Origin of the sequence: Halomonas citrativorans, from assembly GCF_900163645.1 — a bacterium.
Taxonomy (GTDB): Bacteria; Pseudomonadota; Gammaproteobacteria; order Pseudomonadales; family Halomonadaceae; genus Vreelandella; species Vreelandella citrativorans.
Genome location: NZ_FUKM01000063.1, coordinates 57,672 through 114,459 on the forward strand (window position 1 = coordinate 57,672; position 56,788 = coordinate 114,459).

Here is a 56,788-nt window from a genome sequence, read left to right on the forward strand (position 1 = left end):
AATCCCGCGCCAAACGGGCAAGCTCATCCCGACCACGCTCAGGTAGGCGAGTATGGTAGTTGCCTTCGGTAAGCCGCCGCGTGGCGATAGCCAGTGCCCGCGTACGTCGACTTAACCACCACGAGAGCCCAGCGGCCAGCAGCAGCGATGCTAGTCCAATCGAGATAACAATAATTACCAGGTTGCGCTGTTGAAGTTCTAGAAAGCGATTTTCCATGCGCTCCATCATCTGCTGAGGAGGGCGAAACCCTAACGAGCCAATGGCCTCGTTGTCGCTGTGGAGCGTGAGCCAGCGCCAATCGCCGGGGCCCATGCGGCCATTCATGGGCGGAATGACAAAGGCGCCGTTTGGCGCACGCAGCGCAAAATCCTGCGCTTCGCCCAGGGGGGAGGGGCGTTCACGATGCTCCTGACCCAGTTCAAAGCGTACGATATGCGGCCAGCGTTCCGGGTTGTGTTCAAGCCAGCGCCAGTCCTGCTGGGTTTCCCAGCGGGTAATCAAACCATCGGCCAGCAGCATGGCACGGCGTTCCTGGGCCTGGTTTAAATAGTCGATAAAACCACGGTCGATACTGTAGGAAACGGCTAGAAACATGGTGGCGGAAATGGCCACGTTAACGCTGAGTATGGCCGAGAACAGCTTTAGTCCTAGCCGGGATGGACGCCAAGTGGGCAAGGTAACGGCCATCAGGAAGTGCCCTCCTGAAGGGGTTGGCGAGGCATGCTAAGACGCTCACGCCAGTTCTCCAGGCCCAGGTAAAGGCAGGGCACCAGTATCAGCAAAATGGCCGTCGCGAAGATCATGCCAAAGCCCAGCGAGATCGCCATGGGGATCATAAAACGCGCCTGTCGCGAGGTTTCCAGAATCATAGGCGCCAGGCCCAGAAAGGTGGTAAGCGTGGTCATCATGATAGGCCGCAGGCGCCGGGTAGCCGCCGCCACAATGGCTGCGCGAGGCGCCATCCCTTCGCGCCGCTTGCGGTTGGCGTAATCAATCAGTACCAGCGCATCGTTAATCACCACACCGGAAAGCGCCAGCATGCCCAGTAGACTGATAATCGAAAGCCCAAACCCCATAATCATGTGGCCCACCACAGCACCAACAACGCCAAACGGAATGGCCGCAAGCACCAGCAAGGGCTGCAAATAGCTTCTGAAGGGAATCGCCAGCAGTGCGTAAAGTGCGGCCAGCATCAGCCACATGGCGGTGCGAAGGGCTGCCAGGTTGTCGGCGGTATCCTGCTGGCGGCCGCCCAGGCTGACCTCAAGCCCCGGCCAAGAGTTTGTAAGCGTTGGGAACACGTCTTCTTGAAGGGTGGCCAGTACCTGGTTAATGGTTTGATCGCCCTCTGAGTCCGCCGTCACGGTGATAATGCGCCTGCCATCAATGCGTTGCAGGCTGCTTGAGGCTTGACTTAAGGTAATGTCTGCCACACGAGCAAGCGGCACGCTAAGCCCGTCGGGTGTGCGTACTGGCATGCGGTAAAGTTCGTTTAAGCTCGCGCGGTCGGCTTCGGGCAGGCGTACCTCTACGCTAATTTCGCTGCGGCCCACAAACTGCTCAACCGCCGTGGCACCTTGTAAAGGTCCGCGCAGTGCCTGGGCCAGGTCGCTGCCGGTCAGGCCTAGCGCCCGGCCTTCTGCGGAAAGGCGCATTTCAAGCTGGGGTTTGCCATCGCCAATCCCGCTGTCAATATCGGTCAGCCCATACTCACCAAGCACTTCGGCCAACCGGGTGGCGGCGGCTTCCAGCACTTGGGTATCGGGGTGAGATAAGCGCAGGCTAAGCGCAGCGCCGCTGCCGGGGCCGCCAAAATCTGACTCAAAACGTACCGACTGGGCGCCCACTAAATCCCCCGCCAGCTCGCGCCATTCACCTGCAATACGTGAAGGTGGCCAGGCTTCCAGGCTGTCATTGGCGATATCGAGCCGTACCTGCAACTCTTCTCCGTCCAGGCGGCTGCGCGTGCTGCTAAAGGCCAGTGTCTCTTCGCGCTCGCTCAACTGCTGGGCGGCGTCCAGTAGCTGTTGGCTAAGTTCTCGGCTAACGCTGATATTGGTGCCAATTGGCAGCGTTACCGTTGCCTGAACTTGATCTGACTCTGCACGGGGCATGAGTGAAAAGCCCAGCCGTCCACTCATTGACCACGCTAGCACTACCACCAGCACCGCAACGCCGATGGAAACACTCAGTAAGCGTTGATTAAGTGCGCGTTGAAGAAACGGTTCAAACTGATGGTATGTAAAGTGATGCAGCCCGCCCTGCAGGCGCTGGCGCAACGCTTCCAGCGGCCGCTGCCAGGCCGGTGTTTCACGCGGTTTACGGCTATGCGCCAAGTGGGAGGGGAGGATAAACAGCGCTTCGGCCCAGGAGATTAAAAACACCGTGACGACCACAACGGGCAGGGTGGCAAACAGCATGCCCAAAAAGCCGGGTAAAAACAGCAAGGGCAGAAACGCCACGATATTCGACAAAATGGCAAAGGTGAGCGGAACGGCAATTTCACCGGCCCCTTTTACCGCCGCATCGCGCAGAGAGTAGCCTTCCTCGCGATAGCTATAGATGTTTTCGCCCACCATGATTGCATCATCCACCACGATCCCCAGCGCGATAATGAAGGCGAACATCGACATCATGTTCAGCGAGACGCCGATCCAGGGCAGGAACAGCATGGCGCCCAAAAAGGCAGTGGGAATACCCAGCGTGACCCAAAACGCCAGCCGCGCTTCAAGAAACAGTGCCATGAGCACCATCACCAGCGCCAGGCCCATCCAGGCATTCTTCAACAGCAGGCTTAAGCGGTCCTCGTATATTTCTGAGCTGTCGCGTGCAACGTCCAGGCTAACGCCCGGTGGTAGCCCCGCTCGCAAGCGCTCCAGCTCGCCGTATACCGCCTCGGAAATGCTGGTCGGTGTCTGGTGGCCCACCTGATAGATATTGACCGATAGGCCCGGCTCGCCATTGTAAAACTCTTCACGATCCGTTTCGGCAAAGCCGTTGCTCACGCGGGCGATATCATCCAGAAAAATGGGCGTGCCCTGGGCAGTGGTAAGGATTGGCAGGTCGGCAAACTCGGCGGCGCTGTTGCGTCGGCCTTGGTAGCGCACCAGCCACTCGCCTTCAGCCGTGGTGAGTTGGCCGCTTGCCAGGTCCAGCGCTTCAGCCCCAATGCGACTGGCAAGCTGCTGATGATCAAGCCCGTAGCGCTCAATAGCTTCTTCATCCAGATGAATCTGGATCTCGCGCTCGCGATTGCCCGAAAGCTCGGCGCGCGAAATACCCTCAGCGGCCTGCAGTTCAGCGCGCACATCCTCGGCGGCGTCGTGAAGGGCGGCAAGCCCAACCGAGCCGTAAACTTGAAGGCTGACCACACTGCGCGATCTGCCCGCTAGCGTGAAGCGGGGCGGGTCGGCGGCACTGGGTAGGGTAGTGATGGCGTTGACCGCCTGCTGAATATCCTGATAAACGCGCATCACATCGACGCCGTCAATCAGCGTCGCGCTGACCATACCGCTGCCTTCACCAGCGCTGGAGGTCAGCTCATCAATACCTTCTACATTCGATACCGCCGCTTCAACGGGGAGCAGTAGGCTCTGCTCGACATCTTCTGGCGTGGCGCCGGGGTAGCTGATGCTGACCTGAACAATTTCAATTTCAAACTCAGGAAAGACCTCTTTTTTTATCGCGAGCGATGCCATAAGCCCCCCCACGATAAACAGCAGCATCAGCAGATTAGGGGCAACGCCATGGTCAATCATCCAGGCAAGCGGACCGCGACGCATTAGCTGCTCTCCTCATCACGGGTGGGCGCATCGTTACGCGAGCGAACGCGAACCTGTTGTCCTTCCTGGGGCTGTGCAAGTCCTGAAATGACAACGCGCTGGCCAGGCTCCAAGCCACTGCGCACCAGCGCTTCATTTTCACCCCGATAGGCAAGCGACACCGTTGTGCTGTGTAGGCGGTCTTCATCATCCACCCACCAAACGCGCTCACCTGGGCGTAGCGCCGCTGAGGGCAGGGCAATCAGGTCTTCCTGCGCCTGAGTTTGAAAGGCTATTCGCATCACATCGCCCAAGCGCAGCGCGGGGCCATCGGTATCCAGCGCCAATGGGTCATTCACCGCAATCAACAGTTGTGCCTGAAGTCCGCTTTCTTCCAGATTAGGTAAAATCGATATCAGTGCGCCTTCCCGCGAAGCGCCTTCTGGCCAGCCCCGGCTGGTAATCGTGACCTGACTACCCGGCGCCAGCCATTCAAGTGCATCGCCGGGCAACGAGGCGCGCACCCAGAATTGCTCAACACCGACCAGGTTAATCACCTCGGTTCCTTGACTTAGCAGGCTGCCAGCGCCCACCAAGCGCTCTTGCACCATCGCCTTCCACGGGGCGGTCAGTGTTGCGCGCTCAAGGTTGAGCGCTGCCTGGTCGCGTATCACACGTGCCTGAGTAAGTTGAGCCTGGGCCTGGCGAAGTTGAGGCTCGCGCAGGACCAGCGAGCGTCGCTCGGCGGAAAGCTGGCGCCCAAACGACTCGTACTCACTACGGGCGCGCTGCTGTTCGGCATTTTCAAGCGCCACCTGCGCTTGGGCATTGCTTAGCTGGGCCTCGGCGTCTTCCAGGGCAAGGCGCAAATCGGCCTGGTCGATGTACGCTACTGGCGCGCCTTGCTCGACCACCCGGCCAGGCAGAACACCGTCCCCAAAGCGTTCCAACTGACCTGCCACGCGGCTGGCCAACAGGGCTGTCTGCTCGGCTTCTACTCGCCCAAAGCCGCTCAGTAGAGGTGAATGGGCGCTCTGTTCGACCGTCATGACATTGACGACAGGCGGCGTGGGTGGTGGAGGAGCACGCCGCTCAATACGCGGCGGCTGGTTGATAATCCACCAGGCGCAGGCTAAGCCGATGGCAAACACCAACAGGGCCAGTACGGCGCCTAAACGGACACGGCCTTGTTGCATCGAGGAGAAAGAGTCATGAGGTTTTATTAACACGGAGTACCCGTTGCAAGAGCGAAAACGTAGTAAAAGCGAAAATTCCGGTATAAGAAGCGTATCATGCTAGCATCACGCACTGGCTCGCAGAGATTAGGTAAGCATTATGAAAATAGCGTGCAACTCTTCGCTAACCTAAATGCCTGCGACTTATCACGACACCTATTTCTCATAAATACCGTCCGGCCGATGAGTCTTGTGCAAGCGTATGAAAAACACCGCCACCCGCGATAAGTTAATTGATACTGGTGCTGAGCTGATTACCCAACAAGGGTATAACGCAACGGGCATCAATGCCGTACTTAACGCCTGCGGCGTGCCCAAGGGGTCGTTTTACCATTACTTTTCCAGTAAGGAAGATTTTGGCCTGGCGGTGATTGAGCGGTTTGCCAACGACTATGATGCTAGTCTGGTAGCTCTGCTTGAAGATCCGATGACACCCCCTCTTGACCGCCTGAAGCGCTACTTTGCCACTAGCCGCGCTTATATGAGCGAGCGCGACCATGCGGCCGGCTGCTTGATCGGCAATTTAGGACAGGAGATGGCGGGGCAGAGTGTTCGCTTTCGCGAGGCGCTGAATCACGCGTTCCTGCGTTGGGAAGCACGTTTTGCTCACTGCCTGCAGGCAGCCCAGGCCCAGGGAGCTCTCACTCAAGCCCAGGACCCCCATCAGTTGGCAAGCTTTATTCTTTCCGGCTGGGAAGGGGCAATTTTGCGTACCAAGACGCTGAAGTCAGACGCGCCCATGGAAGTGTTTGAAAAGCTGCTGTTCGAGCAGGTGCTGACGTCGCCAGTTGAATGAGCAACCCTTTAAGCCACCGGTTTATTCATATCGATTACTGAGCCAGGAGCCTGCCATGTTCCAAGGGTTTGAAAAGCATTTGCGTTACATAAAGGGTGTTGGTATTGCTTTTCGTATAGGAGGCCACGGCCCCGCGTTACTGCTGCTCCATGGCCACCCGCAAACCCATGTGATCTGGCATAAGGTGGCTGAAACGCTTGCCCAGCACTTCACCGTAATAGCCGCCGACCTGCGCGGCTACGGCGATAGCGGCAAACCCGACGATGACGCCGAGCATCTCAATTATTCAAAGCGCACCATGGCAGCTGATATGGCCGAGCTGATGAGTGATCTGGGGTTCGAGCGCTTCAAAGTGCTGGCGCATGATCGCGGTGCGCGGGTCGCCCACCGCTTGGGTGTTGACTACGCCTCACGCGTTGAGCGTATGGTGCTTCTCGATATTGCGCCGACCCTTGCCATGTACCGCGGCACCAACGAGGCCTTTGCGCGCAGCTATTGGCACTGGTTCTTCCTGATTCGCCCCCAGCCGCTGCCTGAAATGCTGATCAATAGCGACTCGGCCCAGTACCTGAAAAGTGTGATGGGTGCGCGCAGTGCCGGGATGGCGCCGTTTACTCCTGAAGCGCTGAAGGAATACGAACGCTGCCTGGCACTGCCCGGCACCGCGACCGGCATTTGTGGCGACTACCGCGCCAGCGCCACGATCGACTTAGTCCATGATCAGGCCGATATCGACGCTGGTGTAAAACTTACCTGCCCGCTAAAAGTGATGTGGGGTGCTGAAGGCGCGATTGAAGCCTGCTTTGATGCACTAAGCGAATGGTGCAAGGTGGCGACTCAGGTAGAAGGCAAAGCGCTGCCCTGCGGCCACTATATTGCTGAAGAGATCCCCGAGACGCTGCTAGACGAAGCTCTTCCGTTTCTGTTCAGTGCTGAATAAGCGCTTAACGAGACTTACCAAGACGAAGCGGGTCAAAAACTGGATAATGGGCGGCAATTCGCCGAGGGCTCTGTTTTCAACCGCCCAGGCACACTCATTGCTCTGGATGCCCGCTCATGGAAATCAAAGTCAACTATCTCGATAACCTCCGCCTGGAGGCCAAGTTCGACGACTTCACCGTTATTTCAGACCAGCCGATTCGCTACAAGGGCGACGGCTCGGCGCCTGGCCCGTTTGACTACTTTCTGGCGTCATCTGCCATGTGCGCCGCCTACTTTGTGAAGGTGTACTGCAACGCGCGGGATATTCCCACTGAAAACATCCGCCTCTCGCAGAACAATATCGTCGACCCGGAAGACCGCTATAAGCAGATATTCAAGATACAGGTCGAACTTCCCGAAGATATTTCCGAGAAAGATCGCCAGGGCATTCTGCGCTCGATTGATCGCTGCACGGTCAAGAAGGTCGTTCAAACCGGCCCTGAGTTTCAGATCGAAACCGTCGAGAATATCGATGAGGATTCCCAGGCGCTGTTGATGGGCGCCCCGGAAGGCAGCGAGCGTACCTATATCGAGGGAAAGGATTTACCCCTTGAAGATACCATCGCCAATATGAGCGCGCTGCTGGCTGATCTTGGCATGAAGATTGAGATCGCCTCCTGGCGTAATATCGTGCCTCATGTCTGGTCGCTGCATATTCGCGATGCGGCCTCGCCCATGTGCTTTACCAACGGAAAAGGCGCGACCAAAGAGAGCGCACTTTGCTCGGCGCTGGGCGAGTTTATTGAGCGCTTATCCTGCAACTTCTTCTACAACGATCAGTTCTTTGGTGAAGAGATCGCCAATAGCGAATTCGTGCATTACCCCAATGAGAAGTGGTTCAAGCCAGGGCCTAACGATGAACTGCCCGCTGAAATTCTCGATGAGCACTGCTTGGCGATCTACAACCCGGAAGGAGAGCTTTGCGGCTCGAATCTGATTGATACCAACTCCGGCAATGAGGCGCGCGGCATTGTCTCGCTGCCCTTTGTGCGTCAGTCAGATGGCGAGACGATCTACTTTCCTTCCAACCTGATTGAAAACCTGTTCTTAAGCAATGGCATGAGTGCGGGCAACACGCTGGTGGAAGCTCAGGTGCAGTGCTTGTCGGAAATTTTCGAGCGGGCGGTCAAACGGGAAATTCTGGAGCAGGAGATGACCCTGCCGGATGTACCGCAAGATGTGCTGGCGAAGTACCCAAATATTGTCGAAGGCATTAAGGCGCTTGAGGCCCAGGGCTTCCCAGTGCTGATAAAGGACGCCTCCATGGGTGGTCAGTTCCCGGTGATGTGTGTGACCTTGATGAACCCGCGCACCGGCGGCGTGTTCGCCTCCTTCGGCGCCCACCCAAGCTTTGAAGTGGCGATTGAGCGCAGCCTGACCGAACTTTTACAGGGTCGCAGTTTTGAAGGCCTGAACGATCTGCCGCTGCCAACGTTCAACTCGCAGACCGTGTCCGAGCCCAACAACTTTGTTGAACACTTTATCGACTCCTTTGGTGTGGTTTCCTGGCGCTTCTTCAGTGCTAAGGCGGATTTCGAGTTCAGCGAGTGGGATTTCTCCGGCACCAACGAAGAAGAGGCCGAAACGCTATTTGGCATCTTCGAGGAGTTGGGGGCGGAGGTGTACATGGCGATCCATGAGGATCTCGGTGCGCCGGTGTGCCGTATTCTGGTGCCGGGCTACTCTGAGGTGTATCCGATTGAAGACTTGATCTGGGATAACACCAACAAGGCACTTGATTACCGTGAGGATATCCTCAATCTGCATCAATTAGAGGATGACCAGCTCACCGACTTGGTCGAGCGCCTTGAAGAGAGCCAGATGGATGATCACGCCGATATCACCACCCTGATCGGCATTGAGTTTGATGAAAACACGGTATGGGGCCAACTCACCATTCTGGAGCTTAAGCTTCTGATCTACTTGGCGCTTGGCCGTCATGAAGAAGCACTTGATTGCGTGCAGATGCTGCTGCAGTACAACGACAACACCGTTGAACGTGGTCTCTTCTACCAGGCGGTGAACGCGGTGCTGGAAATTGCCCTGGACGACGAGCTTGAAATCGACGACTACCTTCCTAACTTCCAGCGCATGTTTGGCGAAGAGACCATGGCGGCGGTTGTCGGCTCGGTGGAAGGCAGCGTGCGCTTTTACGGTCTGACGCCCACCAACATGCAGCTTGATGGTTTGGAGCGTCATCAACGTTTGATTGAAAGTTACAAGAAGCTTCACGCCGCGCGGGCGGCAAAAGCAGGCGCTTAATCGCCTCCCGTTTTCACTTATTCAATGGAAATGCATGACACCGATGGCATTCAGCACTCCCTTGATGACCGCAGCGCTAACGTTCGTATGCACCTAAACAGCAAGCTGGAGAGCTACAGCACGTATTAAACGGGAGTAGTTTTAAAACGCTGTGGGGGTAGCTCACAGCGTTTTTGTAGCGTGCAATGAAGCGTCAAAGCGAGAGAAAAAACAGAATCAAAGGGGGCGAGAGCAACGAAAGAATAAACCCGCTAACCACTGCGATGGGCACGCAGGCGACGCCGCCGTGCTGTTGAATCACAGGCAGGGTAAAGTCCATTGATGTGGCGCCGCCATAGCCAATGGCAAGGGCGGTGTGGCGGTGAATCACTAGCGGAATCAAAATAAACGCCAGGAGTTCCCGGGAAAGGTCGTTAAAAAACGCCACGCCGCCCATTAGCGGCCCTAGCTGGTCGCCAATTAAAATGGCCGACAGTGAATACCAGCCAAAGCCAGACGCCATGGCGAGCCCTTCATTCCAGCTAAGCGAGAGCAAGGGGGCGGCGGCCAATCCCGCCAGTAGCGAGCTAACGGCCAGCGTTATCGCAATAGCAAGCCCCAGCCGGTTGAGCAGAATTTGCTTAAGCGGCATGCCGGAGTTGCGTAGCTGACAGCCAATCAGTACTAACAACGCGTAAAGCACCCATTCAGCTAACAGCTCTGCGGCCGTAAAAAGCGTCTCGCCTAGCCTTGGGCCCAGCAGCAGGCCTGTTATAACGCCGACCGCCACCACGGCCAGCAAGAGTAACGAGCCTTGCATGGCGGCTAGCTTACTGGTCGGTGCGTTTTTAACCACAGGTGAATCCCCCGCTTGTAGTGCTACCCGGCGAGACAGCCACCACAAAGCGGCCAGGTTAAACGTCGTGGTAATGCTAAACAGCAGCAATGCATTGCCCCCCAGCCGCGAAAGCTGGCTGGTTAGATTTTCAAGTCCTGCCAGGCCTACCCCCATGAAGAGCAAAATAAGATAAACCGAGCCGCTAACGGCACGGTTGATCAGTTGTTGGAGGTAAGGAGAGCGAATGCGTAGTAAATAGCCCACTATCAGAGGCAGAAGAACAATCAATAATCCAGACAGCATGTAGGGTGTGGCGCCTTAAGGGTTAAATTGAGTAAGCCTGATGCGGGTTTGGCGGCGACCCTCTTTTTGATACTCCGCCGAGACAATCAGGCCGGGCCAGTCCGGGTGAAAGTTGATTTCCAGATGGCGGTCAGGCTTTTCGATATCCGTCAAAATGACCTGCTGTACCTCAAACTCACCAGCGGGCACGTTGACCGTGTGCGTGCCTGGCGTAGCGTAGTACTGGAAGTGCTCATCTCGGCCGCGGTGGTCAACAAAATCGAGATCACACGGTGCGCTGCGCGTACACGTTTCATGGCCTGCCCGTCGAGAGAGATCAACCAGCGCGGCTTGACGATCAAGCGTCGCAATATCGTTATCGGTTAATCGATAGCTGTCGCCTACGCCAAGAAGCGAGTAGCTGCTGCTAAAAAGCAGTGAACGGACGGCGTCATCATCCGCTGAAAAGCGGCTGTACTCTTGACCGCTGACAATGGCCAATGAAAAGCGCATATCGCTTAGCCAATGCTGGCCTTCCTGGCTGAGCGTATGGGTAATCGTTGCACTTGGCCAGTTGCGGGTTTCCAGCCGGTATTGCGCTTCAAACGGCGCTATTTTCGGTGCTATGTCCGGCGCTATGTCAGCAAACTTGCTGGCGGTTTCTTCACTCGCATTGGCCGGTAGAGAGCTGAGCGACAGACAGGCGGTGCCCAACAGTATACAAGCCGATACAGCATTTAAACGGGCGGGTCGCATCCTGTTACTCCTTATGAGCAAGCGATCCTGGTTAGCAAGCGCTGCTTTCACATAAGCCCGATAAGCGGGGCTGTCTTGGGTTTAAAAGCCTGTTTGATTGACGAGTAAACAAAGGGTTCGTTCCAGCGGCTCTCTTTTTTACGAGGCCCGTTTTTACAAGGCCAGCTTTTACAAGATAAGTACCTCAAACCATATCAGCCAAGTGCTTCCATAGCTTGGCAAACAGTTTAAGCGCTTTGAGTGTGCATCTTAACATTTGATGCGCACGTGATGCTGGTGGTGTATCGCGATGAAAGAAGCGCCACCCGCTTCATGTAGACAGAGGCGCCCATGCTGGTTTTAACGGACTTAGTATCCTTGTGTGGGGTTAACCGTAGGCAGGTCTTCATCCGCTTCAAAGGCATGCAGGTAGGCAATGACTTGGTCAATCGCATCATTCACCGGAGTGGGCGCTGCCATGTGGGGTGTGACGATGACTCGGGGATGCTGCCATAAGGGGCTTTTAGCGGGCAGCGGCTCTTCACAAAAAACATCTAACAACGCGCCGCGCAAGTGGCCTGGCGTAGCGTCATCACCCAGTGCCTCAAGAAGCGCCTGTTCATCCATCAAGCTGCCTCGGCCTGGGTTGATCACGCTGGCGCCCTTGGGCAGTTTGGCGAGCCGTTCGGCGTTAAGAATACTCCGTGTGGCGGGGGTATCGGGCAGGATAGTAACCACGCTTTGCACTTGGCCAAGAAGCTCGTCCAGTCCTTCATCACCATGTAGGCACTGTACACCTGTGATGGTTTTGGGTGAACGACTCCAGCCCAGCACCGGAAATCCCGCTTGCTGCAAGGTGCTGGCAACATGCGCACCGATAGCGCCCAGGCCGAGCACACCTACTGGCCAATCAGCTTTGTCTGCCAAGCGTTGCGGCTGCCATTCAGCGTTGGCTTGCTGAACGGCGTAACGGTCCATACTGCGGTAAAAATGTAAGACGCCGTAAAGTACGTAGTCGGCCATTGGCTCGCTCATGCCCGCATCGCGCAACTTCACGATGGGAACATTGGCGGGCAGCCCTGGTGTGCCGAGTAAGTGATCTACTCCTGCGCCCAGGTTGATGATGCCTTTAAGCCGAGTCTGCTCTTTCAAGAGATACGCGGGGGCTTTCCATACCGCAAGATAGTCAGCATCTTGTCGTGCCTCTTCGGGAGCGTCGCTGGTCACGACCGTTGCGTTAGGAAGCGCTTCGGAAAGGGCGTCGCGCCATTGAGTGGCATCATCGGTGTGCACAACAATTTTCATTTCGGCTCCTGCGTGGTGAATGGGTGTCTCTCACTCTATTTATTTATCATGGGGAGGTTGTCTGCACGCTGCAAGCTGTAACATGCCACGGCGTTTGGCCTACATTGACCCACGCGTGGTTGAGAGCTACCTGGGTGGCCGTACATTGGAGCATTTTCGGCAATTGGTTGAGAATAAGCTTGAAAATTAACAGTTGATTGGCCTCGATGAGCGCGCCGTACTGAAGCTTTTACGTAGCCGGTTAAGAGAGCCGGCAACATGAGTTAAATAAAGGCTTTGACCCGCAACCACGGGGTGGTGCTAGTATCGGGCTAAGACGACATTGGCAAGCCTTCAATGGCGGTAGCCTGGTCGCCCTTGTGCCCCGTTGCTTGGCGTAAAAAACGCGCACCGGTTCTTGGTGATCTTTGATGGTGAGTTGCCCGATGACTCAGGTTTCCCTGCCCTTTACGCGTGAAGAGTATGCACAGCGCTTGTGGAAGGTGCGTGCTGAAATGGCCGGCCGCGGCATTGATGTATTGATCGTCAGTGATCCGTCGAATATGGCATGGCTGACCGGCTACGACGGCTGGTCATTCTACGTACACCAATGTGTACTGGTTGGCCTGGAAGGCGAGCCGGTATGGTTTGGGCGTCGTATGGACGCTAACGGCGCACTGCGCACCTGTTGGATTGACCCAGTCAATATTACTTATTACCCGGATTACTACGTTCAAAATCCGGATATGCACCCGATGGATTATCTGGCGCAGTCGATCTTGCCTGATCGCGGCTGGCATACCGGCGTAGTGGGTATGGAGATGGATAACTACTATTTCACCGCCAAAGCCTACCAGAGTCTGCTACGTGAGCTGCCCCACGCGCGTTTTATCGACGCCAATGCACTGGTGAACTGGTGCCGGGCAATCAAGTCGCCTCAGGAAATCGCCTATATGCGCATTGCCGGCAAGATTGTTGAAGGCATGCACTCGCGTATTCTGGAAGTCATCGAGCCGGGGCTTCCCAAGAGCAAGCTGGTCTCGGAAATCTACCGGGTGGGGATAGAAGGCTTTTTCGATGAAAACGGGAAAGTGTATGGTGGTGACTACCCTGCCATTGTCCCCATGCTGCCAACCGGTAAAGATGCCGCTGCTCCACATTTGACCTGGGACGATACGCCGTTTCGTGAAGGCGAGGGCACGTTCTTTGAGATTGCCGGGGTGTTTAAGCGCTATCACGCGCCCATGTCGCGTACCGTATTTCTGGGACGACCGCCGACCGACTTCATTCGTGCTGAATCGGCCCTTCTTGAAGGTATCGAAAACGGTTTGGAAGTTGCTAAGCCGGGAAATAGAACGGCGGATATTGCCATGGCGCTAGGTGCGGCGATGGATAAATACGGTTTTGACCGCGGTGGCGCACGCTGCGGTTACCCCATCGGTATTTCGTACCCGCCGGACTGGGGCGAACGCACCATGAGTCTGCGTCCCTCGGATGAGTCCATCCTGCAACCTGGTATGACCTTTCATTTTATGCCTGGGCTTTGGGTGGACGATTGGGGGCTGGAAATTACCGAAAGTATCCTGATTACTGAAACAGGCTGCGAGACGCTGGCCAACTTCCCGCGGCAGTTATTTGTTAAATGATGATAAGTCGTTAAAGAATAAGCCGTTAAGTAACTGATTAAGGAGTCGTTATGACCCTGCGACCAAGCCCGATTTCCGCGACTGTCGACTTTGATGCTGACGGCGTGCAGCACGGTTTTTTAAAGCTGCCTATCTCCACCGATATCTCGGCCTGGGGGGCGGTAATGATCCCGATTACTGTGGTGAAAAATGGCGAAGGCCCCACGGCGCTATTAACCGGCGGCAACCATGGCGACGAATACGAAGGCATTACCTCGCTGCTCAAGCTAGCCAACGCGCTTACCGCAGAGGACGTCAGTGGGCGGGTGATTATCGTGCCGTGCATGAATACGCCCGCCGTTATGGCAGGCAAGCGGACATCGCCGATGGATAAGGGCAATCTTAACCGCAGCTTCCCCGGTGACCCCAACGGCAGCGTAACGCTGCAAATTGCCGACTACTTTACCCGCGTTTTGGTGCCCATGAGCGATGTGGTGCTGGACCTACACTCCGGTGGCCGCACGCTGGATATTCTGCCGTTCGGTGCTTCTCATGTGCTTGATGATAAAGCCCAGCAACAGGCCGCGCTGGAAGGCGCCAAAGCGTTTGGCGCGCCTTACGCCATGGTGATGTTTGAGCTGGATGCCGAAAAACTCTTCGATACTGCCTGCGAGCGCCAAGGCAAGGTGTTTGTGGCCACAGAACTTGGCGGTGGTGGCACCTCCACGCCACAAAGTATGGCGATTACCGAGCGCGGCGTACGTAACTTTCTGATCCATTACGGCCTGCTAGAGGGTGAGGTGGATATGCCGCAAGGCGGCCAGGTCTATCTCGACATGCCTGACGCCAGCTGCTACGTACAGAGCCAGCACTCCGGCGTACTTGAGCTTTGCGTGGCGCTGGGCGATGCCGTGACCAAAGGGCAGGTGTTGGCTTACGTGTACGATATGACCCGTACCGGTAGCGAGCCGGTTGCTTACCGCGCCGAACGCGATGGCATTTTGATGGCCCGGCGCGCCCCGGCCCTGGTCAATATGGGGGACACCATTGCGGTGATTGCCGATGTTGTCGACCGCCTGGAGGCATAGCCTAAGGCATGATGAAACTCGACCGTTTTGATCTTAAAATTCTCGATATCCTCTCCCGTGATGGGCGGATCACCAAGTCCAAACTGGCCGAGGCGATTAACCTCTCGGTCAGCCCCTGCTGGGAGCGGGTTAAACGCCTGGAAAAAGCCGGGGTCATTCAGGGCTATACCGCGCGGGTCAATGCCGATGTACTGGTGCCGCGCAACCCTGTGTGGGTGCAAATTGAGCTTACAGCCCACAACGCCGCAAGCTTTGCGCGCTTTGAAGCTTTGGTCATGGATACGCCAGAGGTCACCGAATGTGTCGCCGTCGGCGGTGGGGTCGATTATCTGGTGAAGTTTGAAGCCCGCACGATTGATAGCTACCAGCGGCTCATGGATAAATGGCTGGTATCCGAAGCGGGCATTGAGCGTTACTTCACCTATATCGTGACCAAAACGGTTAAGCGTCAGCCGATTGGTATTGATGTGGAGGGTACAGGCGTTGTGTGACGGATCAGCCTATTAAGTTACTGAGTTGCCCATTTCTATAGTGCTATTGAAATGTCGCTCACGGACCCGGTTTCGACCTTCATGTTTTGCGTCATATAATGCCTGATCAGCCGCCTGAATCAACTTGTTGAGCTCATCCATAGGAGGAGTAGGGCTAGTACACACCCCCGCACTCACGGTAACGATGCCAAAGCTTGACTGAGTGTGGGAAATGGCAAGGTTGGCGACGTTTGCCCGTATCCTGTCAGCCAGTATTAAAGCGTTATGATTAGTACTATTACGTATTGAGCGTAAAACCAGAAATTCTTCGCCCCCAAAGCGGCACACTATATCCTCCGATGTACACACGTCGCGAATAGCCTCTGCAACTGCTTGTAGGCAGCGGTCTCCACCCGCATGCCCATAGTGATCGTTAAATGCTTTGAAATAGTCCACGTCTACAATCACAACAGCAATATGCTCTTGTGAAGCGCATTTTTGTAATAGCAATGCTGAGTTCCGGGCGAGGCCTCTACGGTTAGATAGCCCTGTTAGCGGATCTATATTGGAAATCCGTTCCAGGTCTGCATTGCGTTCAGCAAGTTCGGAACGTAACAGGTCAGTATTAATATTCTGCAGGTATAGGCGTAGCGACTCAGCGGAGAAACGATAGTTGGCCATTAACGTCAGCACTACAGCGGGGATGCCAAAAGCCAAGTGGTTGACCACGTACTCAAGATTAGCGCCGGGTAGAAACCAGATAGTGGTGTAAAGGCAAATGCACACAAATAATGAGCCATAGATGCTGTATTCAAACGGCGGCGTCAGAACAATGGTAAGAACCAGTTGGAAAATCAGGCCAGCATAAAAATAATGAAGCACGCGTGGATTTTCCGATCCCAGCAGCGCTATACACCAAACTGCCGTTCCCAAAACGACGACTACTACGCTTGCAAGCTCTTTACGGCGAATGGAAGCGGGACGTTTGTAATAGGCAAACAAGAAAATGGTAAGTGGTCCAATGATTAATATGCGTAACAATAGAGATCTAAAGGTGATATCGGGCAGTATATAGATATCCACCAACGTGTAAGAAAAGTAAAAAATTGCCAAGAGCGTAGTGACCACGGTCAGCGAGTATAGACGCTCGTCGTGACGATCTACGTCGTACTTTTTCCGAACTGTTGTGCCATTAATTTGTTGGGAAAGCTGCTTAAAGTAAGGAAGTTGATACACAACGCTCCCCTTGGCCCGGTAGAGCTGGCATTACGCGATCTTTACAGGGGTAAGATCTTAAAACCAGTCGTTTTAGCAGGGTAGGCCATAGCGTAAGGTGAAGTTTATTTAAAACCGACGTGGCATTATCGGCCATTTTTGTTGAAAGGGTAGGTATACCACAACATAACGAATGTTTAGACTTCTTTAGGTATCGCCTTTGTCAGTTAGTCTCGGTTTGGCGGCAAGCGCCAAAAAAAACTGCTGTAAACGCGGTTTAGACAAAAAAAACCAAGCTAAACCACTTCGCTTTCAAAAACACTTCGTGCGTCTTCTCCCTTACGCTAGGCACATCGAAAGGATCGACCAAAAGCCGATCTCTTCAATCGTCAACGTGTAACGGTTTGTCGCCGGTTAATGGCTTCAACCAGGGGAGGTGCCCATGACCACACTATCGACCACGCTGGTTAAACGGCTAGAAGATCCGCGCCTGTTTCGCCAGTACGCTTATGTGAATGGCAAGTGGACGCATGGGGAAGGTGGCCGTGAAGAAGCGGTGTATGACCCGGCAACCAACGAAGCTATCGGGCATATTCCTCTGCTTGAAGCCGAGCAGATTACCGCAGCGGTGGATGCCGCTGAGTCAGCCTTTGTTCACTGGCGCGCACTGCGTGCCGATGAGCGCTGCGAGCGCCTGCTGGCTTGGTACGATTTGATTCAGGCCAACCGCGAAGACCTGGCGACCATCATGACGCTGGAGCAGGGAAAACCGCTGCCCGATGCACGGGGCGAAGTAGAGTACGGAGCAAGTTTCGTGCGCTGGTTTGCGGAAGAGGGTAAGCGCACTTACGGGGAAACGATTCCCAGCCATATCCCTAATGCCTCGCTGGGCACTATTAAAGAGCCTGTTGGTATTGCCGCGATGATTACGCCGTGGAATTTTCCGCTGGCAATGATTACCCGTAAAGCGGCGGCCGCGCTGGCTGCTGGCTGCCCGGTGATTGTGAAACCGGCCAATGAAACGCCTTTTTCAGCGCTGGCGCTGGCAGAATTAGCCGAGCGGGCAGGCATACCGGACGGTATCTTTAACGTTGTCTTGGGTGAGCCTGCCGAGGTTTCTAAGATACTGTGCAGCGAGCCACGTATCCGGGCGCTGTCGTTTACCGGCTCCACCCGCGTTGGCCGTCTGTTAATGGAGCAAAGTGCTGGGACCGTTAAGCGCCTTTCACTGGAGTTGGGCGGTAATGCGCCGTTTATCGTCGGGCCGGATATGGACCCTAAAGAGGCGGCTTATGCGGCGGTAGACGCCAAGTTTCAAACGGCGGGGCAGGACTGTTTGGCGGCCAACCGGATTCTGGTGCACGAATCCATTCATGACGCCTTTGTTGAGCAGTTTACCGAGCGCATGGCGGCATTAACCGTCGGAAATGGTTTGCAGGGCGAGATCGATCTCGGCCCGCTGATTCACCGCCAGGCCGTAGAGAAGGCCGCCGCGATTGTTGATGATGCGATTTCTCGGGGCGCCACGCTGGTGATGGGAGACCAGAACCAAGCGCCGGGCGAAAACTTCTTTATGCCGGTGTTGCTAACAGGCGTAACGCCACAAATGAAAGTGTGGCGGGAAGAGAATTTTGCCCCGGTGGCCGGGATTACCGCTTATTCGAGCGACGAAGAGGTCATTGAGCTTGCCAATGATACCGAGTATGGCTTGGCGGCCTATGTGTATACCCATGATATTCGGCGGATATGGAAGCTGATGCGTGGGCTGGAGTACGGCATGGTCAGTGTAAACTCCGTCAAGATGACCGGCCCGCCGGTGCCCTTTGGCGGCGTGAAGCAGTCTGGCCTTGGCCGTGAGGGCGGCTCCACCGGTATCGACGAGTATCTCGAAACCAAGTATTACTGTCTGGGAGCGCTTGGATCGGTCTCGGGAAGCTAGCTGCGCTGATGGTATAAAAATTTACGTTGTTACTAATTTTTTAAAATCTTCCTGACTGTAGGAAGGTTTATTGTACAGAGAGAACGTTATGAGCCAACATCAGGATCTGATCGAACGCGACCGCAAAGTCACTTTTCACGCCTCTACCCACCTGCGTGACTTCGCCCATGGCGATGCGCCGGGCCGTGTGATTACTGGCGGTAAAGGCATCAATATTGTGGATAAGGATGGCCGCGAATTTATCGACGGCTTTGCCGGGCTTTACTGCGTCAATATCGGTTATGGCCGCACGGAAATTGCCGAAGCCATTTACAAGCAGGCGATGGAGCTCTCTTACTACCACACCTATGTAGGTCACTCGAACGAGCCGCAGATCGCGCTTTCTGAGCGTATTCTGAAAATCGCTGGCATGAACATGTCCAAGGTCTACTACGGCATGTCGGGCAGTGACGCTAATGAAACCCAGTTGAAAATTGTGCGTTACTACAACAACGTACTCGACCGCCCGCAGAAGAAAAAAGTCATCTCGCGTATGCGCGGCTACCATGGTTCGGGCATTGCCTCTGGTTCATTGACCGGTCTGAAGGCGTTTCATGACCACTTTGACCTGCCGATTGATACCATTCGTCATACTGAAGCACCGCACTACTACCTGCGTGCCGCCGAGCAGCACGGTATGACGGAGCTTGAGTTTTCCTCCTTCTGTGCCGACAAGCTGGAAGCGATGATTCTCGAAGAAGGCCCGGATACGGTGGCTGCGTTTATCGGCGAGCCGGTGTTGGGCACAGGCGGTATCGTACCGCCGCCCGAAGGTTACTGGGACGCGATTCAGGCGGTGTTGGCCAAGTACGATGTGCTGTTGATTGCCGATGAAGTGGTATGTGGCTTTGGACGTACCGGCTCTGATTTTGGTAGCCACCACTACAACATGAAGCCGGACCTGGTCACGATTGCTAAAGGCCTGACCAGCGCCTATCAGCCGCTTTCTGGTGTGATTGTGGGCGAAAAAGTATGGCAAGTGCTTGAGCAGGGCACGGGTGAGTTTGGCCCAATCGGTCACGGTTGGACCTACTCTGGCCACGCGCTGGGCTGTGCCGCCGGTATTGCCAACCTGGATATCATCGAGCGTGAAAACCTGGTGGGCAACGCGGCTGAAACCGGTGCCTACTTCCAGGCGCAGCTTAAGGCCACGTTTGAAGGTCATCCGCTCTTGGGGGATGTACGCGGTGTTGGCTTAATGGCCGCGCTTGAGTTCTCACCGGATGCCAAGCAGCGCTTGCACTTTGACCCCGCCCTCAAAGTGGGCCCGCGAGTGGCCGCCGCCGCCATGGAAGAGAACCTGATTGCTCGCGCCATGCCCCAAGGTGACATTTTAGGTTTTGCGCCTCCGCTGACCATTAACCGCGCAGAAGTTGATGACGTGATTGGCCGTGCCAAGCGCGCCATTGACCGGGTAACCGATGAACTTACCCGCTCAGGCGATTTAAAAGCGGGCCACCAGGAAGCTGCGTTTACGATTTAATGAAAAGACACTGATCTTGTAACGCCGCTGCTCATTTATGCAGCGGCGTTTTTGTTTTTTGGTCGGGCAGCTATGCTACTAACTACAGTAACGGTGAACGGATACGTTAGGAGTGGCTATGCAACCGGTATTGGCTTTCGATGTATATGGCACGCTGATTGATACCCAAGGCGTTACGGCGGAACTCGAACGGCGACTTAACGATGCCGCCAACGCAGAAGAATTTGCCAAGCGCTGGCGGGAAAAACAGCTTGAGTACAGCTTTCGTCATGCCTTAATGGGCGCTTATGTGCCTTTTTCAGAATGCACGAGAGAAGCCCTGGTGTTTACTAGTCGTGCGCTGCAAGCAGGTCTTTCTGGCAATGACCACGACCACCTGATGGATGTATATGCAGAGCTCCCAGCCTTCCCGGATGTGGTGGATGCGCTTGATCAGTTACGTGATGCGGGCATTCGTTGCGTGGCGTTTTCCAATGGCACGACGGAGGCGGTAACACAGCTGCTGATACGTGCCGGCGTAGAAAGCCACATGGATGCGGTGATAAGCGTGGACGATATCAAGCGCTTTAAGCCAGACCCAGCGGTATATAGCTATCTTCGCTCACAGCTGGAAGCGCGCCCTGAGCATACCTGGTTAATTTCAAGCAACGCCTTTGATGTGATTGGTGCAACCCATGCCGGGCTGCGAAGTGCCTGGGTGCGACGTCATTCCGATGCGCCCTTTGATCCCTGGGGCATTGAGCCTGATATGACAGTGCCTGGCCTGGATGCCTTGGCCGAGCGTATTATTTGCCAGGTTGTTAACCGATAAGAACAAGCCGCATAATGACGTACGATTCATATATCAGGACGCGATCATGTCAGAGAAAATTTACTGTATTGCTGGCTTCAAACCCAAACCAGGCAAAGAGGAGGCGGTGTTCAAAGCGCTTCAGTCGCTGGAGCCAAACACACACCGGGAAGACGCCTGCATTCACTACACGGTGACCCGTCAGATCGATAACCCCTTCGCTCAAGGCACCAGCTATCCGATTGTATTCCATGAAATCTGGGCGAGCCGTGAAGAGTTTGAAGCACATTGTCAGCGTAAAGAGATCCAGGACTTCTTTGCCAAGCACGTTGAATCACCGGATGGCGATATCGAAGATGCCAACGTATGCGTGTATACCGATGAACCGTGGAATTTTGATGCCCCCAAGGTATAACCCCAGCGTGTAGAATGGGCCCACGACACCGATAAGCACGGAGCAAACATGACCGAAAAGAAAATGAACGTTGAAAGCTTTAACCTGGACCATACCAAGGTCAAAGCGCCTTATGTACGTCTTGCTGATATCAAGCAGGGCCAGAACGGCGACCAGATTCATAAATATGATCTGCGTATCTGCCAGCCGAACAAAGAGCACATGGAGATGCCTGCGCTGCATTCTCTTGAGCACTTGATGGCTGAACTATCGCGTAATCATACCGATAAAGTGGTCGATATCAGCCCGATGGGCTGCCAAACCGGCTTTTATATCGCGATGATCAATCACGATAACTACGACGACGTGTTAACCATCATTGAGCAAACCCTGAACGACGTTCTGGTGGCCACCGAAGTGCCTGCCTGTAACGAAATGCAGTGCGGCTGGGCCGCGAGCCACAGCCTGGAAGGCGCTCAGAAGCTCGCCCGTGACCTACTTGCCAAGCGTGGTGAATGGACGGAAGTATTTGCTTAAAACGGTCTTTTCAAACCGTTTTTAAGACCGTTCGTTTGACGCTGCTACAGAGAAAACAAGAACGCCTTCTTCACGGAGGTGTTTTTGTTTGAATGTTTCTTATAACCGCGTATCAGCGGCCAGTTGTTCAATAGAGCGGGCGACATCCTGAGCGTCGTGGAGAATCTTGTTCACAATCGCATCAATTTCGCTAACCCTGGATTGCCCGGCTTTGCTTTGTTGAATGACCTGTTGCATGGCTTCGGTGGTGCGTTCGACAAGGTTACTGTTGTCTTTTAGCACCTGGGAAATTTGTGCCACGGCTTCGCTTGATCCTTTAGCCAGTTGGCGTACCTCGTTAGCAACCACGGCAAAGCCGCGTCCCTGTTCACCTGCGCGGGCGGCTTCAACCGCGGCGTTAAGAGAAAGCAGGTTGGTTTGGCTGGCTATCTTGGCAATAGAGGCCGTAATTGCATGAATACTTTGCGACTGTTTATGCAGCGCCTCTACAAGCTCTTGTGCCTGGACCAGCGTTTGAGCGGCTTGCTCTGAGCCTTTTACCATCTCATCCAGGTGGTCGAGGCTATCTTTGGCGGTACGTTCAATTTGTGACGTGCTGGTTTGGGCGGAGCCAATCGTTCCCGTTGTCGCATTGGCTTTGTCGACCAGTTGGGTGATATCTGCTGCGAATTTTACCACCTCGGTAACATTGCCATCTTCATCTTTAACAGGATTGTAGGTGGCTTCTAGCCAGATGCTTTGGCCATTTTTAGTGATGCGCTCAAAGCGGCCTTTGGTAAAGTCCCCTTGGGCCAAGCGCTCCCAAAAGTGAGGGTTTTTACGATAGAAGTCAGGTGGGCAAAACATACGGTGGTGCTGACCAATAATATCTTTTTGTTGATACCCCATCGCGGCTTCAAAGTTTTTATTGGCTTCGAGTATTTCCCCTTGAGGGGTAAACTCAATGACGGCCATTGAGTCATTGAGCGCCCTTAGCACGGCCTTTTGCCGTTGAGACTCCTGATGGCGCTGGGTAACATCATTCGCTACTTTCAGGATTTCTGTCACATGGCCGCGAAAATTTCGTATAGGCACATACGTCGCCTCTAACCAGACCTCTTCATCGTTCGCACGTACGCGACAAAAACGCCCCTGACGGCTATCTCCAGCAGCTAATGAGTGCCAAAACTGCTGATACTCAGCACTGCTGACTTCCTGATCATCGCAAAACATGCGGTGATGCTTACCCTTTATATCGTCTAGTTGATAGCCCATCGCCTCAAGAAATTGCGGGCTGGCATCCTTAATAACGCCCTGAGGCGTAAATCGAATACACGACGTATGGCGTTTTAAGGCGAGGTAGAGAGGGGCATTAAAAAAGCTTATACGCATTTTTTGCCTTCTATATTAGGAAACAGCTAGAAAAGAAGCAGCCAAAGAGGAAGGAGCAGAAGCGCTTTTAATTATAGTTGGCTTTTTGAAATATAGGACTGCGTAACGAAGATGACAAGTATCAGCGATAGAGAGGAGGTAATGTAAAGCATAAAGACCTCAATTCTAGCGCTTAGGCTAGCCGTGCGAAGGGGAGCTTTAAAAGCGACGGGAGCTGCCCTTTGGACGTCAGCCAATAGCACGCGTGAATATTCGCTTTCTTAGCACTAAATGTTCTATAGTGGATTGCTTAAAGGTGGTTTAAGGTATTAAAAGCAGTAATCACCCGCGAAGGAGGCACAATGTCATTACGTATTAATGCGGTCGTTCCCGATTTTGAAGCACAAACTAGCCAAGGGCCTATCCAGTTCCACGAGTGGATTGGTGATAGCTGGGCTATTTTGTTTTCACACCCCAAGGACTTTACACCGGTTTGCACCACGGAGTTTGGTGCTGTAGCCACGCTAAGTGCCGAGTGGAAAAAGCGCGGCACTAAAGTGATTGGTGTGTCGGTTGATGGCGTTGAGGATCACAAACGCTGGGCCGACGATATCACCCGGTATAGCGGCAGCGACGTTGATTTTCCGATCATCGCCGATGAAGGCCTTAAGGTTTCCAAACTGTTTGATATGCTGCCCGAAGATGCCTATCTGCCGGATGGCCGTACGCCAGCCGACAGCGCCACGGTACGCTCGGTGTTTATCATTGGGCCGGATAAGCAGTTAAAGCTATCCATGACTTATCCCATGACGGTAGGACGTAATTTCGCTGAAATTCTACGTGCTCTGGATGCCCTGCAGGCAACCGTTAAGCACGGTGTGGCGACGCCCGCTGATTGGACAGTTGGCCAGGATGTTATTATTCCGCCAAGCGTTTCAGATGACGATGCCAAGCAAAAATTTGGTGAGTTTGACGCGGTGCTGCCTTACCTGCGTAAAACATCGCTAAAATAAGCGCGCAGTCATAGCGTTCTTACTAAAGCCCCAGGGTTATTAACGCCTTGGGGCTTTTTTAATAGCGCCTGATAACCCATTACGGTGTTTCTAACACACGTTATTTAACCGTCGTTGATACGCTTGGTCTGTTAGTTTAAGGCTTCGATTAGCCGCTGAGCTTCCGCGATGGTTTGCTAGCAGTGGGCAAGCAGGGTTCGTAACCAAAAGCGCCCTTGATGAAAGGGCGCAGATAGCGATTAAAGAAACGTATTCAAGCCGAATATTTAGGCGTGGACGTACTCAACCAGCGCTTGTGCAAAGGTATCGGTGTTGCCCGTGCCGCCCATATCGGGCGTGACCATGTCACGGCGGGTTTCTAACACCGTGCGAATGCCGTGACGGATAGTTTCGCCTTTGTCTGCCATGCCCAAATGATCAAGCATCTGCGCGGCAGCCAACAATAGAGCGCAGGGATTGGCGAGCTTTTTACCCGCAATGTCAGGGGCAGAGCCGTGTACTGCTTCAAAAATCGCCGCTCTTTCACCAATATTAGCGCCAGGTGCCAAGCCCAGCCCGCCCACCAGGCCTGCACACAGGTCTGAGAGAATATCGCCAAACAGGTTCGTGGTAACCACCACGTCAAACTGATGCGGGTTCATCACCAGCTGCATACAGGCGTTATCGACAATCATCTCTTGAAACTCAATGTCGGGATATTCGCTTGCGATCTCACGCGCCACATCCAAAAACAGCCCGGAGCTGGTCTTGATAATATTGGCTTTATGCACTGCAGTGACCTTTTTCCGGCCACTGCTTTTGGCCAGCTCAAACGCATAACGCACAATACGCTCGGAGCCTTTACGGGTTACCTTGATCACCGAAATGCCGGTGTTGCCGTCGTCGATCATCTCTTGGCCATCAGACAAATACGCACCTTCGGTATTTTCGCGTACGGTGATCATGTCGATGTCTTCAAAGCGCGAGCGAGTGCCAGGAAAGCTGATTGCCGGGCGTACGTTGGCATAAAGGTCAAAGTGACGGCGTAGCTGTACGTTAATGGAGGAGAAGCCCTTGCCAATGGGTGTGGTCAGCGGGCCTTTCAACGCAATGCCGTGTTTCTCTATAGCATCAAGCGATGCTTGCGGGATCAACGTTCCATGATTTTCCAGCGCTGACAGGCCTGCATCCACAAACTCGTATTCAAAGCCGCACTCAAGCGCATCGAGCACGCGCAGGGTGGCATCCATAATTTCAGGCCCAATGCCATCGCCTTTAATCACCGCAATTGAATGGCTCATGTGCTACTCCTCTGGAAGATGCGAACACGTTGGTCGAAATGTTGACCAGGTTCAATGATGGCGCCTTATGCGCTTGACACCCATGGTAAGCGATGGTGGCGCCGAAGCGCATCCTGCGCTGGCTATTCCAGTATACCACCAGGCCTCAAGTGCGCCGGGGTGCAGAAGAGGTAGGTTGCTGGTAAACTCTGCGCCGGTTCTGCCGCTTAACCTTCAGTGGCAAGGTAACTTCGTAAAATATCTCGGCAAGGCGTCTGCGCAATGAAACGCTCATTGGCAACATCTGTAGTACTTACCACTGGGTTGATGACTCCACCCTAAGTATTCCCTCTTTCGAAAACGCCATGGCGCGAAAGCGCTTCCACGGCGTTACGGCATTCTATTGCTGTTATTTGGCTACTGACGCTCTTGGCGTCTTCATCCTGCAGCCTGACTCATACAATCTGGTTTTGAATGACGTGACATCTGACCCTGTGGGGCGGAGTTAGCGCGTCTTGTTTAATCAATAACGATGGACTCCCTGAATGGCACTTTTCAGCAAGCATGAGTGGTTTTCCAATATTAAAGGCGACACCCTTTCGGGCCTGGTCGTCGCGCTGGCGCTGATTCCCGAAGCGATCGCGTTCTCCATTATCGCAGGCGTCGACCCGAAAGTAGGTCTTTATGCCTCGTTCTGTATTGCGGTGATTATCGCCTTTACCGGTGGGCGGCCGGGGATGATCTCAGCGGCCACTGGCGCCATGGCGCTATTGATGGTCACGCTGGTGCGCGAGCATGGCCTTGAGTACTTGCTGGCGGCAACGCTTTTAACCGGGGTGTTTCAGATCATTGCAGGGTATTTAAAACTGGCTGAGCTAATGCGCTTTGTGTCCCGCTCGGTCGTTACTGGCTTTGTGAATGCGCTGGCCATTTTGATCTTTATGGCCCAGTTACCTGAGTTAACCAATGTCACTTGGCATGTGTATGTCATGACCCTGGCCGGTTTAGGCATTATCTATTTATTCCCTTATCTGCCGGTGATCGGTAAAACGCTACCCTCGCCGCTGGTGTGCATCGTGGTGTTAACCATTGTGTATATGGTGAGCGGCATGGATATTCGCACGGTGGGTGATATGGGCGAGCTGCCTGATACGCTGCCGATTTTCCTGTGGCCGAATGTCCCGCTTAACCTTGAAACCTTGATGATTATTCTGCCTTACGCCTTGATGCTGTGTGTGGTGGGTCTACTGGAATCGATGATGACAGCGACCATTGTGGACGATTTGACCGACACGTCGAGTGATAAAAACCGCGAGTGCAAAGGCCAAGGCATTGCCAATATTGGTGCCGGGTTACTGGGCGGTATGGCGGGTTGTGCCATGATTGGTCAGTCGGTGATCAATATTAAATCCGGTGGCCGTACGCGGCTATCAACATTGATTGCGGGCGTTGTACTGCTGTTGTTGGTCGTTTTTCTAGCCGATTGGGTCTCACAAATTCCCATGGCCGCTCTGGTAGCCGTGATGATTATGGTGTCGATAGGCACCTTTAGCTGGGCGTCGATTCGGGATCTTAAAAAGCATCCTCTCAGCACCAATATTGTCATGTTGGCGACGGTCGCTGTGACCGTAAGTACCCATAACCTAGCGATCGGGGTCTTTGTTGGCGTGCTGCTGGCAGCGCTGTTTTTTGCCAATAAGGTTGGCAATATCATGTACATCGGCTCTACTGAGATAGAGGCGGGCCGGGAGCGTGAGTATCAGGTCGCTGGGCAGGTCTTCTTCGCCTCTTCCGAGCGTTTTATGGCGGCGTTTGATTTCAAGGAGAGCCTGGACAAGGTGACGATCAATGTATCCAACGCGCACTTCTGGGATGTTACCGCTGTACAGGCACTTGATCGGGTCGTTATCAAGTTCCGCCGTGAAGGCACTGACGTCGCGTTGGTTGGGATGAGCGAAGCCAGCGCCACGGTGGTTGACCGCTACGCGATGCACAACGATCAAAAGGCGGTCGAAAAACTGATGGATGGCCACTAAGCATCTAATAAAGGAGAGCAGCATGCCGGAACATGTAGTTGCCGCAATTGATGGTTCCCGGTTTTCACAAGCCGTTTGCGATTACGCTGCCTGGGCAAGCCTTGCGCTGGGCGCGCCGTTAACCTTTGTGCATGTGGCCGATAACCATTCAGAAGTGCCAAGCGAGCCGGATCTTTCGGGCCAGCTGTTTTTTGGCGCCCGCGAGCGCTTGCTGGAGGAGCTGCTGGGCCTTGATGAGAAGCGTGCCAAGGTCAACCGCGAACAGGGCAGGTTGATGCTGGAAGCAGCCCGGACGCGCGCTGTTGAAGAGGGCGTTAGTGACGCCGTTACTCGCCAACTGAACGGTACTTTGGTGGAAACACTGGTCGGGCTTGAAAACGAAATGCGCCTGCTGGTGGTTGGTAAGCGCGGTGAGACGGCTCATCAAGCCAGCGAGCATCTTGGCTCCAACCTCGAGCGGGTGGTGCGTGAAATGCATCGCCCGATTTTGATGGTGCCCGCCACGTTCAAGCAGCCTGAAAAAGTGCTGATTGCTTTTGATGGCAGCAAAACGGCTCGCAAAGGCGTTGAAATGCTGGCCCGTTCGCCACTGTTTTCAGGCAGCGAGTGTCATGTACTACTGGTGGATACGGACAACGCAGAGAATCGACTGGAGCTTGGTTGGGCGCTAGGCACCCTACGTGAAGCAGGCCACAAGGCAGAAGGTGCTATCCGCAACGGCAATGTAGATGATGCGCTGCAAACCTACGAGCAAGAGCACGCGATTGACCTCTTGGTCATGGGCGCTTACGGGCACTCGCGCATCCGCCACTTGTTGGTTGGCAGTACGACGACAGCGATGCTGCGTAGCAGCCGTATCCCCGTTCTTATTTTGCGCTAAGTCTCTTTCGTGTTCCTACGGTAAGTCGCTTTGCTACGGGTTAGTAGAGCGACTTTTTTAACAATGAAAAAGGGAAAAATTAAAATCTGCAAATGCTGAAATGAGCTTCTATGTTTATTTAAGAGTGTCTTGAACTATTCATCTCTTGAGTAGCGTAAGGAGCCTACCGTGAATTTACCCACGCTTGAACGAACATCACTGCCTTTTAATCCCACCTCCTCCTCTCATCGCTTTGTAGCCAGCCTAATGGCCCAGGCTGATATACAGTTCAATGGCGATCGCCCTTGGGATATGCAGCTTAAGGCGCCTGGTGTGATAGAAAATGCACTAGCGCGTGGCAATCTGGGCTTAGGTGAAAGCTATATGCAGGGGGGCTGGGAGTGCGATCAGTTGGACGTTTTTTTTACCCGCTTGCTGCGCGCGCAATTGCATCAACGTATTAAGCCCACGCAATTGATTTATCACGCGTTGCGTACTCGGTTGTTAAACCGACAAAACGCTAAACGGGCTTGGGAAGTGGGCGAAAAACATTATGATCTTGGTAATGAATTTTATGCGGCCATGCTTGACCAGCGTATGACGTATACCTGCGGTTATTGGAAAGACGCATGCACGCTAGATGAAGCACAAGAGGCGAAGCTGGACTTAATCTGCCGAAAGCTGCAGCTAGCACCGGGTATGCGCGTACTTGATATCGGCTGTGGGTGGGGGAGCTTTATGGCTTATGCGTCCGAGCATTATGGCGTTGAGTGTGTCGGCCTGACTATCTCCAAAGAGCAGGCGGATTTTGGTAAGCGATTAATCAAAAAAGGCTTGCCGGTAGAATTCCGTTTACAGGATTACCGCGATGAAACTGAAAGATTTGATCGTATTGTTAGTATTGGCATGTTCGAACATGTGGGCCATAAAAACTATCGTGCCTATATGGAAATGGCCAGTCGCTGCCTAAAGGATGAAGGTCTTTTCTTGCTTCATACGATTGGCAAAAATCTTGGTACGACCGTGTCCGATCCATGGATCGATAAATATATTTTTCCGAATGGCGAGTTGCCTACCTTAAGCCATATTACCGATGCGGTTGAAACGCTTTTTGTGGTGGAAGATGTACATAACTTTGGTGCTGACTACGATAAAACGCTGATGGCCTGGTATCACAATATCGACGCCAATTGGTCCCAGTTTAAAGGTCAGTTCAATCCAACGTTTTATCGTATGTGGCGCTACTACCTGTTGAGCTGTGCGGGTGCCTTTAGAGCTCGGGAAATTCAGTTGTGGCAGTTGGTGCTCAGCAAGCAGGGTGCGGTCGGAGGGTATAAGCGGCCAAGCTAGCTGCTCGGGTCGCGTTCAGGCAGTAATCTATTTGGCACCCAGCGTAGGTAGATGATCATCCCAAAAAGCTCTACCAGTGACTGAAAAATAATCACTACCACCGCGGCTTGCCACGCGTCAGGTAGCGCCAGCGCGATGGGCAACATGACGAACGAATTACGGGTGCCGAAGCTGAACGCCAGCGTGCGGGTGCTGGCGTTTGGCAAGCGGAATAACCGGCCCAGCGCACGACCCAGCCAGCCCGCAAACACCAGAAAACCCATGAAGATAAACACGACCTGAGCCATTACATGATACAGCCCGCCCAGGTGATTGACCTGTGACGCTGCAATAATAAAGACCACGAAGGCAAGTAATGGCACGGGCAGTATGCCCAGATGATAGATGGCGCGCTTGATGCGCCCATGCCGAGTAGCCGCAAATTCCGTTAGCCCGGCAAGCGCTAGAGGAAGCAGGATAAGGCCCGCAAAAGCAACGATTAGTGAGGTGGAGAGTGCCAGATGAAACCACTCTGATCCCAGAAAGAGCCAGAGATAAATAGGTAGAGCGACCATCTGCACCAATAACAGTAGCGGAGCGGCTGCAATAGCGCGGGGCGCATCACCCTTGCCCAAGTGGGTAAAACTGATAAACCAGTCGGTGCAGGGCACCAGCAGTACCAGCAATACGCCGACCAATACCGCGGGCGAGAGCGGCAGCCAAGCGACCACCAACCCCAGAAAGGCTGGAATGGCGATAAAGTTGCCCACTAGCAGCGCCGCCATAAAGCGGCCATCGGTAAGGCCGCGAACCACGCTAAGCAAAGGGATCTGGCTAAAGGTGGTGTACATCAGAAGGCCTAACAGCGGCCATAATAACTGCTCCAGCACATCGGCCAGCGCCGGTGACACAACCCCCAAGGCCAGCCCCAGGCCAATGCAGACCAGGTAAATCCAGCACTGGTGTTTTTCTATCTGCTCGCGCATTGGTTTTCTCGGAGTGGTTTTTCTTGAGTGGCTATTGGCGGCGAAGCGCCAAGCGCTCGCCCGCCATGGCGGCCAATAACCATAGCGGCAGGCTCACCAGGACGTATGAAATTCCCAGCCCTTGCCCACGGCTAATGAAATGCAGTGTTTCCAGGCTAAACAGTGAAAAGGTCGTAAAGCCGCCGCAAAAACCCGCCACGAGCAGCGGTTGCCAGTAGGCCAGCTTGCCATGGGGCGCACGTAGCGCTGTGGTGGCTATCCAGCCGATCAAACCCGCACCCAGTACGTTGACGACCAGCGTGCCCCACGGGAAGTAGCTACCCAAGGCAGCCTGGGAAGCAAGCGATACGGCGTAGCGCAGTGCGCTGCCCAGGCCGCTGCCAACCCCTACAGCAAGGTAGCATTTCCAGGACCTCATACGCGGTGCCCTGCCAGCGCCCAGCCCAACGCTGCCATGCCAATGCCCAGCACCAGTGTGCCGCCCACGTTGAGCGCCGCACGACCCGATTGGCCGCCTTGCCAAAGTTCAAGGGTTTGCAGGCTAAACGATGAGACCGTGGTGTAGCCGCCGAGTAGGCCAGTTACGCTAAACAGCCAGAACGTCGTTGGTGTGTCAGGCAGGCCTTGGCTGCCCAGTAGCCAGCCTGCGGCCAGCGCGCCGGTCGCGTTAACGACGAGCGTGCCCCAGGGAAACGCCTTGCCCAGCCAGCGCGCTATCAGGTTGGAAAGAGCAAACCTGACCATTCCCCCGAGTGCGCCGCCCAGTGCGATAAGCAGTACGCTTGCGATGCCCGGACCCATGTTTTCTCCACTGGCTAACAAAAGGGGTCTCCGATAAGCGGCCAATTCTAACATGCGTTTTCAAGGCGCAGAAAAATGCCTTGCGTGGGTCGTCACGCAAGGCATGAGTATATTACTTATAGATCGTTAGGCCGACAGGATGCTGCCCTGATGGTTTAGCGCTGCTCCCGCGTTTGTAGTGGAGACGCGGTTGATGCCCGAGATCAGAGCTTTCAAAGAAGCGCTGACCGTGTCGCTATCTTCGGCAACGGCGCAAATGCGCTGGCCATCAACGCTCAACTGTACAAAGGCAATTGCGTTGGCTTCGCTACCACCGCCCAGCGAGTGCTCACTGTAGTCGATAATCGTCACGTTAACACCGGAGTGCTTCTGCCAGGCATCGGTAAAGGCCGACATGGCACCGTTGCCGGAACCGGACAGGCGCAGGGTTTCGCTACCTTGCCATAAGGTCACTTCAAGCCCTTCATGCTGGCCCTTGGAAAGCTGGTAGTCCGCCAGCGACAGTGGCGCTTCCTGGGTGAAGTTATCGAGCATCACTTGGCGGATCATCTCGCTTGAGAGTTCGCTGGCGCGCTCTTCGCTCTCTTTCTGCACATAGGGGGCCAAGGCCAGCATCATCCAGCGAGGCAGATTTATGCCATAGTCGCGCTCAAGCAAAAAGGCCATGCCGCCCTTGCCGGACTGGCTGTTGACTCGAATCACGGCCTGGTAGTCGCGGCCAATATCGTGGGGATCAATCGGCAGGTAAGCCACTTGCCACGGTTCGTCGGGCTTCTGGTGCTTGAGGGATTTACGAATCGCATCCTGATGGCTACCAGAGAAGGCGGTGTACACCATTTCACCCACCCAAGGGTGACGCGGGTGCATGGCAATGCCGGTGCACTCGTGAACGACCTGAATGATTTCATCCGGGTTGGAAAGATCAAGGTTAGGATCAATCCCTTGGCTGTAGAGGTTCATGGCTAGCGTGATGATGTCCATGTTGCCGGTACGCTCGCCATTACCCAGCAGCGTGCCTTCCACACGGTCGGCACCGGCAAGCAAGGCAAGTTCCGCAGAGGCTACCGCTCCGCCTCGGTCATTGTGGGTATGCACTGAGATAATCACGCTATCGCGACGACTGATGTGCTGGCAGAAGTATTCGATCTGGTCGGCGTGGTGGTGAGGGCCAGCTACTTCGACGGTCGTCGGCAGGTTGAGAATGCACTTGTTCTCAGGCGTTGGCTGCCAAACGTCCATAACCGCTTCACAAATCGCCAGCGAGAAATCGATTTCGGTGCTGGAAAAACTTTCTGGGGTGTACTCGAAACGCCAGGCAACGTCTGGATAGCGCTCGGCATACTGTTTGACCCAAGTGGCGCCCTGAACGGCAATATCAGTAATACCGTCGCGGTCCATCTCAAACACGCGCTCGCGCTGAATGGTCGAGGTCGAGTTATACAGGTGGATAATAGCGCGCTTGGCACCCACTAACGACTCAAAGGTTTTTTCGATCAAATGCTCGCGGCACTGCACCAGCACCGCGATGGTGACATCCTCAGGAATCTGATCTTCTTCAATTAACCAGCGCACAAAATCAAAGTCGGGTTGGCTGGCGGAAGGAAACCCCACCATGACTTCTTTAATGCCCACCTTGACGATCTGGTGCCAGAAGCGCTTTTTCTGCTCAACGGTCATCGGCTCTAGCAGCGCCTGGTTACCATCACGTAGGTCTTCACTTACCCAGATCGGCGCACGATCAAGGTCACGGTCAGGCCATTGGCGGTTAAACGCAGGAACGCGCGGTGCTGGGCGATATTTACGATGATCGAAAGCAGACATGGTGAGATTCCTAAGGGGTTAATGACTTGGAAATTGGCCGCTTGTGGCGTAGGCCTTGGTGCATTAAAACACGCTCATCGGTGCAGACTCATGATGCAGAGTATGGCACGCAACCGTTAACTGCTTTTGGCAGTGTGGATAGTGTAACGGGTTTATAGCGCTAGGTTGTTGCTAAAAATGGATAAAAATGGCATTAATTGGCAGTATATTTTAATAAGTTGGAATTTATTAGCAGAGGCTGCTATTTATGTCGATGACACCATTGACGCTTGACCGTTTTGACCGCCAAATTTTGACTATTCTGCAGCAAGAAGGGCGGATCAGTAACCAGGAATTGGCTGATCGAATTGGCCTTTCGGCATCACCCTGTTTGCGCCGGGTGCGTGCGCTGGAAGAACACGGCTTGATTATGCAGTATCGCGCCGAGGTAGATGCTCGCCAGTTGGGCTACCAACTGATGGTGCTGCTGCATATTGCCATGGACCAGCATACCTCCGAGCGGTTTGAGAACTTTGAACGCCACATCCGAACAATTCCCAACGTGATCGAATGTCTGATCATTACCGGGCAGGCTGCCGACTTTCAGCTAAAGATTTTAGTCCAGGATATGGATGATTATCAGCATTTACTGCTGCACGTTATTAACCGTATTGAAGGTGTCACAGGGGCGCATACCAGCTTTGTGTTACGCCGGGTTTTCGAACATCGGCCGGTACCCACGGAGCGCTGAACAGGAAAGCGTGGTCAGTCACTGAGTCGCCGTTTACACTGTTTTTTTCCCATTTTTAGGAGAGTGCTCTATGACTATCGAACGTCACGATACCAAGGCCCGCATGAGTCGCGCCGTTATCCACCAAGGGATTGCTTATTTATGTGGCCAGGTCGCGGGGCCTGAGGCGCGTCATGGCGATATTAAGGCGCAGACAGAAAGCATGCTGGCGCGTGTCGATGCGCTGTTAAAAGAGATCGGCTCAAGCCGTGAGCAGCTATTAAGCGCCACGATTTATCTCAAGGATGGCAGCGATGTCGTCGCCATGAATGAGGTGTGGGATGCCTGGGTGCCCGAAGGCTACGCGCCAGCGCGTACCTGCGTATGTGCCCCGATGCCCGCCGACGAGTTAAAAGTAGAAATAACCGTGACCACCGCCGTATAGAACGAAAGCCTTTCTAGCTGGCTGGGCTATTCCAGCGGAAAGCGGGTATCGCGCAGGCTGTCCTTGATTTTTTTCAAGTGCGGTAAGAAGTCTTCGCCACGCCGTAGTGTGACGCCGGTGGCCAGGGCGTCAATCAAGGTAAGCTGAATCACCCTTGACGTCATGGGCATGTAGTGGTCGGTGTCTTCAGGGGTTGCCACGTTAAGCGTGGCGCTGCACTCGTTGGCAAGCGGTGACGCGGGGGCTGTAATGCCCAGCACAACGGCGCCAGCTTCGCGGGCTACACGGGCGATATCTACCAGCTCACGGGTTCGTCCGGTGTAGGAAATAATCACCACCACATCGCCCGTATGGCAGGACGCCGCTACCATGCGCTGCATCAATACATCGGCGTAGGCCATGACCGGTAGATTGAACCGAAAAAACTTATGTTGAGCATCCTGAGCGACGGCACCTGATGCGCCTAACCCAAAAAAGTGAATCTGCTTTGCCTGGGTCAGGTAGTCGACCATTCGTTCAATGGCCGTCATATCAATATCACGCTGGGCTTCATCCAGCGCGGCAATGGTGGCGCCAAAAATTTTCTGCGTGTATTGGGTCGCCGTATCTCCGGGCTCAACGGCTCGGGTAACGTAAGGTGTCCCACCCGCCAGGCTTTGGGCGAGTTTGATTTTAAAGTCGGGATACCCCTTGGCGCCAAAGTTGCGGCAAAACCGATTAACGGTCGGTTCGCTGACACTGGCGGCTTGGGCCAAGCTTGCGATGCTTAAGCTGGTAGCGGCTGTCGGATCGTCTAGAATCACGTTAGCAACTTTACGCTCGGAGCGGTTTAATTCTTCTAAGCGTTCGCGTAAGCGGTCAAGCAAGTCATGCGCCATTAAGCAGGCTCCAAAGCAGTGTGGGGCGGAGGTTGTGATGTCCAATCTTTACACCAGGCAACAAATACATTGGCTGGCAGTGGTCGAGCATAATAGTCCCCTTGCGCTGCTTCGCAACCGATAGAGTGTAAATAGGCGGCTTGTTCGGCGGTCCCAACCCCACTGCCACAATACCACAACCCACCGCGTGGGCTAATTGGGTAATCATAACGGCAAGTTGGCGGTCAACGGCGTTTTTATTAGGGGCTGCATAGCATCACTGTCATAGCCTTTATCAGCCATTAGCGCCGCGCCAGAAGGTAACTCGGCAATCAGTGCCGGAACCTCTACTCTGCGGGTTTGCTCTTATCCTGCCAATATCTCTGCAATGAAACGTCAACAGCCCCTAATGAATAAGTTTTAACGTAAACGAAGCAGTTTCATAAGCCAGCGCCGGTAGGGCGGCTGCAAAAGCCTGCTGGTAGCATGTTTCGTTTGATAAAACACACCACGTAAATGGCTAAAGCGGTCGAAACCGTGGCGACCATGATAAGCCCCCATGCCGCTTTCACCTACGCCGCCAAACGGCAATGTGGGAACAGCGTGGTGTAGTAATGTCTCATTAAAGACAAGCGCGCCAGAGCGGGTATGCTGAAGTAGCCGCGTTTGCAGGGCTTTATCGTTAGTAAACGCATACACCGCAAGGGCATGAGGACGTGCATTCATAAACTCAATCGCCGCCTCAATATTTTTAACACTGATAACGGGGAGCGCGCGGCCAAAAATCTCTTCGTGCATCACAGAAAGCGTTTGGGTGGGGTCGATAACCAGCGCAGGGGCATGGTTGCCGTGATCAATGACTCGGCAGCCGTGATCACGGGCTTCTGCCAGCAGGCCCTCTACGCGTGCGCGGTGCGCATCATTGATCGGGCTGGTCGCCTCTCTGCTATCAGGGCGCTGCTGGAAAATAGCACGGCTTAGTGCGCTAACCAGGGACTCAAGATGACGGCTTTCCACAAGAACGTAGTCGGGTGCCAGACACGTTTGTCCACCGTTAAGCCCCTTGCCGAATATAATAGCCGTGGCCGCTTTATCCATGTCGGCATCACTCGCCACCAGCGCGGGAGATTTACCGCCTAGCTCCAGGGTGACTGGCGTAAGGTTGGCTGCCGCGGCACTTGCCACGTGGCGCCCAATGCTGGTCGAACCGGTAAACACCAGATGATCGAAGGGAAGCTTGCTAAATGCCTGAGCCGTCGATGCATCTCCTTGAATGACGACGAGTTCATCCTGGGTAAAATATTGGCAAGCCAGGCGAGCGAGCAAGGCGCTGGTGTGAGGCGTTAGCTCACTGGGCTTTAGCATGACCACATTACCGGCAGCAAAGGCGTCAATAACGGGCAGTAGCGCAAGGCTCCACGGGTAGTTCCAAGGGGAAATGACGCCAATGATACCCAATGGCTGCGGGGCTATGCGTGCCCTTGCCGGTAACAGGCGCCAAGGCATACCTACGCGCCAGGGGCGCATCCAGTGCCAGAGGTGGCGGCGCGCATAGCGTACGGCCTGAAGCACGGCACTAATTTCCGCCAAGCGGATTTCTGTGTCGCTACGCTGGCCAAAATCCGTTTGAATAGCCCGCACAATCTCATGCTGATGGCGCTTGGTCATTTGCGCTAAACGTGCCAACCGTGAGCGCCGAACACCTAGCGTGGGAAAAGGCGTTTGATCAACAGCGTGTCGTTGGGCATTAAAGATACCTGTTAAATCGTGCTTCATAGCCGCTCCTTATCTTCCGTACCTGGATGTGATTGGGCGCAATAGTGGCTTGTAAGCGCTGCGTTAATGCTCGTGTCGTAAGGCTAAGACGGTAGTTAAGACGATAGTTAAGGTGATAGTTAAGACGATAGCTAAGTCGATAGTAAGGGTAACGCTGCGTTAATGATAAAGTAAGACGGGATAACAGGGCGCCAACGCTTTGCTCTTGGGAGATATCATGTCTGCGTGCTCGTTAGAACTCTCTACTCTATCCGCCATGGAAGATATTGAGGCAAGCCAGTGGGATGCCTTGGTCGGCCACGATCAGCCTTTTCTGCGCCATGCATTTTTGCATGCGCTGGAGGCGAGTGGCTCGGTGAGTCGTGAGACAGGATGGGAGCCCTGCCATGCCTGCGTTTGGCGTGCAGGCCAATTAGTAGGCGCACTGCCCATGTACCGTAAACATCACTCTTACGGTGAGTATGTGTTTGATTGGGGGTGGGCGGAAGCGTTCGAGAGAGCCGGTGGCACCTATTACCCTAAAGCGCTCAGCGCTATCCCGTTTACTCCCGTTCCGGGGGTGCGCACGTTACTTGCTAGCCATCTAAATGCTGAGGCTATCCGTGCCCTGCTAGCATCAGCCTGGCAGACGCTTTGTCATCAGGGGGCGCTCTCCAGCTGGCATTTATTGTTTGCCGATGAGCATGATGTGACGGCCTGGCAGATGCAGTTTCCCCAATTAACCGTCCGCGAAGGGCTTCAATTTCAGTGGCAGGACGCAGGATTTGGTGACTTTGATGGTTTCCTGGCAAGCCTGACATCCAAACGGCGCAAAATGATCAAGCGTGAACGGCGCCTGGTGGCCGAACAGGGGCTAAATGTGGTGCGCCTGGAGGGCCAAGAGATCACCCAGGCAACAATGACGCACTTCTATCGCTGTTATTCAATGACGTATCTGGAGCGCGGTCGCTCGCCCTATTTAAGTCATGCCTTTTTTGAACAGTTACGCCAGACCATGCCCGAAGCATTGATGCTGGTGCAGGCGCAGTTGAATGGCCAGCCGGTCGCGTCGGCGCTCTATTTTCGAGGTGAGCACACGCTGTATGGCCGCTACTGGGGAAGTGAAGTGGAGGCCGATTGTCTGCATTTTGAAGCCTGCTATTACCAAGGCATTGAGTACTGTTTGCAGAATGGGCTGACGCGCTTTGACCCAGGCACTCAGGGTGAACATAAGTTAGTACGCGGTTTCGCCCCTCAACGCGTTCGTTCGCTGCACTATATGAACCATCCCGGCTTGGCGGCGGGTGTTGCCCAGTTTTGCCAGGCGGAGGGCGCTCAAGTGAGCGCGTATCGTGAGGCGGCTTTTCAAGCGCTGCCTTTTAAAGTGCCTGCGGCTCGCTGATGGTTCTGCATAGTGGCATAATGCGCGCCGTTACTGCCTTGGGAGATCGGTGATGCACAAATGGGTTGTGGTAGCGTTACTTGTCGTACTGGGTTTGCTCCAGTACACGCTTTGGTTAGGTAATGGCGGCTGGCGTGACCTGCAAATAGTCGAGCAGCGCGTTACTGCACAGGAAGAGGCCAACTTGCCCATGCGCGAGCGCAACGCACGCTTAGCGGCCGAGGTCACCGATCTTAAAACCGGGCTGGACGCTATTGAAGAACGGGCCCGAAGTGATATGGGCATGGTGCGTAGCGATGAACAGTTTTTCTGGGTGCCGGGTGTCGCCATAACGACCGAGTTGATAGGTATTAACGCAGGCCTGGTGGTCCAACCACGACTAGACCGTGAGCAATCGCCACCATGAGCAATCGGCACAGTGAGTAAACGAGCAGTGAATATGTCAGGTAAGCGGCTGTGAAAAAAACGCTTTGGCTTATCGTGCCTGCCGCTGGGCAAGGGCGTCGCATGGGAGCCGATAAACCCAAACAGTACCTGATGTTAGGTAAGCACCCGATACTGGTGCACACTCTGGCACGGCTTTACGAGGCGTTTCCCAAGGCGTCGTTAGTGCTCTGCCTGGACAGCGATGATCAGTGGTTTCAGGCTGAATGGGTTCCTTTTGCGGCCTGGCAGCGCGTAACCGGCGGCATCGAGCGCATGGATAGCGTACTCAACGCGCTACATGCCATACCCGCACAGGATGACGATATTGTAATGGTGCACGATGTGGCTCGCCCGTGTATTACCACGGACGACCTGCATGCCCTGTATCAGGCGGTCACTCATCACACCGGCGGGGCGCTATTGGCGATGCCGGTGGCAGATACCATGAAACGGGCCAATGCCGAACAGCAAAGTACCTGTACAGAACCCCGGGAAGGACTTTGGCATGCGCTGACACCCCAGGGGTTTCATTACGGGCTATTGCGCCAGGCACTTGAGAGTGCCCGGTATCAAAAACGCATGGTGACCGATGAGGCGTCAGCGGTCGAGGCGCTGGGTAGGCAGCCACAACTGGTTAGCGGGCGGCGCGATAATTTAAAAGTGACGCATCCGGATGACCTTGCCCTCGCCGCCGCCATTTTGTCAGCACAATCAGATACGTTTACTCAGGAGGCTTAATGCGAATTGGTCATGGCTTTGATGTTCACCGGTTCGGCCCCGGCGACCACTTAATGATTGGTGGCGTTAAACTGCCGTTTTCACAAGGCTTTGTCGCACACTCCGATGGCGATGTGCTGCTTCATGCGGTAAGCGATGCGCTGTTAGGTGCCTGCGCGCTGGGCGATATTGGTCATCACTTTCCCGATACAGACCCCGAATGGAAAGGCGCTGATAGTCGTATGCTGCTGCGCCATGTGATGAGCCTGGTTCGGGCGGAAGGTTATGAGATTGTAAACCTGGACGCGACCCTGATGGCTCAAGCGCCCAAAATGGCACCGCATATTGCGACAATGCGTCAAACCATTGCTGACACCTTGAATGTTTCCTTGGGCCAGGTAAACGTTAAGGCCACCACGACGGAACGGTTAGGGTTTACCGGGCGCGGTGAAGGCATTGCTGCTGAAACGGTGGTTTTACTCGGCCGGCCTGAGGCGTTGAATGAGTAAGCTGCCTCAGTGGGCACGCTCTTTGGATGCTGCGTTTGGGCCGCCCAAGCCGGGGCATTATCGGGCCCAACCTGAGGATTTTTTGGTTGATGAGCAGCTGGACTTCACGCCCGAATCGCATGGTGAGCATCTTTGGCTGCGGATTGAAAAACGCAATCAGACCACGCTGGATGTGGTGAAAAGTGTCAGCCGATTATGCGGTGTGACCCCGCGAGATATTGGCTATTCAGGCATGAAGGACCGGATAGCCGTGACGCGCCAATGGTTAAGCATTCACTTGCCAGGGCGTGACGCGCCTGCTGACCTGGTGTCAGCACTGGGCGGATTGGGCATCACGGTGCTTGAAAGCGTGCGTCATCCACGCAAACTAAAACGTGGCGTTCATCGCACCAACGCGTTTACGTTACGATTGAGTGGCGACGCGATAACAGCGGATGATTTCGTTAATCGCTGGCAGGCACTTTGCCAGCTCGGGGCGCCCAACTATTTTGGCCCCCAGCGGTTCGGCCCTGAGGCGCGTAATTTACAGCGTGCCGAGGCACTGCTCGCACGGGGGTGGCGCAAACGTGACGACCGTCAAGGAATGCTGCTCTCTACTGCGCGAAGCTTCCTATTTAATGAGCTACTAAGCGCTCGCTTGGCGGACGGCAACTGGCACCAGCCTATCCCAGGCGATACCGTGATGCTTGACGGCACCCAAAGCGTATTCGGCGTCGACGCGGTGGACGAGTCGTTGATAACGCGTGCCACTGAGCTGGACGTGCATCCAACCGCGGCGCTTTGGGGCATTGGTGAAAACGCCGTTGATGAGGCAGGGCGCTACGAGGCGCAGTTAGCCCGTCAGCATCCTGAGTTGTGTAAAGGTTTGGAAGCAAGCGGTGTGAAACGCTCCCATAGAGCACTGCGTATGCGATTAACGGCGCCCCAGCTCACTTGGGAATCTGATGCCGTGCTACTCTCGTTTGCACTACCCCGAGGCAGTTTTGCTACCGCCGTTATCGGTGAACTCATTCATCACCCGGATATGGCGTAAGCCGCCAGGTTACGCTTGATCAACAAGGAGGCATCAATGCGGCGACTGCTGCTCTCTAACGACGACGGTGTTTACGCCCCTGGGCTGAAAGCGTTACATGATGCGCTGGAGGCTCATGCCAAACTGCGTGTCGTTGCCCCGGACCGTGACCGTAGCGGGGCAAGTAACTCGCTGACATTATCGCGCCCGCTCTCATTAACCGCGCTGGAAAATGGTTTCTATAGCGTGGATGGTACGCCCGCTGACTGCGTTTACTTAGGCGTAAATGGCGTGTGGGATGAGCGGCCTGATCTGGTTATTTCAGGGATTAACCACGGTGGCAATTTAGGCGATGACGTGCTCTATTCAGGTACGGTGGCCGCGGCCATGGAAGGGCGCAACCTGGGCATGATCGCGATAGCCATGTCGCTATGCGGTGATCGTTATTTTGACACCGCGGCGAAAGTGGCATCCAGCCTGATTGGTGCCGCCGATCAACTCTCCTTGCCGCCCAGAACGCTGCTCAACGTTAACGTTCCAGATGTGCCATGGGAAGCCATCAAAGGCGTTAAGGTAACCCGGCTTGGATATCGTGGCCCGGCTGAAAAACCGCTTGCGATCGAAGACCCACGTGGGCGGACGCGCTATTGGATTGCGCCGGTTGCTGCCAATGCGGATGACGGTGAAGATACCGATTTTGCAGCGATCGAGGCAGGTTATGTATCGATTACGCCGCTGCAAACCGACTTGACGCGCCACCCCGCGTGCCGTGACGTACAGGATTGGTTGGATGCCTTTGCCTGATATTTCGCCCATTGAGCGGCGCGGGCGGGGAATGACCTCTCAGCGTACCCGGGATCGCATGATTGATCGGTTGATCGAACAGGGAATTCGACACCCGGATGTGCTCGATGTGATGGCTGGCGAGCCCAGACATCTGTTTGTTGACGAGGCTTTGGCGCATCGTGCCTATGAAGATACGGCGCTGCCTATCGGTTTTGGGCAGACGTTATCACAGCCGCTTACCGTGGCGCGGATGACGGAGCTGGTTGTGAAAGCCGAGCCACGCCGTGTATTGGAAGTGGGTACCGGTTCCGGGTATCAAACGCTGATTTTGTCGCGCTTAGTGAAGGAGCTTTACTCCATTGAGCGTATTTACGCCTTGCATGAGCGAGCGAGTGATCGCCTTTGGCGCTTGGGCGCAGAGGTAACGCTAACCGTTGCCGATGGCGGCGAGGGCTGGTCAACGGCGGCACCGTTCGATGTTATTTTATTGACGGCTTGTGCGCAGACACTGCCTGAAATATTGCTCGAGCAGCTAAGTCGCGATGGGGTATTGATTGCGCCGTTGGAAGCGCCTGATGGCAGCCAATGGCTTACCCAGATAAAGCGCATTGGGAATGCTTTTGAGAAGCGGCGGCTTGAACCCGTGCGTTTTGTACCTTTATTGCAAGGAGTAGTGGATTGAAGCGTAAATCCTTGGGGGTTTTTTTAAAAGGTGCCGGGATGGGGGCCGCGGATGCCATACCCGGAGTTTCCGGGGGCACGATTGCCTTTGTTACCGGTATTTATGAAGAGCTGATCAATACTATTAAGCAGTTTGGTCCTGACGCGTTGGTGGTTTGGCAGCGTGATGGATGGCGTGCCCTCGTTAAGCACTTGAACCTGGCCTTTTTGATCCCTTTGCTGGCCGGTGTCGGCATTAGCCTGGTCAGCGTGGCGCACTTGGCGTTATGGCTGATGGAAGCGCACCCTCTGCTGCTTGATGGCTTCTTTTTCGGGCTGGTTGCCGCCTCTGGAATGGTGGTCGCCCAAGCGGGAGACCGCTGGAAATTTTGGTATTTATTTCCGCTGTTGGCCGGTTTACTGTTAGCCAGAATGTTGCCGAGCTTAATGCCCTTGGTACTATTGCTCGGTAATGAAGCCACGATTGTGATGGTGGCGGGATGTATTGCGATTAGCGCCATGTTGTTGCCAGGCGTGTCGGGCAGTTTTTTGTTGCTCACTATGGGGCTCTACGGCACGATAATGGGGGCTATTCGCAGTTTCGACATCACTATTATTATGCTGTTTGGTATGGGATGTGTGATAGGTCTTGCGCTGTTTTCGCGCCTATTATCCTGGCTGTTAAGACGTCATCATGGCTTTACGATGCAATTGCTTTTAGGGTTTATTATTGGCTCGTTGCCGGTTCTGTGGCCATGGCGCGAGCTGTTGCGTTATCAGGTTGGCCCAAGCGGGCAAATGATACCCTTGGAGTATCGTTATTTGCTGCCCAGTGATTATGCGGCGTTGACCGGCGCTTCCGCGCAGATTATCGGCGTGGTGCTGCTGATGGTCGTTGGTATATTGCTGGTCATGCTATTGAACCGTCGGGCAGGGAAGTCGACCACGTTAGATTCAACTAATACGGCTCAGCGCTGAAAAGGAGTAGGGTTTGCATGCGTAAAGTCTTCATGATGTCAGCCTTGGTGTTGGCAGTTAGCGGGTGTGCCAATCAGCAGCACAATACCCCGCAAGTACGTGACTTGAGTGAAGCGAGTCGCGTGGTGGAAAACTCGCCTCAATATACCGTCAAACCAGGCGACACCCTTTATGGCATCGCTTGGCAGCATAATCTGGATTACCGCCAGCTAGCCACCATCAACAATATTGACGCGCCCTACCAAATTCACCCCGGACAGATGATTGCATTACGTGAAGGGGCTGGGGCTGGCAATAATTCCCAGCCCGCAAATCAGGCGCAAAACACGCCGAGTGAATCGCGCGGCGTTGTCGCAACCGGGCTCAACCCGCAGGCGACAGCAGTAGCAAGTAACGACCAGGAACTTGATTGGCTACTGCCTGACGAATCGGCGATTGAACGCGGACAGCGTTTAAACGCTGAGCGCCCTGAACAACAAGCCGTTGAAAGTGCTCAGCAGGTAGCGTCAACTAACAGTGCGCCGCAAGAATCTTCCTCTCAACCCGAGGTGGCTGCTACCGAGCCAAGGCCTGAACCTGAGCCTGAGCCAGAAACAGTCCCAGCATCGGAGCCTGAGGAACAGGTGGTTGCTCAATCCGAAACACCTGTGGCTGCTCCAGTGGAACGTTCGGACCGCTCATCGCGCACGTTCACGCCCGCAGAGACGATCAACTGGCAATGGCCGACAGATGGACAAGTCACGGGTAACTTCGGAGAAGGTGATTCGATTACCGCCGGGATTGATATCGCCGGACAAAAGGGGCAACCTGTCAAAGCCGCAGGCCCAGGTATTGTCGTTTATGCGGGTAGTGGTGTACGTGGGTACGGTAATCTTATTCTTCTTAAACACAACGATCAGTTCCTAAGTGCCTATGCGCATAACGACGGCTTAAACGTTAGTGAAAATGACGTGGTTGAAGCAGGCGAAGTGATCGCCACCATGGGAAACAGTGATGCAGAAAGCGTTAGACTGCACTTTGAGGTGCGCCGTGATGGTCAGCCCGAGGATCCTATGGAGTTTTTACCCGCACGCTAACCAGTGGAGCACCAGATAAGCAAGTAGCGGCAAGGTTTTGTTGAGCCAGCCCCTTACGAGCTGGCTCGCATAAAAATAATAACACCAGTAACGCACACGTAAGCGTGGTTACCTTTACATGTTAAAAGGCGGGCAGGCGATACTACGGGGGTAAGGCCATGAGTATGCTGGAGAAGGATCTACAGGAGGTTGACCTGGATGCTGCCGAAGAAGCGTTGGAAAACGCTGACGACGATGTCGCAGCGGAAGAAGAAGCTTTTGAGAAAGCACTAGGACGCGAGGACCGGCAATCGACTCAAAGCCTGGATGCGACGCAAATTTACCTCAATGAAATAGGATTTTCGCCACTCTTAACGCCAGAAGAAGAGGTCTATTATGGCCGCCTGGCGCGAAAGGGGGATCCGCTTGGTCGTTCTCGAATGATCGAGTCTAACCTGCGGTTGGTGGTTAAAATTGCACGGCGCTATCTAAACCGTGGACTGACGCTGCTGGATCTCATTGAAGAGGGTAATTTAGGGCTTATTCGTGCCGTTGAAAAGTTTGACCCTGAGCGTGGGTTTCGCTTTTCAACCTATGCAACATGGTGGATTCGGCAGACCATTGAGCGCGCGCTAATGAACCAAACGCGCACCATTCGCCTGCCGATACATGTGGTGAAAGAGCTTAATATTTATCTACGTGCCGCGCGTGAGCTGACGCAAAAGCTTGACCATGAAGCGACCGCTGAAGAGATTGCTGAGCATCTCGATAAACCGGTTGATACGGTCAAGAAAATGCTTGGCCTCAATGAGCGTGTCTCCTCGGTAGACTACCCCATGGGTGGAGAGAGTGATAAACCACTGATTGATACCCTGGCCGATGACGACGTTCAAGGCCCAGAAGGTTGCCTGGTGGATGGTGATGTGCGTGAACACGTGGATCTTTGGCTTGATGAGCTAAGTGATAAACAGCGCGAAGTGGTCGTACGTCGTTTTGGTTTGCGCGGCCATGAGGCGGCCACCCTGGAAGAGGTCGGCGCTGAAATTGGCCTGACCCGCGAGCGCGTACGACAGATTCAAGTCGAGGCATTAAAGAAGCTACGCCGTACACTTGAAAAGCAAGGCCTATCGCTAGAGGCGATTTTCGAAAGCTAGCCAAGACAACGTTGCTACGTAGGCACGGCCTCAGCGCACCGAGTTTATGCTCGGTGCGTTGTTGTTAGAGGGGCTATTTTTGATGACTTATTATGTATAAGCGAGATACGCAATGCGCCCGCTAGCGGCCCATATTGATTTGGATGCTCTGCGTCACAACTATCAGTTGGCGTGCCGCTGCGCGCCACAAAGCCGCTCGGTGGCGGTTATCAAAGCGGATGCCTATGGTCACGGCGCTGTAGCGTGTGCTCACGCGCTTGAAAGCCACGTCCCGGCGTTTGCGGTGGCGTGTATCGAAGAGGCGATTGCGCTACGTAACAGCGGCATCAGCAAACCGATTGTGCTTTTAGAAGGGATCTTTAGCGCCGATGAGTTACCGCTGGTGGAGCGCTACGCACTGTGGACCGCCATTCATAGCGCATGGCAGGTAGACGCGCTGCTAGCATTTTCGCCAAGCCAACCCATTCCCGTTTGGTTAAAAGTCGATTCGGGTATGCATCGGCTGGGGTTTGGCCTGGAGGAGGCGGAAGCGGTATGGCAGCGCCTGGTCAATGCGCCTCAGGTCACGGCGTTGCATTTGATGAGCCATTTCGCGACCGCTGATGCCAGTGACGGCCTCTATTTTAATCAGCAGCTGCTGAGTTTAAAGGCCCTGGCCAAGACGCTTGATGCGCCTTTGTGTTTAGCCAATTCACCGGCAACGCTTGCCTGGCCTGATGCCCATGGTGACTGGAACCGACCAGGCATAATGCTCTATGGCAGTAACCCATTGGAAGTGGCCAACCCAACCACGCAGCAATTACGCCCGGTAATGAGTCTGCGTTCGGAAATTATCGGTTTGCGAGAGATTAACGAAGGTGAACCCGTCGGCTACGGGGGGCGCTGGCGCGCCCCGCGCCGGTCACGTATTGCAGTGGTGGCCGCAGGTTACGGTGATGGTTATGACCGCCATGCGGTGGATGGTACGCCGGTACTGATCAATGGGCAGCGCTGTGCTATCGCCGGCAAAGTGTCGATGGATATGTTGACCGTTGATGTGACCGATATACAAGATGCTGCCATTGGCAGCGAGGTGGTGCTCTGGGGAGCGGCCAGCAATGGGGCAGTGCTAGCCGTCGATGAGGTTGCACGCTACTGTGATACGATCAGCTATACCCTGCTTACTGGGGTGTTGCCACGCGTACCCAGACGTTATCAAGAGTCTTCAGTTTAGGTGGTACGTATGTCGAAAAAAGAGTATCCAGCGTCGTTTGCTCACCCACGCTACTGGGGGACCTGGCTTGCCATCGGTGCGATGTATATCGCGGCTTGGCTGCCTTGGGGTATTAAGCTTTGGGTAGGCAAGGTCATCGGGCTATTGGCATGGCGCTTTGCCAAACGGCGGCGGGACATTACTGCCACCAACCTGGCGCTTTGTTTCCCGGAAAAGAGTGCCGATGAACAGCGAAAGCTGGTGAAAGATACCTTTATTGCTAACGGTATTGGCTTGGTGGAAACCGCTACTGGCTGGTGTCGGGAGGTAGAAGGATTTCGTCATCGAGTGGCGTACCATGGCCAGGAACACCTAGCGAATGCCAAAGCCCAAGGCAAGGGGGTGTTGGTCGTCGGGATTCACTTCTCAACGCTTGATTTGGGTGGCGCGCTGCACTCGCTGTTCTTTCCGGCGGATGTGGTATATCGCCCGCATAATAATCCCCTGTTCGAGCGCTTTATGACGCGTGCCCGTTCACGTATTTTCGGCCAGGCGATTGATCGACACGATCTGCGCGGCGTGGTGCGACGTATCAAGGCAGGGCATATTGTCTGGTATTCACCCGACCAGGACTTTGGGCCGGATGTCAGTGTATTTGCCCCCTTGTTTGGTCAGCAGGCGGCAACCATTCGGCTAACATCTAAAATCGCCCGTATGACAGGCGCGCCGGTGGTGCCGCTGATGTTTCATCGCAACCCGGATAACCGCACCTATACGATTGAGTGCCTGCCCGCATTTGAAAACCTTCCCAGTAACGATGAAGTTAACGACGCAACGCGGGTTAATCAGTTTATTGAGCGTGCCATTCGCAAGCATCCCGAGCAGTACCTGTGGCTGCATCGGCGCTTTAAAACGCGCCCTGAAGGGGATGAAGGTTTCTATTAGATACGATTCTTTTAGGTACGGTTTTTTTAGATACAAAGAAGCCGGCGCGATGCCGGCTTCTTTATGAATGCTTTTAGCTACTCAGGTATTACTCCAGGTTACGTGAGTAGAAGATTTCCAGCATCTCTTTACGCAGGCGGCTTTCGATATCGCGGGCTTCTTCAAACGTAATATCGCGACGCGACTTGCCGAACAGGTAATTGTCGAGCTCGAAGTCTTTCAGCAGCATCTTGGTATGGAACATGTTGTCCTGATACACGTTCACGTCCATCATCTGATACGCCTGCTTGGTATCTTCCGCCAGGTAATCCTGGATCGAGGCGATCTCGTGATCGATGAACAGCTTTTTACCGTCGACGTCCCGGGTGAAGCCGCGCACACGATAATCCATGGTGACGATATCTGAATCAAAGCTGTGAATCAGATAGTTCAGCGCTTTCAGCGGGCTGATATGCCCACACGTTGATACGTCGATATCCAGGCGGAAAGTGCTGATGCCGTTGTCAGGATGCGATTCCGGGTAGCTATGTACGGTGACATGGCTCTTATCCAGGTGGGCAACCACGGTTTCAGGCAGCGGACCAGGGCCTGGTTCTGTGTTTTCAGGATTGGCTTCATCAAGCTCATGTTCAGCAATGAGAATGGTGACGCTCGCCCCGTGAGGTTCATAATCTTGACGGGCAATATTCAACACATGCGCACCGATAATATTGGTGACATCCTTCAAGATTTGCGTCAACCGTTCGGCGTTGTACAGCTCATCGATATAGTCGATATAAGCGGTACGCTGCTCTTCGGTCTTGGCATAGCAGATGTCGTAAATATTAAAGCTCAGCGAGCTGGTCAGGTTATTGAACCCGTGGAGTCGGAGATTATCTGTCATGTCCGAACCTCCCTATGGCTGATGAAGACACCCCGACGAGCCAGCGTCGGAACCAAGAAAAAACCTAATGCCATACGTGGAGCGCATGTTCTAAAAGCACTTGCAGGGCAGTAGGGGGGTAATACAAGGAGGCGTATTATGCCCGGCCGGGGCAGGGGATGCATCCGGGCAGGGCATTTTTTTTTCGCTGTGCTGCATCGTAGGCCGAAAGGGCGAGCGCCGTCGCTCTGCCTCAAGCCTCTACAATCTCAAAGGAGTGCGTAATTTCAACACCGCCTTTTACAAGCATAATGGACGCGCTGCAGTACTTTTCAGCGGAAAGCTCTACGGCACGTGCAACTTGCTTTTCTTTTAGCGCTCGGCCTGTGACCACGAAGTGAACATGAATTTTGGTGAATACGGCAGGCACTTCATCGGCGCGCTCAGCATCCAATTCGGCAACACAGTCGGTCACATCGGCACGGGCTTTATCGAGAATATTCAGGATATCAAACGCCGTGCAGCTACCCATGCCCATCAGCAGCATTTCCATGGGGCGAGGCCCGGTATTGCGGCCGCCGTGGTCGGGTGGGCCATCGATCACAACGCTGTGCCCGCTGCCCGACTCGGCGATAAATTGACGGCCATCCGTCCATTTTACCCTTGCTTTCACGTGGCTCTCCTTATCTTGGCGACGACAGGTAAGTCGCGCAGCATAACACTTCTTTGCCTGGGCGCACTCCTCTCTGGGCCTTCTTATAACGGGTGGTATTTATTGGCTTAAAAATTGCTCCAGGGCGGCAAGGCGTTCGGGCGTTCCTACATCAACCCAGTGTCCTGCGAAGTGTTCCCCAGACACCTGCTGTTCGTTCATCGCATTTTTTAATAGTGGCGCGAGCGCAAACGCCTCGGTGGGCTGGCCAGCCAACAGCCGGGGATGAATAATGCTGACACCGGCATAGGTATAGCGCTGTGCGCCTTGAGTGAGCACGCGCCCCTTATCCAGGGCAAAGTCGCCTTCTGGGTGGTGATCAGGGTTATTCACCAGTATCAGGTGCGCCAGATCGCCCCTTTTTAGCTGAGTGTTGGCGGGCAGGTAGTCGCACCACACATCACCATTGACCAGCAGAAAGGGTTCCTCGCCCAGCAGCGGTAGCGCTTTTTGAATTCCTCCGCCCGTTTCAAGCGGCGTGGCCTCATGGCTCCACTGAATGTTGACACCGTAGGCCCGGCCATCGTCTATCGCTTGAATGATTTGCTCGGCGCGATAGCTGACATTAATAATGACGTCTTCAATACCTGCCCGCTGTAGCCGCTCCAGGTGATGAACGATCAGCGGCTTCCCCGCGACCGGGAGCAAGGGCTTGGGGCAGTGGTCGGTTAACGGACGCATCCGCTTGCCTAAGCCGGCCGCTAATATCATCGCTTTCATGGATGCTCTTCCGCTAGGCGTTGCAGAATGGCTGGGCGCAGCGTGAGCCTTACCCAGTTGGCAAAGGCGGCGTGTTCGGGCAGGCCATTCAGGCTATCTTCAAGGTGATCCAGGAAGTGGGGTAAGCGTGCCAGGTAGCCCTGTTTGTAGTCACGTAGCGTTAACCGACAAAAAATGCCCAACACTTTTAACGAGCGCTGAGCGGACATGGCGTGGCACTGGGTAATAAAGTCGGCCTTTGTTAGTACACTGGACAGGCGCCCATCGCTGCGGGCCTGGCGATAGAACAGGGTGGCCAGTTCGGCGAATTGGGTCGCACTAAAGCGCCAATAGCGGCCTCGCAGCAAGGAAATAACGTCGTAGGTAATCGGCCCTGCCACGGCGTCCTGAAAGTCGATCATATATAAGCGGCCATGGTTGATCATGATGTTCATGGCATCAAAATCACGGTGAACGCTAACCGTCGGTTGTTGAAGCGCCCGGTGAATAAGGTCTGTGCGCAGTGCCTCCCAGCTTGATGGGCAAGGTAGCGTCAGCCACTTATCCATGCACCACTCAGGGAACAGGTCGAGTTCACGAGCCAATAGCGTAGCATCATAGTCGGGAAGTGCGGTTGGACTGGCCCTGTTTTGCAGCTCGGCAATCAAGGCCAGTGCTTTTTCATGATACTGAATCACCGCGGCGCTATCGGTAAACCGATTCTGCATCGGTGTACTGCCTAAATCGTCCAGCAGTAAAAAGCCGTCGTCTAAATTCGCGGCATAAATTTTGGGAACGGGTAAGCCCGCCGCGTACCAGCGGTTGCCAATAGCGACAAAAGGGGCTGAATCCTCTTGAGCAGGTGGTGCATCCATGACTATTTGGGTGTCGCCATTAGGTAGCGTTAGACGAAAATAGCCCCGAAAGCTGGCGTCGCCGCCCGCTGGTGAGAGGGTAATCAACGCCGGATTTAGGCTGTTTTGTTCTGCGGCCCATCGGGTGAGGGCATCAATCCGTAAAGAGGACATGCAAGCTCCTTGCTGGTCGGGCATCATGCGGGCTGTATAATACCTATTCTGGATGCCAAGGATAACGAACATGGGCAAGCGATTTTCGCGCATCAAACCGGTTGCGCATACGCTGATGGGCAGTTTGCTCGCTAGCGCCTCGTTCTCGGTGGTGGCTCAGAATCAAGCGCTGCCCGCACAAGCGCTTGACTGGCAGGCCTGGGAAGGGGATGAAGCGTCACAACAGTTGTGCCGTGGCCGATACGTGATGCCTAGCTACCGGTTGCCTGTAGAACAGAACCCGGAAACGCTGTCAGTTGAAACCCGAGATGCGGATTACGCCGCCGATGGCGAGGCATTGCTGCGAGGCGATGTGGTATTGCGACGTGGTAATACGGAATTAGAAGCCGAACGCATTTATTTACCCGCAAGCCGTGAGCAGGTGGATGCTGAGGGTAATCTCGCCTTGCGTGATGGCCAAGCGTTGGTACGCGGAGACAGCGCCACCCTAATGCTCAATGAAGACCGCGCGAGTGTGCGTAACAGCCACTATGTGCTGTATGAAGAGCGTTTGCGTGGCCAGGCAAGTCAGCTTGAGCAAACAGGCGAGTCTCAGTATCGCTTGCGAGATGCCACTTTTACGACCTGTGACCCCGGCGCCAATACCTGGGAGCTGGTGAGCAGTGATATACGCCTAAATCAGGAATCGGGGTTTGGTACCGCGACGAATGCCCGCTTAAAAGTAAAAGACGTGCCTGTTTTTTACTGGCCGTGGTTGCGCTTCCCTATCGACGATAAGCGCCACACGGGGCTGTTATCCCCGGCTATCGGGTTTTCGTCAGATGGATTTAACTACGCACAGCCATTTTATTGGAATATCGCCCCTAATCACGACGCTACCATTACGCCGCGTTGGATGAGTGACCGTGGATTGCTACTCAACGGTGAATACCGCTACCTGTTTTCGGAAAGCGAGGGTACCGTTGAGGGGGGCTACTTAAGTAGTGACGACGGCGGTAATAGTGGTAGTGACCGCTTTGCTGGCGAAACCCGTTGGTATGTCGATGCGCGCCATGCGGGCCGAGTCAACAGCCGCAGCAATTATCGGTTGCGCTATGGCGCTTCCAGTGACGGCCGCTATTTCGACGACTTCGGTGACGAGTTTGGGAGCAGCGACCGCGTCAGCCTTGAACGGCTTGCCCAGATAGATTATCAGGGTGACCAGTGGTATCTCGATGCTCGGGCGCAAGGCTTTCAGCGTCTTGAAGATCCGCTTAGCGATAATGATAAACCGTTCTACCGCTTGCCCAGTCTGACTGCGAATTCCAATTGGCAGCTAGGCAGCGGCTTCTTCAGCGAATGGCGCTCCAACGCGACCTATTTTTGGCGTGATGTGGATGAGCGGCTGGTGCCGGAGCGCGAGGCAGCAACCGGCACGCGCTTACACTTGACGCCGGCCGTCGGCTGGCGCGAAGAAAAGCCTTGGGGATATATCGAACCACGGGCTGAGCTTTGGTATACCGCCTACGAGTTGGATTACGGTGATCGTGAAACGGAGCGCAATACCTCACCAAGCCGTACCGTGCCGGTTACGTCGGTGGATGGCGGCTTGATGTTTGAGCGTGAACTGGAGCTTGGAAGCCGCGGCTACCGGCAAACGCTGGAGCCGCGGTTTAACTATGCCTATGTGCCCCGCAAGAACCAGACCCAGCTACCCGATTTTGATAGTCGTGAGCGGGCTTTCTCCTGGGATCAGCTGTGGTCACCTCACCGCTTTTCCGGTGGAGACCGGGTCGGCGATCTTAACCGTGTGTCGGTGGGTGTGCAGACGCGCTTCATAGAAGATGACAGTGGCCGTGATCGGCTAACGTTTGGTATCGGGCAAAGTATCTATTTTGCGGACCGCCGTATTGATAGTGACGGAGACCCGGATACCCTGCCTGCGCGGCCCGAAGAAGATGCTTACGTTAACCCGCAGCGTTACTATCAGGCCACGCGTGATCGTTCGCCTCTGGTAACCCGGTTGGACTGGCAGATCAATGATCGCTGGAGTACCGGCTACGAATGGCTTTACGATGATCACCGTGAAAAGACGGAACACACCCGCTTTGACTTGCGTTACCGGCACCCGGAAGGTCATGTGGTGAACCTGGGTTACCGTTGGGAGATCGAAGGCTTCGACCCTGATACGTTACCAGGCGATGACGGCTTTCGTGATTACAACCGCGAAGAGTGGGACCTGTCATTTGCCTGGAAAACCAGCCCAAGGGTTGATCTGATAGGCCGATATCTTCACGACCAAACCAATGATCGTGCGCTTGAAAAATTGGCAGGGGTGCAGTGGAACGACTGCTGCTACGGCGTGCAGCTTGTTTGGCGCGAGTGGGTGGATGACAACGACACCGCGCGTGTTGCAGATGACTTCAACGATCGCGGGCTATTTTTACGCTTTGTATTCCGTGGCTTGGGCGGCGTTGGCCAAGAGGCTGACAGCTATTTTGAACGGACCATTCCCGGTTACCGTCCTACTCCCTTGTAACGACGTTCTTGAATGGCGACTGAAAGAGACTTTTTATGAAAACCAGAAATATGCTGCTAGCTCATGCAAAAACGATGTCGGCCGCGAGCGTTATCGCGCTGTGCATGGGCGCAGGCACGCTTGCCGCTCCACTGGTAACGCAAGCACAGAGTTTTGAGTCCACCCAGCGCCAGCCGATCGATAGCATCGTTGCCGTGGTTAACGATGGCGTCATTATGCGCAGCGAACTCAACGATCGTGTTGCTCAGATAGAGCAGCAGGCGCAAGCTCAGGGGGGCACGCTCCCGCCAGGCTCTGCGCTTCAGGCGCAAGTGCTTGAACGGATGATTCTGGATGAAATCCAGCTACAGCTGGCGAATCGCAGCAATTTAAGCATTGATGATACCGAGCTGAATCGTCAACTGCGTACGATTGCTGAATCCAACAATATGACGTTGGATCAGTTCGCAAACGCGGTGGAAGCCGATGGCATGACGCTTGCTGAGGTGCGTGAAGACATTCGTCGTGAAATGTTGATGCGCCAAGTGCAGCAGCGCCAGGTTGGCCAGCGCGTATCGGTCAGCGACCGTGATGTTCAGCGCGTGCTTGATCAACAGGGCAATCAAAATAGCGATCAGGCGTTTGTCGAAGAGATCCGTGCGCGCCACGTACTGGTTGAGCTAACGCCAACGCGCAGTGAAGAGCAGGCGCGTGCCCGGGCTCAGGATGTGCGTCAGCGTTTACAGCAAGGCGCTGACTTTGCCTCCGTAGCACGTGAGTTTAGTGACGACAGCGGCAGTGCGCTTAATGGTGGCGAGCTGGGTTGGGTGCGCCCAGGTCAAACCGTACCGGCATTTGAGGAAGCCCTGCAGACGCTGAACGTCAACCAAATATCCGAGCCGGTGCGCTCACAGTTTGGCTATCACGTGATTGAAGTTGAAGAGCGTCGTCGTCAGAACGTGACCAATGAGAGCCGCCAGGAGCAAGTGCGTCAGGCCATTTTCCAACGCCGCGCCAATGAAGAGCTGCAAGTCTGGCAACAGGAAATTCGCGCGGAAGCCTTTGTGGATGTTCGTCTTTAAATGAGCCCGATCGCTGACCTTCCGCTGCTGATCACCACGGGAGAGCCTGCGGGTATTGGGCCTGAGCTGGTGCTTATGTTAGCCGCGCAGGGCCATCTGCCGGCGCAGGCAGTCGCCATTGGTGATGTGGATATGCTGCGCAAGCGGGCCGCTGCGCTAGGGCTTGATGTGGCACTGGTGGAAACAAGCCCCGGCCAAGTAGTGGCTGCCTGCGCGGGGCAATTACCCGTTTGGCCTGTAGCACTGAGTGAACCCGCAACGCCTGGCGTGCTTAACCCGGCCAATGCAGGGTATGTGCTCGCCACCCTTGAGCTGGCCGTGGCTGCCTGTCAGGCAGGCCAGGCCGCCGCTATTGTCACCGCACCGCTGCATAAGGGCGTCATCATTGAGGGCGGCTACTCAGGGTTCACAGGGCATACCGAGTGGCTGCGTGATGCCTGCGGTGTTGATGAGGTCGTCATGATGCTGGCAACCGACGCCGCGTTACACGCCAACGCGCCGGATTGGCAAGGCAGTGGTGATCTTCGTGTTGCATTGGTCACCACACACCTGCCGCTGCGCCAAGTCGCTGATGCGATTACCGTAGCGCGGGTAACCCGGATTAGCCGCCTGCTGGCCGATGACCTGGTACGCCAGTTTGGTATTGCGTCGCCACGTATTGCCGTGTGCGGGCTAAATCCTCATGCGGGCGAAGATGGCCATTTGGGGCATGAAGAGCTGGAAACGATTATCCCCGCGCTTGAATCCCTGCGTGCACAAGGGCTGGATATACAAGGCCCTTTACCTGCCGATACGCTGTTTACGCCTCGCCATTTGGCGGGTGTTGATGCCGTACTTGCGATGTACCATGACCAGGGCTTGGCCGTGCTTAAGTATGCTGGCTTTGGTCAAGCTGCTAATATCACGCTGGGCTTGCCACTAGTGCGCACGTCGGTCGATCACGGCACCGCGCTTGACCTAGCGGGTAAAGGCGTGGCTGACCCTGGTAGCTTGCGCGTTGCGCTATCGCTTGCTCGGCGTCTGGCCGAACAGCGCGCCCAAACGGCCCGCCAGGCGTAACACCTCCACGATTGAAAAATACCTCCAAGGAATTCTGTTAGATGTCTCAAGTGCCCCAGCAGCACCGTGCTCGCAAACGCTTCGGTCAAAACTTTCTACGTGACCTGGGTATCATCTCGCGTATTGTGCGCTCGATTGGGCCGCGGGAAGGCGACCGTCTTGTTGAAATTGGGCCGGGCCAAGGCGCGCTGACCGCGCCACTGCTTGAGGCGGCAGGGAAGCTTGAGGTGATTGAGCTGGACCGCGACTTGATTCCTGGCCTACGCGTGCAGTTCTTCAACTACCCCGACTTTATTATCCATGAAGGCGATGCGCTGAAGTTTGACTTCGCGGCGCTGAAAGGTGATGGCCCGGCCTTGCGTGTCGTCGGCAACCTGCCCTATAACATTTCAACCCCTTTGATCGTGCATCTGCTCACGGCCGGCAACGCGATTGCCGACATGCACTTCATGCTCCAAAAAGAGGTCGTTGAGCGGCTGGCTGCCCAGCCAGGCGGTACGGATTGGGGGCGGCTTTCTGTGATGGCGCAGTACTACTGCCACGTCGACCAGCTGTTTATCGTACCGCCCGAGGCCTTTGTGCCCCGGCCTAAAGTCGACTCTGCCATTGTGCGCCTCACACCGCACGCAAGTTTGCCGCACGTAGCCGACGACCCGGCGCTCCTGTTTGAGCTGGTAAAGCTAGCCTTTGGCCAACGCCGTAAAACCTTACGTAATAACTTTAAAGGACGCGTCAGTCCTGAAACGTTAGAAGCGCTGGGTATTGACCCCACGCGCCGCCCGCAAACGCTAACGGTTGCTGAGTATGTAACCATTGCTAACCGCGTGGCTGCTGATGAAAGGCCAGGTAGTGATGGGAGTGAAAACGGGTGAGTGGTTTAGCCATCGACGTCAGCGTAACGCCTGAATACTGTGCCGAAGAATCCAGCGATGCGGAATTACGCTACGTATTTAGCTATACCGTGACGGTACATAATCAAAGTCCGCATAGCGTACAACTTATGGCACGTTACTGGAAAATCACCCAGGGCAGCGGCGATAGTCAGGAAGTGCGTGGCAA

At 54.7% G+C, this 56,788-nt stretch carries 53 protein-coding genes (2 of these 53 only partly in view); 34 read left to right on the forward strand and 19 right to left on the reverse strand.

Features of this window, described 5'->3' with window-relative positions; translation table 11 throughout:
• The 3 genes in view from CZ787_RS18320 to CZ787_RS18330 are tightly spaced (each overlapping or abutting the next) and all read right to left on the reverse strand, a layout consistent with a single transcriptional unit that may run on beyond the window.
• A protein-coding gene (locus tag CZ787_RS18320; protein WP_087111951.1) for an ATP-binding protein crosses the window boundary here: on the reverse strand, window positions 1–688 show its start. 713 nt of this gene lie to the left of the window's left edge; only the first 688 of its 1,401 coding nucleotides appear in the window; it begins with the start codon at window positions 686–688; its stop codon lies beyond the left edge, outside the window.
• Entirely contained in the window at window positions 688–3,783 is a 3,096-nt protein-coding gene (locus tag CZ787_RS18325) for an efflux RND transporter permease subunit (RefSeq protein ID WP_087111953.1), read from the reverse strand. Before CZ787_RS18325 ends, CZ787_RS18320 begins: the two co-directional genes overlap by 1 nt.
• Entirely contained in the window at window positions 3,783–4,958 is a 1,176-nt protein-coding gene (locus CZ787_RS18330) for an efflux RND transporter periplasmic adaptor subunit (protein ID WP_087111955.1), read from the reverse strand. The genes CZ787_RS18325 and CZ787_RS18330 overlap by 1 nt, the downstream gene beginning before the upstream one ends.
• A gap of 241 nt (window positions 4,959–5,199) precedes the next feature.
• Between CZ787_RS18330 and CZ787_RS18335 the strand changes: the two genes are divergently transcribed.
• From CZ787_RS18335 to CZ787_RS18345, 3 genes are all read left to right on the forward strand, one after another.
• Window positions 5,200–5,793: a TetR/AcrR family transcriptional regulator gene (locus CZ787_RS18335; protein ID WP_087111957.1), complete on the forward strand. Its 594-nt coding sequence runs from the start codon at window positions 5,200–5,202 to the stop codon at window positions 5,791–5,793.
• Between the two features lie 55 nt (window positions 5,794–5,848).
• Complete coding sequence (locus tag CZ787_RS18340; RefSeq protein ID WP_087111959.1) at window positions 5,849–6,733, forward strand: alpha/beta fold hydrolase; 885 nt, start codon at window positions 5,849–5,851, stop codon at window positions 6,731–6,733.
• A 116-nt stretch (window positions 6,734–6,849) separates the two neighbouring features.
• A complete protein-coding gene (locus CZ787_RS18345) occupies window positions 6,850–9,036 on the forward strand; it encodes an OsmC domain/YcaO domain-containing protein (RefSeq protein ID WP_087111961.1) in 2,187 nt (728 codons plus the stop codon).
• 193 nt (window positions 9,037–9,229) lie between these two features.
• On the opposite strand, the gene CZ787_RS18350 is transcribed toward CZ787_RS18345, so the two are convergent.
• The 3 genes from CZ787_RS18350 to CZ787_RS18360 form a co-directional block, all read right to left on the reverse strand.
• Window positions 9,230–10,156 (reverse strand): lysine exporter LysO family protein, encoded by a 927-nt coding sequence (locus tag CZ787_RS18350; protein WP_087111963.1) that lies wholly within the window; start codon window positions 10,154–10,156, stop codon window positions 9,230–9,232.
• 15 nt (window positions 10,157–10,171) lie between these two features.
• Complete coding sequence (locus tag CZ787_RS18355) at window positions 10,172–10,891, reverse strand: hypothetical protein (protein WP_087111965.1); 720 nt, start codon at window positions 10,889–10,891, stop codon at window positions 10,172–10,174.
• A 348-nt stretch (window positions 10,892–11,239) separates the two neighbouring features.
• Window positions 11,240–12,175: a 2-hydroxyacid dehydrogenase gene (locus CZ787_RS18360; RefSeq protein ID WP_087111967.1), complete on the reverse strand. Its 936-nt coding sequence runs from the start codon at window positions 12,173–12,175 to the stop codon at window positions 11,240–11,242.
• Between the two features lie 425 nt (window positions 12,176–12,600).
• Between CZ787_RS18360 and doeA the strand changes: the two genes are divergently transcribed.
• Genes doeA through CZ787_RS18375 form a run of 3 tightly spaced genes read left to right on the forward strand, consistent with a single transcriptional unit; the run spans window position 12,601 to window position 15,358 of the window.
• Window positions 12,601–13,800, forward strand: coding sequence for an ectoine hydrolase DoeA (gene doeA, locus CZ787_RS18365; protein ID WP_087111969.1), 1,200 nt, complete (start codon window positions 12,601–12,603; stop codon window positions 13,798–13,800).
• A 50-nt stretch (window positions 13,801–13,850) separates the two neighbouring features.
• Window positions 13,851–14,867 (forward strand): N(2)-acetyl-L-2,4-diaminobutanoate deacetylase DoeB, encoded by a 1,017-nt coding sequence (gene doeB / locus CZ787_RS18370; RefSeq protein ID WP_087111972.1) that lies wholly within the window; start codon window positions 13,851–13,853, stop codon window positions 14,865–14,867.
• An 8-nt stretch (window positions 14,868–14,875) separates the two neighbouring features.
• Window positions 14,876–15,358, forward strand: coding sequence for an Lrp/AsnC family transcriptional regulator (locus CZ787_RS18375; RefSeq protein ID WP_087111974.1), 483 nt, complete (start codon window positions 14,876–14,878; stop codon window positions 15,356–15,358).
• 12 nt (window positions 15,359–15,370) lie between these two features.
• Here CZ787_RS18375 and CZ787_RS18380 read toward each other — a convergent pair whose 3' ends face one another.
• Window positions 15,371–16,573 (reverse strand): GGDEF domain-containing protein, encoded by a 1,203-nt coding sequence (locus CZ787_RS18380; RefSeq protein ID WP_087111976.1) that lies wholly within the window; start codon window positions 16,571–16,573, stop codon window positions 15,371–15,373.
• 421 nt (window positions 16,574–16,994) lie between these two features.
• On the opposite strand from CZ787_RS18380, the gene CZ787_RS18385 reads away from it, so the two are divergent.
• From CZ787_RS18385 to CZ787_RS18405, 5 genes are all read left to right on the forward strand, one after another.
• The gene (locus CZ787_RS18385) at window positions 16,995–18,491 is read left to right on the forward strand and encodes an NAD-dependent succinate-semialdehyde dehydrogenase (protein ID WP_087111978.1); all 1,497 of its coding nucleotides are present in this window, start codon (window positions 16,995–16,997) and stop codon (window positions 18,489–18,491) included.
• An 88-nt stretch (window positions 18,492–18,579) separates the two neighbouring features.
• Window positions 18,580–20,013: an aminotransferase gene (locus tag CZ787_RS18390; RefSeq protein ID WP_087111980.1), complete on the forward strand. Its 1,434-nt coding sequence runs from the start codon at window positions 18,580–18,582 to the stop codon at window positions 20,011–20,013.
• A 118-nt stretch (window positions 20,014–20,131) separates the two neighbouring features.
• Complete coding sequence (locus CZ787_RS18395) at window positions 20,132–20,824, forward strand: haloacid dehalogenase type II (protein WP_087111982.1); 693 nt, start codon at window positions 20,132–20,134, stop codon at window positions 20,822–20,824.
• A 46-nt stretch (window positions 20,825–20,870) separates the two neighbouring features.
• Window positions 20,871–21,218 carry a putative quinol monooxygenase gene (locus CZ787_RS18400; RefSeq protein ID WP_087111984.1) on the forward strand — a complete coding sequence of 116 codons (348 nt, stop codon included), beginning with the start codon at window positions 20,871–20,873 and terminating at the stop codon, window positions 21,216–21,218.
• 48 nt (window positions 21,219–21,266) lie between these two features.
• Window positions 21,267–21,734, forward strand: a complete 468-nt coding sequence (locus tag CZ787_RS18405; RefSeq protein WP_087111986.1) for an S-ribosylhomocysteine lyase — start codon at window positions 21,267–21,269, stop codon at window positions 21,732–21,734.
• 99 nt (window positions 21,735–21,833) lie between these two features.
• Here CZ787_RS18405 and CZ787_RS18410 read toward each other — a convergent pair whose 3' ends face one another.
• Complete coding sequence (locus CZ787_RS18410; RefSeq protein ID WP_087111988.1) at window positions 21,834–23,105, reverse strand: PAS domain-containing methyl-accepting chemotaxis protein; 1,272 nt, start codon at window positions 23,103–23,105, stop codon at window positions 21,834–21,836.
• A gap of 341 nt (window positions 23,106–23,446) precedes the next feature.
• On the opposite strand from CZ787_RS18410, the gene CZ787_RS18415 reads away from it, so the two are divergent.
• Entirely contained in the window at window positions 23,447–24,097 is a 651-nt protein-coding gene (locus tag CZ787_RS18415; RefSeq protein WP_087111990.1) for a peroxiredoxin, read from the forward strand.
• 266 nt (window positions 24,098–24,363) lie between these two features.
• Here the strand turns inward: CZ787_RS18415 and CZ787_RS18420 are convergent, their stop codons facing one another.
• On the reverse strand, window positions 24,364–25,377 hold the full coding sequence (locus tag CZ787_RS18420) for an isocitrate dehydrogenase (protein ID WP_087111992.1): 1,014 nt from the start codon (window positions 25,375–25,377) through the stop codon (window positions 24,364–24,366).
• 524 nt (window positions 25,378–25,901) lie between these two features.
• Between CZ787_RS18420 and CZ787_RS18430 the strand changes: the two genes are divergently transcribed.
• From CZ787_RS18430 to cfa, 3 genes are all read left to right on the forward strand, one after another.
• Window positions 25,902–27,392, forward strand: a complete 1,491-nt coding sequence (locus tag CZ787_RS18430; RefSeq protein WP_087111996.1) for a SulP family inorganic anion transporter — start codon at window positions 25,902–25,904, stop codon at window positions 27,390–27,392.
• 22 nt (window positions 27,393–27,414) lie between these two features.
• Window positions 27,415–28,272, forward strand: coding sequence for a universal stress protein (locus tag CZ787_RS18435; protein ID WP_087111998.1), 858 nt, complete (start codon window positions 27,415–27,417; stop codon window positions 28,270–28,272).
• 168 nt (window positions 28,273–28,440) lie between these two features.
• The gene (cfa, locus tag CZ787_RS18440; RefSeq protein ID WP_087111999.1) at window positions 28,441–29,601 is read left to right on the forward strand and encodes a cyclopropane fatty acyl phospholipid synthase; all 1,161 of its coding nucleotides are present in this window, start codon (window positions 28,441–28,443) and stop codon (window positions 29,599–29,601) included.
• Here cfa and CZ787_RS18445 read toward each other — a convergent pair.
• The 4 genes from CZ787_RS18445 to CZ787_RS18460 form a co-directional block, all read right to left on the reverse strand.
• A complete protein-coding gene (locus CZ787_RS18445; RefSeq protein WP_087112001.1) occupies window positions 29,598–30,566 on the reverse strand; it encodes an arsenic resistance protein in 969 nt (322 codons plus the stop codon). The two genes, cfa and CZ787_RS18445, sit on opposite strands and share 4 nt — an antisense overlap.
• 31 nt (window positions 30,567–30,597) lie before the next feature.
• Window positions 30,598–30,984 carry a fluoride efflux transporter FluC gene (locus CZ787_RS18450; protein WP_087112003.1) on the reverse strand — a complete coding sequence of 129 codons (387 nt, stop codon included), beginning with the start codon at window positions 30,982–30,984 and terminating at the stop codon, window positions 30,598–30,600.
• A complete protein-coding gene (gene crcB / locus CZ787_RS18455) occupies window positions 30,981–31,367 on the reverse strand; it encodes a fluoride efflux transporter CrcB (RefSeq protein ID WP_087112005.1) in 387 nt (128 codons plus the stop codon). Before crcB ends, CZ787_RS18450 begins: the two co-directional genes overlap by 4 nt.
• 126 nt (window positions 31,368–31,493) lie before the next feature.
• Window positions 31,494–33,188: a 2-isopropylmalate synthase gene (locus tag CZ787_RS18460; protein WP_087112007.1), complete on the reverse strand. Its 1,695-nt coding sequence runs from the start codon at window positions 33,186–33,188 to the stop codon at window positions 31,494–31,496.
• A gap of 247 nt (window positions 33,189–33,435) precedes the next feature.
• Here CZ787_RS18460 and CZ787_RS18465 point away from each other — a divergent pair, with 247 nt between their 5' ends.
• Both CZ787_RS18465 and CZ787_RS18470 read left to right on the forward strand, forming a co-directional pair.
• Entirely contained in the window at window positions 33,436–33,918 is a 483-nt protein-coding gene (locus tag CZ787_RS18465) for an Lrp/AsnC family transcriptional regulator (RefSeq protein WP_087112009.1), read from the forward strand.
• Between the two features lie 70 nt (window positions 33,919–33,988).
• Complete coding sequence (locus tag CZ787_RS18470) at window positions 33,989–34,342, forward strand: RidA family protein (protein WP_087112011.1); 354 nt, start codon at window positions 33,989–33,991, stop codon at window positions 34,340–34,342.
• A gap of 26 nt (window positions 34,343–34,368) precedes the next feature.
• Here CZ787_RS18470 and CZ787_RS18475 read toward each other — a convergent pair whose 3' ends face one another.
• Together CZ787_RS18475 and CZ787_RS18480 are read right to left on the reverse strand one after the other, a co-directional pair.
• Window positions 34,369–35,220 (reverse strand): MurR/RpiR family transcriptional regulator, encoded by an 852-nt coding sequence (locus CZ787_RS18475; RefSeq protein WP_087112013.1) that lies wholly within the window; start codon window positions 35,218–35,220, stop codon window positions 34,369–34,371.
• Between the two features lie 399 nt (window positions 35,221–35,619).
• Window positions 35,620–36,975 (reverse strand): aldehyde dehydrogenase family protein, encoded by a 1,356-nt coding sequence (locus CZ787_RS18480; protein WP_087112014.1) that lies wholly within the window; start codon window positions 36,973–36,975, stop codon window positions 35,620–35,622.
• 217 nt (window positions 36,976–37,192) lie between these two features.
• Here CZ787_RS18480 and CZ787_RS18485 point away from each other — a divergent pair, with 217 nt between their 5' ends.
• The 12 genes from CZ787_RS18485 (at window position 37,193) to lpxL (ending at window position 47,790) form a co-directional block, all read left to right on the forward strand.
• Complete coding sequence (locus CZ787_RS18485) at window positions 37,193–38,356, forward strand: GNAT family N-acetyltransferase (RefSeq protein ID WP_087112016.1); 1,164 nt, start codon at window positions 37,193–37,195, stop codon at window positions 38,354–38,356.
• A 52-nt stretch (window positions 38,357–38,408) separates the two neighbouring features.
• Complete coding sequence (gene ftsB / locus CZ787_RS18490; RefSeq protein WP_087112017.1) at window positions 38,409–38,762, forward strand: cell division protein FtsB; 354 nt, start codon at window positions 38,409–38,411, stop codon at window positions 38,760–38,762.
• A gap of 50 nt (window positions 38,763–38,812) precedes the next feature.
• Window positions 38,813–39,520, forward strand: coding sequence for a 2-C-methyl-D-erythritol 4-phosphate cytidylyltransferase (gene ispD, locus CZ787_RS18495; RefSeq protein WP_087112020.1), 708 nt, complete (start codon window positions 38,813–38,815; stop codon window positions 39,518–39,520).
• Complete coding sequence (ispF, locus tag CZ787_RS18500) at window positions 39,520–40,008, forward strand: 2-C-methyl-D-erythritol 2,4-cyclodiphosphate synthase (RefSeq protein WP_087112023.1); 489 nt, start codon at window positions 39,520–39,522, stop codon at window positions 40,006–40,008. Before ispD ends, ispF begins: the two co-directional genes overlap by 1 nt.
• Complete coding sequence (gene truD, locus CZ787_RS18505; RefSeq protein ID WP_087112025.1) at window positions 40,001–41,041, forward strand: tRNA pseudouridine(13) synthase TruD; 1,041 nt, start codon at window positions 40,001–40,003, stop codon at window positions 41,039–41,041. The genes ispF and truD overlap by 8 nt, the downstream gene beginning before the upstream one ends.
• Before the next feature lie 36 nt (window positions 41,042–41,077).
• Entirely contained in the window at window positions 41,078–41,824 is a 747-nt protein-coding gene (gene surE / locus CZ787_RS18510; RefSeq protein WP_087112027.1) for a 5'/3'-nucleotidase SurE, read from the forward strand.
• The gene (locus tag CZ787_RS18515; protein ID WP_087112029.1) at window positions 41,811–42,488 is read left to right on the forward strand and encodes a protein-L-isoaspartate(D-aspartate) O-methyltransferase; all 678 of its coding nucleotides are present in this window, start codon (window positions 41,811–41,813) and stop codon (window positions 42,486–42,488) included. The genes surE and CZ787_RS18515 overlap by 14 nt, the downstream gene beginning before the upstream one ends.
• Complete coding sequence (locus CZ787_RS18520) at window positions 42,485–43,444, forward strand: DUF368 domain-containing protein (RefSeq protein ID WP_087112031.1); 960 nt, start codon at window positions 42,485–42,487, stop codon at window positions 43,442–43,444. The genes CZ787_RS18515 and CZ787_RS18520 overlap by 4 nt, the downstream gene beginning before the upstream one ends.
• Window positions 43,445–43,461: 17 nt before the next feature.
• On the forward strand, window positions 43,462–44,520 hold the full coding sequence (locus CZ787_RS18525) for a peptidoglycan DD-metalloendopeptidase family protein (protein ID WP_087112033.1): 1,059 nt from the start codon (window positions 43,462–43,464) through the stop codon (window positions 44,518–44,520).
• Window positions 44,521–44,678: 158 nt separating this feature from the next.
• On the forward strand, window positions 44,679–45,653 hold the full coding sequence (gene rpoS / locus CZ787_RS18530; RefSeq protein ID WP_087112035.1) for an RNA polymerase sigma factor RpoS: 975 nt from the start codon (window positions 44,679–44,681) through the stop codon (window positions 45,651–45,653).
• Between the two features lie 112 nt (window positions 45,654–45,765).
• On the forward strand, window positions 45,766–46,866 hold the full coding sequence (gene alr, locus CZ787_RS18535) for an alanine racemase (protein ID WP_087112037.1): 1,101 nt from the start codon (window positions 45,766–45,768) through the stop codon (window positions 46,864–46,866).
• A 9-nt stretch (window positions 46,867–46,875) separates the two neighbouring features.
• A complete protein-coding gene (gene lpxL / locus CZ787_RS18540) occupies window positions 46,876–47,790 on the forward strand; it encodes an LpxL/LpxP family Kdo(2)-lipid IV(A) lauroyl/palmitoleoyl acyltransferase (protein ID WP_087112039.1) in 915 nt (304 codons plus the stop codon).
• Between the two features lie 88 nt (window positions 47,791–47,878).
• Here lpxL and speD read toward each other — a convergent pair whose 3' ends face one another.
• The 4 genes from speD to CZ787_RS18560 form a co-directional block, all read right to left on the reverse strand.
• Entirely contained in the window at window positions 47,879–48,673 is a 795-nt protein-coding gene (speD, locus tag CZ787_RS18545) for an adenosylmethionine decarboxylase (protein WP_087112041.1), read from the reverse strand.
• Window positions 48,674–48,905: 232 nt separating this feature from the next.
• Window positions 48,906–49,325: an OsmC family protein gene (locus tag CZ787_RS18550; protein ID WP_087112043.1), complete on the reverse strand. Its 420-nt coding sequence runs from the start codon at window positions 49,323–49,325 to the stop codon at window positions 48,906–48,908.
• Between the two features lie 99 nt (window positions 49,326–49,424).
• On the reverse strand, window positions 49,425–50,084 hold the full coding sequence (gene murU, locus CZ787_RS18555; RefSeq protein WP_087112045.1) for an N-acetylmuramate alpha-1-phosphate uridylyltransferase MurU: 660 nt from the start codon (window positions 50,082–50,084) through the stop codon (window positions 49,425–49,427).
• The gene (locus CZ787_RS18560; RefSeq protein ID WP_087112047.1) at window positions 50,081–51,091 is read right to left on the reverse strand and encodes an aminoglycoside phosphotransferase family protein; all 1,011 of its coding nucleotides are present in this window, start codon (window positions 51,089–51,091) and stop codon (window positions 50,081–50,083) included. Before CZ787_RS18560 ends, murU begins: the two co-directional genes overlap by 4 nt.
• 70 nt (window positions 51,092–51,161) lie before the next feature.
• Between CZ787_RS18560 and CZ787_RS18565 the strand changes: the two genes are divergently transcribed.
• The 5 genes in view from CZ787_RS18565 to apaG are tightly spaced (at most 41 nt apart) and all read left to right on the forward strand, a layout consistent with a single transcriptional unit that may run on beyond the window.
• Complete coding sequence (locus CZ787_RS18565) at window positions 51,162–53,609, forward strand: LPS-assembly protein LptD (protein ID WP_087112050.1); 2,448 nt, start codon at window positions 51,162–51,164, stop codon at window positions 53,607–53,609.
• Window positions 53,610–53,644: 35 nt separating this feature from the next.
• Window positions 53,645–54,670, forward strand: a complete 1,026-nt coding sequence (locus CZ787_RS18570) for a peptidylprolyl isomerase (RefSeq protein WP_087112052.1) — start codon at window positions 53,645–53,647, stop codon at window positions 54,668–54,670.
• Window positions 54,671–55,729 (forward strand): 4-hydroxythreonine-4-phosphate dehydrogenase PdxA, encoded by a 1,059-nt coding sequence (pdxA, locus tag CZ787_RS18575; protein ID WP_087112054.1) that lies wholly within the window; start codon window positions 54,671–54,673, stop codon window positions 55,727–55,729. It begins immediately after the preceding gene.
• A gap of 41 nt (window positions 55,730–55,770) precedes the next feature.
• A complete protein-coding gene (rsmA, locus tag CZ787_RS18580; protein WP_087112056.1) occupies window positions 55,771–56,601 on the forward strand; it encodes a 16S rRNA (adenine(1518)-N(6)/adenine(1519)-N(6))-dimethyltransferase RsmA in 831 nt (276 codons plus the stop codon).
• Window positions 56,598–56,788 carry the 5' portion of a Co2+/Mg2+ efflux protein ApaG gene (apaG, locus tag CZ787_RS18585; RefSeq protein ID WP_087112057.1) on the forward strand. The gene runs 187 nt beyond the window's last position, so only the first 191 of its 378 coding nucleotides appear in the window; it begins with the start codon at window positions 56,598–56,600; its stop codon lies off the right edge, out of view. Before rsmA ends, apaG begins: the two co-directional genes overlap by 4 nt.

What these genes read in the sequence shown, in the direction of transcription:
- CZ787_RS18325 (WP_087111953.1), bottom strand. Translation starts at nt 3,783, where the DNA reads ATGCGTCGCGGTCCGCTTGCCTGGATGATTGACCATGGCGTTGCCCCT.
- CZ787_RS18330 (WP_087111955.1), bottom strand. Translation starts at nt 4,958, where the DNA reads ATGCAACAAGGCCGTGTCCGTTTAGGCGCCGTACTGGCCCTGTTGGTG.
- CZ787_RS18335 (WP_087111957.1), top strand. Translation starts at nt 5,200, where the DNA reads ATGAAAAACACCGCCACCCGCGATAAGTTAATTGATACTGGTGCTGAG.
- CZ787_RS18340 (WP_087111959.1), top strand. Translation starts at nt 5,849, where the DNA reads ATGTTCCAAGGGTTTGAAAAGCATTTGCGTTACATAAAGGGTGTTGGT.
- CZ787_RS18345 (WP_087111961.1), top strand. Translation starts at nt 6,850, where the DNA reads ATGGAAATCAAAGTCAACTATCTCGATAACCTCCGCCTGGAGGCCAAG.
- CZ787_RS18350 (WP_087111963.1), bottom strand. Translation starts at nt 10,156, where the DNA reads ATGCTGTCTGGATTATTGATTGTTCTTCTGCCTCTGATAGTGGGCTAT.
- CZ787_RS18355 (WP_087111965.1), bottom strand. Translation starts at nt 10,891, where the DNA reads ATGCGACCCGCCCGTTTAAATGCTGTATCGGCTTGTATACTGTTGGGC.
- CZ787_RS18360 (WP_087111967.1), bottom strand. Translation starts at nt 12,175, where the DNA reads ATGAAAATTGTTGTGCACACCGATGATGCCACTCAATGGCGCGACGCC.
- doeA (WP_087111969.1), top strand. Translation starts at nt 12,601, where the DNA reads ATGACTCAGGTTTCCCTGCCCTTTACGCGTGAAGAGTATGCACAGCGC.
- doeB (WP_087111972.1), top strand. Translation starts at nt 13,851, where the DNA reads ATGACCCTGCGACCAAGCCCGATTTCCGCGACTGTCGACTTTGATGCT.
- CZ787_RS18375 (WP_087111974.1), top strand. Translation starts at nt 14,876, where the DNA reads ATGATGAAACTCGACCGTTTTGATCTTAAAATTCTCGATATCCTCTCC.
- CZ787_RS18385 (WP_087111978.1), top strand. Translation starts at nt 16,995, where the DNA reads ATGACCACACTATCGACCACGCTGGTTAAACGGCTAGAAGATCCGCGC.
- CZ787_RS18390 (WP_087111980.1), top strand. Translation starts at nt 18,580, where the DNA reads ATGAGCCAACATCAGGATCTGATCGAACGCGACCGCAAAGTCACTTTT.
- CZ787_RS18395 (WP_087111982.1), top strand. Translation starts at nt 20,132, where the DNA reads ATGCAACCGGTATTGGCTTTCGATGTATATGGCACGCTGATTGATACC.
- CZ787_RS18400 (WP_087111984.1), top strand. Translation starts at nt 20,871, where the DNA reads ATGTCAGAGAAAATTTACTGTATTGCTGGCTTCAAACCCAAACCAGGC.
- CZ787_RS18405 (WP_087111986.1), top strand. Translation starts at nt 21,267, where the DNA reads ATGACCGAAAAGAAAATGAACGTTGAAAGCTTTAACCTGGACCATACC.
- CZ787_RS18410 (WP_087111988.1), bottom strand. Translation starts at nt 23,105, where the DNA reads ATGCGTATAAGCTTTTTTAATGCCCCTCTCTACCTCGCCTTAAAACGC.
- CZ787_RS18415 (WP_087111990.1), top strand. Translation starts at nt 23,447, where the DNA reads ATGTCATTACGTATTAATGCGGTCGTTCCCGATTTTGAAGCACAAACT.
- CZ787_RS18420 (WP_087111992.1), bottom strand. Translation starts at nt 25,377, where the DNA reads ATGAGCCATTCAATTGCGGTGATTAAAGGCGATGGCATTGGGCCTGAA.
- CZ787_RS18430 (WP_087111996.1), top strand. Translation starts at nt 25,902, where the DNA reads ATGGCACTTTTCAGCAAGCATGAGTGGTTTTCCAATATTAAAGGCGAC.
- CZ787_RS18435 (WP_087111998.1), top strand. Translation starts at nt 27,415, where the DNA reads ATGCCGGAACATGTAGTTGCCGCAATTGATGGTTCCCGGTTTTCACAA.
- CZ787_RS18445 (WP_087112001.1), bottom strand. Translation starts at nt 30,566, where the DNA reads ATGCGCGAGCAGATAGAAAAACACCAGTGCTGGATTTACCTGGTCTGC.
- CZ787_RS18450 (WP_087112003.1), bottom strand. Translation starts at nt 30,984, where the DNA reads ATGAGGTCCTGGAAATGCTACCTTGCTGTAGGGGTTGGCAGCGGCCTG.
- crcB (WP_087112005.1), bottom strand. Translation starts at nt 31,367, where the DNA reads ATGGGTCCGGGCATCGCAAGCGTACTGCTTATCGCACTGGGCGGCGCA.
- CZ787_RS18460 (WP_087112007.1), bottom strand. Translation starts at nt 33,188, where the DNA reads ATGTCTGCTTTCGATCATCGTAAATATCGCCCAGCACCGCGCGTTCCT.
- CZ787_RS18465 (WP_087112009.1), top strand. Translation starts at nt 33,436, where the DNA reads ATGTCGATGACACCATTGACGCTTGACCGTTTTGACCGCCAAATTTTG.
- CZ787_RS18470 (WP_087112011.1), top strand. Translation starts at nt 33,989, where the DNA reads ATGACTATCGAACGTCACGATACCAAGGCCCGCATGAGTCGCGCCGTT.
- CZ787_RS18475 (WP_087112013.1), bottom strand. Translation starts at nt 35,220, where the DNA reads ATGGCGCATGACTTGCTTGACCGCTTACGCGAACGCTTAGAAGAATTA.
- CZ787_RS18480 (WP_087112014.1), bottom strand. Translation starts at nt 36,975, where the DNA reads ATGAAGCACGATTTAACAGGTATCTTTAATGCCCAACGACACGCTGTT.
- CZ787_RS18485 (WP_087112016.1), top strand. Translation starts at nt 37,193, where the DNA reads ATGTCTGCGTGCTCGTTAGAACTCTCTACTCTATCCGCCATGGAAGAT.
- ftsB (WP_087112017.1), top strand. Translation starts at nt 38,409, where the DNA reads ATGCACAAATGGGTTGTGGTAGCGTTACTTGTCGTACTGGGTTTGCTC.
- ispF (WP_087112023.1), top strand. Translation starts at nt 39,520, where the DNA reads ATGCGAATTGGTCATGGCTTTGATGTTCACCGGTTCGGCCCCGGCGAC.
- truD (WP_087112025.1), top strand. Translation starts at nt 40,001, where the DNA reads ATGAGTAAGCTGCCTCAGTGGGCACGCTCTTTGGATGCTGCGTTTGGG.
- surE (WP_087112027.1), top strand. Translation starts at nt 41,078, where the DNA reads ATGCGGCGACTGCTGCTCTCTAACGACGACGGTGTTTACGCCCCTGGG.
- CZ787_RS18515 (WP_087112029.1), top strand. Translation starts at nt 41,811, where the DNA reads ATGCCTTTGCCTGATATTTCGCCCATTGAGCGGCGCGGGCGGGGAATG.
- CZ787_RS18525 (WP_087112033.1), top strand. Translation starts at nt 43,462, where the DNA reads ATGCGTAAAGTCTTCATGATGTCAGCCTTGGTGTTGGCAGTTAGCGGG.
- rpoS (WP_087112035.1), top strand. Translation starts at nt 44,679, where the DNA reads ATGAGTATGCTGGAGAAGGATCTACAGGAGGTTGACCTGGATGCTGCC.
- alr (WP_087112037.1), top strand. Translation starts at nt 45,766, where the DNA reads ATGCGCCCGCTAGCGGCCCATATTGATTTGGATGCTCTGCGTCACAAC.
- lpxL (WP_087112039.1), top strand. Translation starts at nt 46,876, where the DNA reads ATGTCGAAAAAAGAGTATCCAGCGTCGTTTGCTCACCCACGCTACTGG.
- speD (WP_087112041.1), bottom strand. Translation starts at nt 48,673, where the DNA reads ATGACAGATAATCTCCGACTCCACGGGTTCAATAACCTGACCAGCTCG.
- murU (WP_087112045.1), bottom strand. Translation starts at nt 50,084, where the DNA reads ATGAAAGCGATGATATTAGCGGCCGGCTTAGGCAAGCGGATGCGTCCG.
- CZ787_RS18560 (WP_087112047.1), bottom strand. Translation starts at nt 51,091, where the DNA reads ATGTCCTCTTTACGGATTGATGCCCTCACCCGATGGGCCGCAGAACAA.
- CZ787_RS18565 (WP_087112050.1), top strand. Translation starts at nt 51,162, where the DNA reads ATGGGCAAGCGATTTTCGCGCATCAAACCGGTTGCGCATACGCTGATG.
- CZ787_RS18570 (WP_087112052.1), top strand. Translation starts at nt 53,645, where the DNA reads ATGAAAACCAGAAATATGCTGCTAGCTCATGCAAAAACGATGTCGGCC.
- pdxA (WP_087112054.1), top strand. Translation starts at nt 54,671, where the DNA reads ATGAGCCCGATCGCTGACCTTCCGCTGCTGATCACCACGGGAGAGCCT.
- rsmA (WP_087112056.1), top strand. Translation starts at nt 55,771, where the DNA reads ATGTCTCAAGTGCCCCAGCAGCACCGTGCTCGCAAACGCTTCGGTCAA.